Raw genomic sequence first — 57,671 nt, forward strand, 5'->3', positions numbered from 1 at the left:
TCACGTAGGTTTCATCCATGTGCCACGGGCAAAGATCGGAAGGGTTACGCCAGTACCAGCGCAGCCGTTTTTCCATTTCAGGCGCATAACGCTGAACCCAGCGGTAAATCGTGGAGTGATCGACATTCACTCCGCGTTCAGCCAGCATCTCCTGCAGCTCACGGTAACTGATGCCGTATTTGCAGTACCAGCGTACGGCCCACAGAATGATGTCACGCTGAAAATGCCGGCCTTTGAATGGGTTCATGTGCAGCTCCATCAGCAAAAGGGGATGATAAGTTTATCACCACCGACTATTTGCAACAGTGCCATGTCGGCGTCCGCGATTCCACCTATGTGCTCGACGGCCTGCTGTACCACGAGTCCGACCTGCGGATCGAGGAGCACTACACCGACACGGCCGGCTTCACCGATCACGTCTTTGCCCTGATGCACCTGCTAGGCTTCCGCTTCGCGCCGCGCATCCGCGACCTCGGCGAAACCAAGCTGTACGTGCCGCAGGGCGTGCAAGCCTACCCGACGTTGCGCCCGCTGATCGGCGGCACCCTGAACATCAAGCACGTGCGTGCCCACTGGGACGACATCCTGCGCCTGGCCAGCTCGATCAAGCAGGGCACCGTCACCGCCTCGCTGATGCTGCGCAAGCTCGGCAGCTACCCGCGCCAGAACGGACTGGCCGTGGCCCTGCGCGAGCTGGGCCGGATCGAGCGCACGCTGTTCATCCTGGACTGGCTGCAAAGTGTTGAACTGCGCCGCCGCGTGCATGCCGGCCTGAACAAAGGTGAGGCGCGCAACTCGCTGGCCAGGGCGGTGTTCTTCAACCGCCTTGGGGAAATCAGGGATCGGAGCTTCGAGCAGCAGCGCTACCGGGCCAGCGGCCTCAACCTGGTGACGGCGGCTATCGTGCTGTGGAACACGGTGTACCTGGAACGCGCCACCCAGGGGTTGGTCGAGGCCGGCAAGCCGGTGGACGGCGAGCTGCTGCAATTCCTGTCGCCGCTGGGCTGGGAGCACATCAACCTAACCGGCGATTACGTCTGGCGGCAGAGCCGCAGACTGGAAGACGGGAAGTTTCGGCCCTTACGGATGCCCGGAAAACCTTAGCGTACGATTTTTTCCGAATTCTGCGGGCTCCCCTATCTCATCTGCGCAAGGCAGAACGTGAAGACGGCCGCCCTGGACCTCGCCCGCGAGCGCCAGGCGCACGAGGCCGGCGCGCGGACCCGCGCCACGGCCCACGAGCGGACGCCGCAGCAGGAGCGCCAGAAGGCCGCCAGAGAGGCCGAGCGCGGCCGTGAGGCTTGGACGCTAGGGCAGGGCATGAAAAAGCCCGTAGCGGGCTGCTACGGGCGTCTGACGCGGTGGAAAGGGGGAGGGGATGTTGTCTACATGGCTCTGCTGTAGTGAGTGGGTTGCGCTCCGGCAGCGGTCCTGATCAATCGTCACCCTTTCTCGGTCCTTCAACGTTCCTGACAACGAGCCTCCTTTTCGCCAATCCATCGACAATCACCGCGAGTCCCTGCTCGAACGCTGCGTCCGGACCGGCTTCGTCGAAGGCGTCTATCGCGGCCCGCAACAGCGGCGAGAGCGGAGCCTGTTCAACGGTGCCGCCGCGCTCGCCGGCCTGCTCCTCAAGCACGGCCCCAACAGTGAAGTAGCTGATTGTCATCAGCGCATTGACGGCGTCCCCGGCCGAAAAACCCGCCTCGCAGAGGAAGCGAAGCTGCGCGTCGGCCGTTTCCATCTGCGGTGCGCCCGGTCGCGTGCCGGCATGGATGCGCGCGCCATCGCGGTAGGCGAGCAGCGCCTGCCTGAAGCTGCGGGCATTCCCGATCAGAAATGAGCGCCAGTCGTCGTCGGCTCTCGGCACCGAATGCGTATGATTCTCCGCCAGCATGGCTTCGGCCAGTGCGTCGAGCAGCGCCCGCTTGTTCCTGAAGTGCCAGTAAAGCGCCGGCTGCTGAACCCCCAACCGTTCCGCCAGTTTGCGTGTCGTCAGACCGTCTACGCCGACCTCGTTCAACAGGTCCAGGGCGGCACGGATCACTGTATTCGGCTGCAACTTTGTCATGCTTGACACTTTATCACTGATAAACATAATATGTCCACCAACTTATCAGTGATAAAGAATCCGCGCGTTCAATCGGACCAGCGGAGGCTGGTCCGGAGGCCAGACGTGAAACCCAACAGACCCCTGATCGTAATTCTAAGCACTGTCGCGCTCGACGCTGTCGGCATCGGCCTGATTATGCCGGTGCTGCCGGGCCTCCTGCGCGATCTGGTTCACTCGAACGACGTCACCGCCCACTATGGCATTCTGCTGGCGCTGTATGCGTTGATGCAATTTGCCTGCGCACCTGTGCTGGGCGCGCTGTCGGATCGTTTCGGGCGGCGGCCGGTCTTGCTCGTCTCGCTGGCCGGCGCTGCTGTCGACTACGCCATCATGGCGACGGCGCCTTTCCTTTGGGTTCTCTATATCGGGCGGATCGTGGCCGGCATCACCGGGGCGACTGGGGCGGTAGCCGGCGCTTATATTGCCGATATCACTGATGGCGATGAGCGCGCGCGGCACTTCGGCTTCATGAGCGCCTGTTTCGGGTTCGGGATGGTCGCGGGACCTGTGCTCGGTGGGCTGATGGGCGGTTTCTCCCCCCACGCTCCGTTCTTCGCCGCGGCAGCCTTGAACGGCCTCAATTTCCTGACGGGCTGTTTCCTTTTGCCGGAGTCGCACAAAGGCGAACGCCGGCCGTTACGCCGGGAGGCTCTCAACCCGCTCGCTTCGTTCCGGTGGGCCCGGGGCATGACCGTCGTCGCCGCCCTGATGGCGGTCTTCTTCATCATGCAACTTGTCGGACAGGTGCCGGCCGCGCTTTGGGTCATTTTCGGCGAGGATCGCTTTCACTGGGACGCGACCACGATCGGCATTTCGCTTGCCGCATTTGGCATTCTGCATTCACTCGCCCAGGCAATGATCACCGGCCCTGTAGCCGCCCGGCTCGGCGAAAGGCGGGCACTCATGCTCGGAATGATTGCCGACGGCACAGGCTACATCCTGCTTGCCTTCGCGACACGGGGATGGATGGCGTTCCCGATCATGGTCCTGCTTGCTTCGGGTGGCATCGGAATGCCGGCGCTGCAAGCAATGTTGTCCAGGCAGGTGGATGAGGAACGTCAGGGGCAGCTGCAAGGCTCACTGGCGGCGCTCACCAGCCTGACCTCGATCGTCGGACCCCTCCTCTTCACGGCGATCTATGCGGCTTCTATAACAACGTGGAACGGGTGGGCATGGATTGCAGGCGCTGCCCTCTACTTGCTCTGCCTGCCGGCGCTGCGTCGCGGGCTTTGGAGCGGCGCAGGGCAACGAGCCGATCGCTGATCGTGGAAACGATAGGCCTATGCCATGCGGGTCAAGGCGACTTCCGGCAAGCTATACGCGCCCTAGGAGTGCGGTTGGAACGTTGGCCCAGCCAGATACTCCCGATCACGAGCAGGACGCCGATGATTTGAAGCGCACTCAGCGTCTGATCCAAGAACAACCATCCTAGCAACACGGCGGTCCCCGGGCTGAGAAAGCCCAGTAAGGAAACAACTGTAGGTTCGAGTCGCGAGATCCCCCGGAACCAAAGGAAGTAGGTTAAACCCGCTCCGATCAGGCCGAGCCACGCCAGGCCGAGAACATTGGTTCCTGTAGGCATCGGGATTGGCGGATCAAACACTAAAGCTACTGGAACGAGCAGAAGTCCTCCGGCCGCCAGTTGCCAGGCGGTAAAGGTGAGCAGAGGCACGGGAGGTTGCCACTTGCGGGTCAGCACGGTTCCGAACGCCATGGAAACCGCCCCCGCCAGGCCCGCTGCGACGCCGACAGGATCTAGCGCTGCGTTTGGTGTCAACACCAACAGCGCCACGCCCGCAGTTCCGCAAATAGCCCCCAGGACCGCCATCAATCGTATCGGGCTACCTAGCAGAGCGGCAGAGATGAACACGACCATCAGCGGCTGCACAGCGCCTACCGTCGCCGCGACCCCGCCCGGCAGGCGGTAGACCGAAATAAACAACAAGCTCCAGAATAGCGAAATATTAAGTGCGCCGAGGATGAAGATGCGCATCCACCAGATTCCCGTTGGAATCTGTCGGACGATCATCACGAGCAATAAACCCGCCGGCAACGCCCGCAGCATCGCGACCGTCATCGGTGAGAAGTTCGGCAGGTATTGGGTGGTGACAATGTAGGTGCTGCCCCAAATGGCAGGTGCTATCGCTGTGAACAATAAATCGGGCGTGCGTAATGACATGCGATTACAAGACCTCCGCTACGGCGATGGGTTTTTGAGAGTTGCAGGCGCCGCGATGACCGCACCCTGACTTGGACTGGCCCTGCCTCGCACCAATCCACCTGCGGCTATGGCCGCGATCATGCGAGGCCCGAAAATTACACGACCTGTACACGTCCGCCGAACCCGGAACGCAACAGAGCTTCGTGGGCATCCCGATCCGGGTCGTAGCAGCAGTCCTGGACCAAACGCACGTCGTAGTCCGCATCACTAGCCCAGGCGACGCTTGAAAGAACAACGCCGGTGGTGCTTATCCCGGCCATGACAAGCGTGCTTACGCCGCGCGTCCGAAGGTCGGCGTCGAGCGCCGTGCCATAAAAGACGCTGGCTCGCGGACATGCATAGAAAAGGTCGCCCCGTTCGATCGCAAGCCCTTCGACGGGCAGACCGGTGCGAAATCGTCCGCTCGGGAGATACGGTGAGATTTGGCGATTCGTCGCCGGCGGCGCATGTTCATACTCTTCGCCGAGCGAAAAGTTGGGGAACAGCACGGGCCGGCCGCGCAAGGCGTGCTGGCAGCCGTGCAGACCCTGCGTGAGATGAACGCCGACAACCTGCGCAAGGTGCCGGCCGATGCACCCACGGCCTTCATCAAGCCGCGCTGGAAGCCGCTGGTGATCACCCCGGAAGGCCTCGACCGGAAATTCTACGAAATCTGCGCCCTGTCCGAGCTGAAGAACGCCCTGCGCTCCGGCGACATCTGGGTCAAGGGCTCGCGGCAGTTCCGCGACTTCGACGACTACCTGCTGCCGGCCGAGAAGTTCGCCGCACTCAAGCGCGAGCAGGCCCTGCCCCTGGCGATCAACCCGAACAGCGACCAGTACCTGGAAGAGCGTTTGCAGCTGCTGGACGAGCAGTTGGCCACCGTCACCCGCCTGGCCAAGGACAACGAGCTGCCCGATGCCATCCTCACCGAGTCAGGGCTGAAAATCACCCCGCTGGATGCGGCGGTGCCGGATCGGGCGCAGGCGCTGATCGACCAAACCAGCCAGTTACTGCCGCGCATCAAGATCACCGAACTGCTGATGGACGTGGACGACTGGACGGGCTTCAGCCGCCACTTCACCCACTTGAAGGACGGGGCCGAGGCCAAAGACAGGACGTTGCTGCTGTCCGCAATCCTCGGTGATGCGATCAACCTCGGGCTGACCAAGATGGCCGAGTCGAGCCCCGGCCTGACCTACGCCAAGCTGTCCTGGCTGCAAGCCTGGCACATCCGCGACGAAACCTATTCGGCGGCCTTGGCCGAGCTGGTCAACCACCAGTATCGCCACGCCTTTGCCGCCCACTGGGGCGACGGCACGACCTCATCCTCCGATGGCCAGCGCTTCCGCGCGGGTGGCCGGGGCGAGAGCACCGGGCACGTCAACCCGAAGTACGGTAGCGAGCCGGGACGGCTGTTCTATACCCATATCTCCGACCAGTACGCGCCGTTCAGCACCCGCGTGGTGAATGTCGGCGTCCGCGATTCCACCTATGTGCTCGACGGCCTGCTGTACCACGAGTCCGACCTGCGGATCGAGGAGCACTACACCGACACGGCCGGCTTCACCGATCACGTCTTTGCCCTGATGCACCTGCTAGGCTTCCGCTTCGCGCCGCGCATCCGCGACCTCGGCGAAACCAAGCTGTACGTGCCGCAGGGCGTGCAAGCCTACCCGACGTTGCGCCCGCTGATCGGCGGCACCCTGAACATCAAGCACGTGCGTGCCCACTGGGACGACATCCTGCGCCTGGCCAGCTCGATCAAGCAGGGCACCGTCACCGCCTCGCTGATGCTGCGCAAGCTCGGCAGCTACCCGCGCCAGAACGGACTGGCCGTGGCCCTGCGCGAGCTGGGCCGGATCGAGCGCACGCTGTTCATCCTGGACTGGCTGCAAAGTGTTGAACTGCGCCGCCGCGTGCATGCCGGCCTGAACAAAGGTGAGGCGCGCAACTCGCTGGCCAGGGCGGTGTTCTTCAACCGCCTTGGGGAAATCAGGGATCGGAGCTTCGAGCAGCAGCGCTACCGGGCCAGCGGCCTCAACCTGGTGACGGCGGCTATCGTGCTGTGGAACACGGTGTACCTGGAACGCGCCACCCAGGGGTTGGTCGAGGCCGGCAAGCCGGTGGACGGCGAGCTGCTGCAATTCCTGTCGCCGCTGGGCTGGGAGCACATCAACCTAACCGGCGATTACGTCTGGCGGCAGAGCCGCAGACTGGAAGACGGGAAGTTTCGGCCCTTACGGATGCCCGGAAAACCTTAGCGTACGATTTTTTCCGAATTCTGCGGGCTCCCCTTCGGGAGTGCTTTTTATGCGGCCAAGGGCAAGCCTTGCAGTCCTATTTGCAACTTTGTGTCGTCACGGCGATGTAAGCGTTGGACCGCCTTTATCATCGTTTTGACATGTCGCTCCAAAGAGGCTGGATGACGTTTTGACAGCAGGTTGATCCAGTTGAGATAGATAGTCAGCGAGGAACCTTCTGTTAAAGCCGCCTTTATCGTCTCATACTGTCCTACGACACCCAGAACAACATCAGTTACCCACGGAGCGTCAGTGTTGTCTTGAAGCTCGCTGAGTGCCATATACGCCTTTCTTCTGGTCGCGGCCATGTAACGACGGGTGTTGGCGTTTCCGCTTCCCTCTCGTCCTTCCATAACACTCATACAGAATGCACTGGAGTAACAGAGCATCGCGTCAGTCACGTAGTTAAACCATCGCTCCTGATGTCGTTTCTGCTCTTCTATTACTTCTTGGTAAAGGTTATTTTCGATGAGCAACCCCGTCGGAGTCCGGTGGTGCAGGTGGAAATTGAACGTTAAGTGTAAGTTGATCCACCAGCGTACCGTTGCCAGTCTTCCCTTGATTTTTCGCTTCACCAGTTCTTTGTACTTGTCATCGAAAAGCACTTTGAGATCCTTACGCTGTTGGATTCCTTCCATCGTCTGTAGCCCTGTAAGGCTCATCTGGTGATAGGTTTGACCTCTTTGCATCATGCGGTGGTACAAAGCGCCTTTTCCTTTCGCAAGCTGGATGGCTCCGAACCGAAGGTAGAACTGAGCAGCACTACCGGGCGTATAATGTCCCTTTAGTACCGACTCTCTAAGTCGAGGGTATTCATTCCAGATGATGAACGTAGCGGAGTCGGGATCAACTTTCACCTCATCATCCTCTGCGAAACAAACCACCCTTCTCTTTCCGTCTGCGGAATTGATAACTTTCGCTGCCAGCGGGTCATCCCCGCCGTCAAAGTAAGCCATTTCCGCTAACGGGTCTGCCAAGCCATCAGAAAGCGAACCATCGCCCCAGCGTCCAACCCTCAACCACAATGGCTTTGGAATTGGTGACTGAGGAACGATTTCGCACTGCGGCTCGTCCTCCAGCAAATCCAGCTCCCCCATTGACCAAACCCTGTGGTAAATCTCCAGGGCATGGAAAGGCTTATCATTGAAATGATGGAAAGCCCACATGAAGTCGATATGGACTAAAGCCTCTTCCGATATGATCCGGAATTGCGGCTCAGCCATTCGACGGTTCCAGTCGTTATCCTCTGCTTGCCCAGTAGCTAGCTTGTAAGCCAGCTCATCAGCTCTTTTTTGCTCCATGTAGTCCATGCTGCAACAGATATGAAGCAATCGCTCAAGGAAAACAGGACTGTAGACATCCGGCTGTATTTTGATGTACCCCCCCTCATAAATCGTTCGACCTACGGGATGGCGATCTTCCCAAGCGTACCGGCGTTTTGCCAGATAGCGCTGGATGCGGTTCAGTCCAGACATGTAGCCATGCCTTTCAGGGTCCGTGGCAAGTAATGTCTCCATCGACTTATCCAACCCTACAGCTTGGCAAGCCCAACAACCGAAACGAGCGCCGCACGCATCACTGGCCCTCCTCTCTGTTGCCGACCACACGCACTCTCCTGTTGCCGCCTTGTAGAGTTCTGCCGTGGCGATATTGCTCTCCAAGTAACTTGGCAGAGGATGTGATGAGCTCATGCCCGCGGATAGCAAGAATTCCCAAACATCACTCGCTAACCATTTTTTCACCACATACAGCTCCCCCCCATCTTTCGTTTTAATAACGCGGTCTGAGCTTCCTTGCTGCTTTGCAATGTTGGCTGCACGAATGGTGCTTTCTGCATCACGACTACCCAGTAAAAGACAAACTTTCTGTCTAACCTCCTTGGGGAGATCTCGCATATAAGCTGCCTTAGCTTTCTTGGCAGACGTGATTTTCAAATCCTGGGAGCATTGCCGTGCGCTATTGCTAAACGATGGCAACCCCTTCCCTGTAAGAATTCGGCCCGTCCAGCTCTGCGAGATCCCCGGCTTTGCCAGAACGATGGTCAAAGGAAGATTCTCCCTTGCAATAAAACGTTCTAACTCGGCCAGCTTCTGATCCGCCAACCATCTTACTTCTGGGCTTTCGATCAATGTGTCAGTGTGCAGGATGAAGTGGTGTTGACTGATGGCCGCGCCACTCCTAACAGCTCGGATTAGAGCCATCAGGAACAGATGCAAGACTGTTTCAGAATCTTTACCACTGGAATAGCCAATCATCATGGTCCACCCATCAATCAAGGCCGAGTGAATGGCTTCAACCGATGACGTAATCAATGATGACAAACTGGTTCCTCTACTGACATCAATGAAGTTCAAATCCTCGTTATCAGTCAGTTCTGACCAAACAGAATCCCACTTATCCCCGCGCAAAAGCACCGGAAAGGGTTGTTCTGTCAGATCAAAGTTTAATGCTTGTTGCATAGAGCCTCCTGGATTAGCAGGGTGCTCATCCCTTCCGGGAAAGCACCCCGGTAGGGTTGATAATTTGCTGTTTGTTTTTGGCAGCCAGCTACCGCACTTGAGCGCCTAAGGCACTTTCCGAAGCATCCAGGGAATTCGAGAAACTTAGGAAAGCACGGGATTTCTCCCTGCGCTAATTCCCCTTTTAAAAGGGACGGTGCGCCGATTTCTCGGCGCACTCTGGATGAATTTACACAGTCAAGAACCAACGCCTCATCGGAACGGTGATGTCTAACATCCCGTTGCCACATGGATTCTGGCCCCAGAATCTGTAGGTCGTCTCATAGAAGTCAAACTCAAACAAAGATTGAATCTGCACTTCTGAGATCGGCTCAAATGGTCCACCGCAACCGATGTGCATATTGAGCCCATAATCTCGAAGCTCTAGCTCTCCGAGGTTTAGCGTTTTCCCACCCACACAAGCAACCAAGTTCTGATTTCTGATGTCGCCTTCTTTGAACAGCAAAGCAGACTCATCGTAGCTACCATATCGGTTGGTAAACTTCACAATATGTCCGTGTTTGGGTGAGGTTTGTTCCGATAACTCTTTCAGCAATCGCTTTACACTTTGAAACCTTGCGTACAGAGCCGGTGTAAATTGCCCAGAATAGTTCAAGTTTGGGCAAATCATTTCAAGCATCTCATCTGGTACAGACTCCAGTCCCATTTGCGCGGCCAATGGCTTAGCCTTTTTCAGACCTTCCTCAAGTATCCCCTGATTTACAGCTTGTTTTAATGTATTCATTTGACTCTCCACTTACGAGAGAGCAATGCAAGCCGTCTCCGGACTTACATTGCCCGTTAACGGCTTATTGGCTTATCCAAAGAGGTACGGAGCTACGCCAGTCAGGAAGCCCATGACTCCTAAAACAGCGCCAACCACACCCAGTTTGATTGACAGTTGGACACTTTGATCTGGATGGTTCCAGAACCACAGCCAGACTTCCCAGCGCATGGCTCTGCGAACCTCAAGATTTACAGTGTCTTTAAAACGAACACCCAGAATATCTACAGCATCGTAATCCAGCGCAACCGCCAGCTTCGTGATGGATAAATTCCCCGGATTGCCCATCGCATACCGGAGAACCTTTGCTTTGGTCTCTGGGTTTACGATCATTACCGGCTCCCTCCTGAAAAAACGGGTTTTGTCTTTTCGCTTGGAATCCATATTGCGGTTATGGAACCTGACAATACAGTGTTGAAGGCCTGAGTCCCCGGAAGGTAAAGGCACAACAATTTCGATTTTCATGATTGCACTCCTTTCGGATAGGCCGGAGAAAAGGCCTTTCGGCATTGCCCCGGAGTGTTACTAATGCACTAAAGATGAAGTGACCATGATTGGCATCACTCCCACCCAGCTCCAAAGACTGTTCCCTAATGCGAGGGCTAAAGCCTCGAACGCGGGAAAGACTACCGATTGCCCGAGAATCTGGTGGGCTACAGTGTCAGACAGACCTTGGATGAGTTCCTCTGGTATCCCTTTCACTCGACAATGTTCTGTCGGTGTAAAGATGCGAGATAACTCAGGCCGTTCAGGATGAACAATGAAAGGTTCGGTACTTCTGCATTTTGCATAGTCCTTCCCTATGGTGCCGCAAAGCTCATTGTCGCCAGTCAGAAGCTGACGAGAAAAGCCCTTGCCAGCAGCTTTGTCTCTCAACTCCTTCTCAGCCAGATAGTCAAATGACTTCCAACGTTCAGAATCAAGGGGCACCGGCTCAAGAATATCCTGGATACGGCTTTCCTTGGTACGAACAGACTGAACCTTCTCAAGTTCAAAACCGTCGATCCCGTGGGAAAGCGCAACAACACAAAGACGCTTGCGGCGCTCAATCACTCCAAACTCATTGCCGTCGAGAATACGCTCTTGTAGGGAGTACCCCAACGAAGATAGTACCGAGCGGATCACTTCCATCGAAGCAGTATTCTGGTACTCAGGCACGTTCTCAATCAGCACAATGGCTGGGTTAAGCGCTTCTACAAATTGCAGGAAGTTAAAGAACATGGACCCGGCCTCCTCATGCGATTCGGCAAACTCCAATTTGTTCTTACTGCGACCTGACTTTGATGCGCCGGTACACGGTATGCCCCCCATCAAAACATCCACCTGAGGTGGACGCTTGCTGAGATTCACAGCCTGGATTGGCGATTCGATAACAATTGAATCTTTGTTCCAAAGCTCCGGGTTGTTTGCCAAAGACGAATCGAGATATTTACCCTCCATCTCTACGGCCACTGATATGGCACTGGAAATTCCCGCTTTGTGAAAACCGGCGTGAATCGCTTTATCAAGCACCCCACCCCCATGAAAGAGGCTGCATACCGAAAGCGATTCTCCATTCTCCAGCTTGCTGATAAGCCGATTGACGCGCTCGTTCACTCGCTCTTGTTGGTGGTGAGCGGAGATTACAATTGCGCCATTACGAATGAACACGCGGAGCATCTCTACACCGTTAAAAACGGTAGCGAGCTCTTGCGCGGTCAGATCGATGATTGGAGACACTCGGCCATTGCGCTCACGCTTACTGATTGTGAATTTGCCTTCCTCTTTGACGCGAAGCACAACCTGGGAATCTTTCAACTCCAGATCGTACTTCATGCCAGGATAGTAACCCTCACGCAGCAGCTTTTGGCCTTCCAGCCAGACGCGCTTCTTGCCTCTATGTTCTCCTAACTTGGTGTTTACGATAGTAGCCATGAGCTCTCTCCTTTCGGTTGAGAGGCCACTACCATCCCTATCGGGAAGTAATGGCCCCGATGGGTTTAAAGTGGTTCTCAGTTCACAGCAGCGCGGTGAGACTGAATGGCATTAGCAAAGCCAGCCATTTGTTCAGGAAAGGTGTAACGGTTGATGTCTTGGCTTCTAGCCAAATGGACATGCACACTTTTCACCCTCGTTTCATCAGAGTCGTACTTCTCAAGCGCCAGCTTTTCAGCTTCTTCCGGATCTCGGCCCAGTGAGTAGGCGTAGATCACAGAGGTGAAGCCCAGTCCTGAGCCGAATGCGTAGACTTGTTTCTCGAAATGGACGTCAGCGAAATAGATGCAGAATCCAGACTTGAGGTTATGTTTTTCCATGATGCACTCCAAATAGTTTGAGGGCGCACCACGTCCCGAACCGGGCGGATGCACCCGGTTCGGGTTGGTTGATTGATCAAGCCACTACGCCAGCTTGAGTTTTTATTGCGTCAAGAGCGATCTCTGCTTCCTGGATAGAACCGGTGCTGTACAGCTTATGCAGCACACGGCCAAGGTTCACAGAGGTCTTTTCTTTCACTTGGAGATACTTGACATAGAAGTCATAAAGTTTTTCCGCCTGCTCAAGGTGGGACATGCTCTCAACGGGAATTGTATTTCCTGGAGTGCAGTACCACTTTCCGATCACCTTTTGTACAAATCCCTCTTTGTCTCCTACGAACTGATTTGAGCCAAACACCCCACTGGTTGGTGAGCGTTGAATAACAGAAATCGGATTCGCAAAGCTAGCAAGAGTAGTCATAGTTGTGGCTCCATGTTTTTTCAGGGAACCACCTGCCCGAGGGACGGAGATCCCCCAAGGGTTATATTGAATGCTGTTTGTTTGGGGAGGCCAGCTACCTCACTTTTCACTCTCGTCAGAGAGCAAAATCTTGCTTTCCGAGAGGCACAAAACTTTCACATGTGAAAGTCGATGCCGCTGGGAAAGCAGGGGGTTAACCCCCCGCCTTAACCCGCGCTAAGCGGTTTAGGATCGACTCCACGCCGTCCCTTATTCCAGATGGATCGTAACCGGCTTCATTGCAGCAGAGCACAAATGAGAATGGATGAACATCGTCTGACATCACCCAATCCATTGTTTCCTGCTTGATTTCACTTCCAGCTCGACCATCAGCAAGGATTCTAAGGCTGTGCCATAAAAGCTCATCCCGTAACTGCCTGATCTCATCATCAGTCCATTCAGACTTTGACTCTAATGGAATAACTTCTACGGTTTTCGGCACTTCATCCAAGAAGAAAAGCGGCAGCTCAAGCTGGTTCTCCTTCTGGATCATCTTAACTGCGTTCATGGTGACTCCTTTTACAGGCACCATGCCCCCACAGGGGCATGAAGCCCCCAGTGGGGTTACAGTCATAGTTACTTCACGCTTGCCAGTTGAGAATTGATATTCTCTTCCAGCCAGTTTTGAAGCGATTCAAGGTCACGTTTGTCCTCCATTTTGCTAGCGTTACGAGCGTCTTCCGACACGGCGCGCAACATGGCGTCAGCCTCAGCAAGTGATGCGACATTGTTCCCAGAGAACACAATCGTTTGACTGTGATCTTTCATAGTCTTCTCCTTTGAGTGTGGAGGACCGTCTCCCATCAGGAAGCTCGGTCCCGTGGGTTAAAAGTAAAAATCCTCCGGCTCTTCATGGTCGGGCTTTTGCTCAACTGGTCGAAGCAATTCAGCTTCACCAACGAACTCAAGCTCAGGATGAAAAGCAGGATGAAATCCTCGATGCCAAACTGGATGGTCGTTATCGAGGTCTAAGTAGCAGTGCCGCCCACTAGCTGGGTGATAGCAGTAAAGCCACTGTCTACCATTAACAGTAAACGGCTTCTCTGTACCTCCACATGCGGGTAGAAGGTTATCAGCTGCTATATGCGCTACAGCGCCCATAGTCTCAATCCTCAACACACACCTCCTTCAATGCCACTTCCAAGCTCGACCATTTCAATCAGGTCAAGCTGGGTCATGTCGGAATTCAGAGAGCTGTCAATTGTTGAGTGAATGATGCCTTTGTGGGCTAAGCCTAAAACCAATTTGATAGTCGAAAGCAAAGACTCAGCTTCGCTCTCGATTTGATCCAAAATGTCTTTCCATTCCCAATGTTCAAGTAGTTGGCAGACGACCAGATCCTCAGGCTCATCTCCACGCTCTACACACTCCGACAAATACTCATAAGCCTTGTACCAATTCTCTTGTTGACCCAGTTCACTGAGCACTTGAGCAGTAGCATGACCGTATGCGATTTGTTCAACGTTGGTATTGATAGACATAGAGTTTCTCCTCGTAATGGATAGAGGAGTCCCTCCCGCAGGAAAGGCTCCTCCGGATAGGTTAAATATCAAAAGTCACATGCGATTAAACAGTGATACCTTGGTAGAGACTTTGATGGTCCCTTAGGGTTTAATTTATGCGACAAATGTATTGAGAGCGCGTTTTATATCTAACTCAAACTCATCTACGCATGGCATTGATGCGCTCATCTCGTCATACCCCTCTCGCTCAATAATTCCCCAAAAACAGTCTGATAGATTGTCAACCAAATCGAATAGTTCACTTTCTTTCCACTTGTTTTGGGCATTTTCTATTTCGTCAACACACCTATGGATAAGGATTGAATATGAATAAAGATCTACAACAAAATCATCTTCACCATACCCAAAACAATCTCCGATATTGATGTTGTTTTCTTCTGCATATTTCAGTACAGCGGTAGTGAAATAGAAATGGTATTTTGCTGCGTGTGTGTTTTTTGTACTCATGGCTGTCTCCATAAAGTTGAAGAGGCAACCAGCGCCTACTAGGGCGTGATTGCCCCATTAGGGTTAATTTATGAGATCTGCTATCGAGCTAGATATGCCCGAGGATTTTGATCAAAGTGAATTAATGCTGTTTATTTTTGGCGACCAGCTATCGCACTTTTTCGCCCTCAGAGAGGACAAAACTTACTTTCTTAGCAACCCTCAATGAAGATCGCTAAGAAAGTGGGAGAGCATTCCCTCCTCACTTTTATTGTTCCACGAGAGCTATATCAACAGGAGCGCTCAAACTGCCCTTTTCGGGTGCAAACTCAAAGACGCATCAACTGACCCATCTTTTCAGTTCTTCAACCAGATGTTCGGGCAACTGACTCGCAGAGCAGGCCAGCAAAACATCGAGGCCTACCGGCTCTTGAAAGCGCTTATTTGACCAAGCATCACCAACTGATGATTTTGCCCAGTCGATTGCTTGTCCAAGACTGTGGAACTGCCGTCTGCCTGTGTATCCCATACGACTATCCAAGGTGATCCCCTGAAATAGTTTCCAGTGCATTGGAGGGATGCGTTTGGCAAGCAGCAAGAAAGGTGTATCAGGCACAGATGCTCTTCTACCCTTGTTCTGATGATACAAATCCAAGTAAAGGAATTGGCTCATAGATTCTCCAAATAAAAACGGCCATCGTTACCGACGACCGTATTCATCAACAGGGATTACCTATATTACCCCTGCATCAGTTCAACCGAGTTTGTGGTTAACTTGATCCGAAACGCCTTCTGATTCTGGATAGCCCACTTGGCCCAGTCAGAAGGGATGCGAACCGAACAATCACCACCACCAAACAAGTTGCATTTATTTTCGTAGAAATCATCATCGAGCCCTGGATTACAGCCCTTAGCATAAGCGACTGTTCCGCGAGAGCTTGGAGACCCATCCGCTTTTGCATTAGTGATGAGGTAAACCCCATGATCTCCTACCAAAATCAAGGCGGGTTTAACTTTGCTCTGATCAATAAAGTTTTCTGAAGGCCAGAACATCCCGCTATGTTTTTCAGCTTCCAGTTCAGTCCGTCCATTTTTATCCCTAACTATGCCGTCAGAGTACATTTCAGGATTGAACAAATCGTCCACTGATGGTGAAAAATTGCTTGCTGCATCAAGCTCTTCAATCAACTTTTTCACATCATGGATTTTAAAAGTAAGTACAGACATTTGAGTTGCTCTCTATTCAAAAAAGGCTCCTCCTCCTAACAGGAGATAGGAAGCCCCTGCCAGGTTAAAAAATGGCGGCCACCCAAAATGGGCGACCGCGTTTATTTACACATGCTATGCCGCAAAAGCAGTCAGTGACCGCTCCATCAGCTTAAACAGTGTGCGTTGCAGAGCTGCCGCATCATCAATGACAATGTTCTTTTGGAACAGTCCTGACACTGCGGTTGTCTCTACCCCTATGCCTATCACCTCAACATCGCTTCGTTCACAGAGGTCAATCACAGAGCGACACGCTGGGGCACTTTGAGGCTGCCCATCAGTCACTACGATCAACATTTTCCGCTCTTCACGGGTCTTGGTGAGTTCAAAGGCTGCATACCACATAGCTTCCGCCATAGGTGTACCGCCAGTTGCTTTGAACCCAAATCGACCTGCCCGATTCTGAACCGTGTCTCCATGCTTCACGACACTGAACACTGGCTGGCTCCGGCTGCCACCAAAAAAGGTGACTGCTGGGTTTACACCGGGGATCACTTCCAGAGCCATAGAAATAGCCAAGGACGCTTCCCGCGCAATGTCTTGACGCTCCTTTCCATTGGCGGCTTGATAGGCCATCGAGGAACTCATATCGACTAAGATGTGAACCGCCGTGTTCGGGCGTTTCTTGGCTTCCGGCTTGAGAAATACGCGGGTATCGCCGGTCACTACACGATGTAGTTTCCGAGCATCCACTCGCTTCCCTGAGCGTTGGCTACGGTGAGCAACTCGCTGACTGGCCTGAACCAATCCGTAAAGCTGCGCTCTTATCTTTGAAGTAGTGCTCTTCACATCACCGACCAGACTTTTGCCAACAGCAGGATTATCCTTGGTGTTCACAGCAGAGCGAACTGTCATATAGCTACTATCGCCCTTATCATGAGCCACCCGGTTAAGCTCCGCTTTAAGTGCATCATGCGCGTCACCACGCAAATCACCGGCACCAGCATTCAAAACCTGCTGGAGGATTTTGGCAGCGTTTTGTTTCGCTGTGTCAGAGTTGCCACCAGCATCGTCTTGCTTCTGGTCTTTACCTCGCTGATCACTACCATTGGCATCTGGCCCTTGATTTTGATCATTACCACTTCCACCCTGATTGCTCTGAGATTGGTTGTCACCAGCATTCTGCTGATTGTTACCACTCTTACTATCCTTGGGTTTCTGCTCTTCTTTCTCCTTTTCCTCTTCAATCATTTTAATGATTTGGTCGGCCAAGGATGTCACCTCTGCGGTTGACTTTGTATTTACAGCCTTACGCAACAAAGCGTTCAGCCGAACAACAACCCCCTGAGGAAACACGCGCTCAAATACGGCAATAGCCGAATCGAGGTAAGGTTGAAGGACTGATTGCCCTACAGCCTTGGTTTGCAGCCAGTACAAACAGAACCCTGTCAGAATGGAGGCTGGAGCTTCGCTATCTGTAACGTGCTCGTAATGGCCTGCTTGAACCATATAGCGAGCAACTTCATTCAGTGTCTGTGAAGTGCCTGGGAAGAGATCCATCATGGCGCGTTCTATGCGACAGTCCTCCAAAACATTGGACAACTCGGCATGAAGGCCCCTGCGGCGTTCAACACCAAAATCCGTAAACCGGACATGGGCAGCTTCATGGGCCAAATATCCCCAGACGGCATCCATATGCGGATAGTCGTCAGGAATATTCGGAACCACGATGGTCTTACCATCGGTGTAAGCGTCATCATTACCGATGGCGACTTTGACACCGAGCTTTTCACCATAGGCTGCGGCCACGATTGGTAGAGCGCTGTAAATGGTGCGTTTTTTAGACATATCTTCTCTCCTAGTAGGAAAGGAGATAGTCCACCCCCAGAGGGAGTGGCTATCCCCTCTGGGTCGGTTTAATTGAAGTGACTATTAGAAGAAATAGTCGCCATCATCGTCAGTTTTAGGCGGTTCCTGGTCGGGATTTTCCTCTTGGATAGACTCTTGCTCTACCGGAGTTTCCTCTGGTAAAACAGGCTCATCCTCGACATCAACATGCTCTTCTTGAATCGCATCACCAGCATTAGATTTATCTTCCGATTCATCCTCGCTGCATTCTGTAAAATTCTTGAAAAAGTTGTCGATGTCTTCATCCAGGTCAACAGCGTTACCACTGCCGTTAGTCTGCTCGGATTGAACAGATTCAGTACCACCTACCTGTTGCTGATTGGCTTCCCCTTCCTCAGATGCAAGGGTAGGCTCACCAGATTTATCGCTTTTCTGTTCAGCTTTTTCATCTTTAGAACGGTCTCCCATCTGGGCTTCCGAACCACCAATGTCATTAGCCATACTCTCTACAGTAATCGAGCCATTAACATACTGCTCGATACGGTTTCTCTCACTCATGATCAGCACTGCGGCTACGACCTGATAAAAGAAAGGTGCAACAATGTTTCGACCGTCGGCATGTCGCTCGTACCCCCGGAGGGTTTGATCGAGCAATTTGACCAGAGGGTTAAAAGCACTGTTCAAGAAGCTAAGTCCATCCACTTTGTCGCGGATATTACGGAGTGTCTGCCGAGTTGTTACCGCACATTGGTCTCGACCGGCCAAACGTTCCATATAAAACTTATTCGCCTCCTGAACCAGCTCGGAGATGAGATCGTCACCGAGTCGCTCAACCTTGCGGTTAAGGCGTTTGGCGTTGGCCTCATCTTCGCTCACCGGCTGGATCATAAATACCTGGTACTCAAAGCCAATCCGCTCTTCGACCGTTTCCTTTGGAAGGGCACCGGCACGGATAGCACCTTCGTACTCAGGGTTTTCCAGACACCATTCATCCACGGCTTTGTTATAACCGTTTATGAAATCCTGTTTCAGTTGGTTGAACTGAATGCTGATGTCATTCAGCTTGTTACAGATTTCATCGGTCTTGCTGACGGGAACGGCAAATCCGTTCATGAACGGCATACCGAATTTCAGCAGGAGACGACGGGTTTCTGTTTTCAGGCGATGAAAACCTTTCAGTTTCGCCGGGTCACAGATCTTCTTACTTCCCAGTTGAGCTACTTTCTCAGGTGGAATTTCACCACCCTCGCCCAGCTTGAGATCAGATGCAGACAAACGGGTTTGTCCACTCCAAATGTCAAAGTCAACGTGGATAACACAGAGGCTTTGTAGATGGTTCACTTTAGTCATGATGCACTCCAAATTGTTTGAGGCGCACCACGTCCCGAACCGGGCGGATGCGCCCGGTTGGGCTAGTAAATTAACGCTAATTTGCTGTTTGTTTTTGGCGACCAGCTATCGCACTTTTTCGCCCTCAGAGAGGACAAAATCTTACTTTCCGTTGGAGACTCTCAGAATCCCCAAGGGAAAGCAGGGGAATCCCCCCGCTCACCAGTAGAACGACTCTACTTCTTCCGGCAAATCTTCAAGAGGCGCAAGTACGTCCTCATCAACTATATACCGTGGTTTCACCGAACCAGTAACCGTAACACGGCACCGCTCCGATGACTTCTCTCTGTACTGGTCAACATCCTCTGGCTTTATGCCTGAGGCCTTATCAGCCAACAGTTTTTTGTAATCAACCCGGCCAGCTGCTTTATATCGCGTAACCATCACACCACAGTAATCAGCGTGGAAGTATTCCCCCATAAGAGACTTCATGGTATCGAGATGAGGTTTTTGCCTTTCCTGAAGCTCAGCCAGACGTTGTTTCAGCGCCTGAATTTCAGCATCATGGAGGCGGTATTCCTCAGCAGCGGCAATCCAACGATTAACCTCTTCACCTTGCGGTATATACAGGTCTCTCTCTGGATCTTTGTCAGGCTCCTTCTTGTCTACTACCTGTTGCCAGAACTGTTTAGCTTCGGCCAAGATTTCTTGAATCATGGCTTCGTCTCGGAGTATTAAGAACTCCTGAATCTGACCTTCAAAATAGAAGACTAACCAACCTTGCTTAGCTCCTGTTACCAATAGTTGGTGTTGTACCTGAGGGTAATAAAGCTGGTAGGCCTTGCTGTTTGCTTTATCAGCACAAACATTTTCCCAGACAGTCGCGCTCGGGCTTTTGAGCTCGACGGGCTCCCCATTATCTCTCAGACCATCCAAGGAGGCCCTCATGAGCGGGTATTCAAGCGATTCGACACAAACGGGGAGCAGCATGTCATCATGCTTCTCCTCGAAAGCGCGTCTTGCAATATCTTCGTTTTCAACCCCCTGGCGAACCATCGGATTGAGACTCAGATCGACCTCACGCGCATACCCAGTCTTCTCAGCCCACAGTCTCCATCGTGTTTTGTACGGAGACAGATTGAGCAAGATAGCGGCGTCAGTGGCTGTTATGCCTTGACGCCGCCAATCAAGCCAATCATCTTCGCGTTGCGATAGATTCACTATTTTCATGGCTCTCTCCAGTGGTTAGGAGGGAGATCGCCCCCAACGGGGGTATCCCCCCCGCTGGGGTTAGTAGTAACAGCCTTCCGCGCCCTCATCCTCACTAAAAGGTGGCACGTCTTCGGCACCAGGTTTGGCATTTTCAGAACCACCATCGGTGGGCTCTTGCTCATGCACTTTCTGGTCGTCAGGTTTAGGAGGCTCTATTTGGCCCATCTCCTTCTCTCGAAGGAATTGAGTCGCATATTGCAGTTCCGAACCCTCATACCGGCCCTTCACATACTCATGCGCCGCAGACCATGCGTTTTCAGCAATAGCGCGATTTGCGAGTTTGGTAAGAAGCGGGTCAAGCTCTTTATGCTCAATAGCCAACGGCTCTTGGCTATGAACTTGAGACGATGAAGGGAGGCTGGTAATAGCCGGAGTAATAGGCGATGCCAGCTCCATATCACTGATACGTTCTGCTTCATCTTGGTCATAAATACCAGAGAAACCGAAAGCGACACGAGAACACTGAATTAGTGACTTGTGCCGGAGTTGCCGTTTGGTGTGCGTTTGCCAAGGGCCGTTAACAGAATAAAGGCCTTTCGATCCTTGTTTCGTTACTGGTGCTCGGTAAACTTCGTCAATGAACTCCTTAATTCGGATAGGATGAGATCTGTCCTTACGGTAAATCACGCATTCTATCCACTCAGGGCAATCAACGTTTGCCCCGTCCATTCTGACCATCTTGTCCGCATATACGAACTCGATGCCATCGTACTGGGGATGAGCATTGATGATACGACTCCAACCATCAACACCTACAACCGGAATGATCCCGTTCTGTTTATCGTGGAACGCATAAATTTCCCGAGTGAAAGGGTTCAAACCGTATTGTTCCGCCACGATCAAGAGCGTCATCATTTGCTCATCAGTCGGGGCGCTGCCATCTCGCTGTTTAAACGCGGTCGCTTTCAACGTGTCATAGAACTTACGGTGATCTACACCAAAACGTTCAGCGATACGTGTTACAAGATGTTTGCTATCAGACATGGTATTTCTCCAATTCACGAATGAATGTTGAGAGGACACCATGACCCCCACGGGGCATTGGTGCCCCCGTGGGGTTTAGTAATAGTTGGCGGTGTTACCCACCAGCCAAGAGGTATAGTAAAGGTTAAAAAAAGAGGTCCTCTTGTTCAGAGTCGATCTCTGCCAGACGAATCAGCTCAGATACAAGGCCAAGCCTTTCTGCATCTGCTCTTACTTCGTCGTAGCTGAAACCAAACCGTTCAATAAGAGGCTTTAGAGAATCAAAACACTCGTAATCGAAGGTATCACCCTGCTCATCACAGAATGCCACCAGCGGCTTCTCTACGTTTGAAAAGTCATCCGCGAAACGCTGTTGCAGGTAAACCAACATCAGCAGCGGTTTGTGACCATGTTCCGGGCGGAGTTCACCAGCACCTTCCAGCGTAGCTGGATGGATAGTGTTCTCGCCTAGTCCAGAGTTAACCCCAAGCTCATAACCGCTATCAGTGCGCATCAGCACACTAGGTAGCAAGTCGTTTGAGCCGACCCTCCGAGCGACCTCAAAGCCGATTAAATCGGCTCCTTTGGTAAAAACCCCAGTAACAAAACCTTTGAAGAGGTTTATGTCACCTAGAGGTAACTCAGAAGGTGGAGATAACAGCCAGTTGATAGACCCCAAGCTGGCTGCTTGTCCGGCTGAAACATCCCTCCCTTCCAGCACAGTCTGTGTCTCTGCGTTTACCAGCACCTCATCCAGAAAGGTGTACCCCTGGCTGAGAAACTGTGACACATACTGGCTTTCTTTGTCCCTGTAGGACATTGGGATCGTGTCTGGGCCGTTTGCTTCAAATGGTACTTCGAGCTTTGTCTCAGACCAGTTTTCAGCTTTCCCATCAGTGACGGTTCGGCGTAGCTCAACCATCGTGAATTGGCCTGGCTCCAAGGAACTTGGCTCCCGGAGCAGCTTGTAGCCAATAAAGACTTCCATTGTTGCCGAGGTAAACACATCAAATAATGTGTAGCGGCGGCACAAACAGTCATTTTTCTTCATGAGTCACCTCTTAGCGCCACTGGTCCCCAAACACATCCTTCGCAACACGTAGGATGGCTTCACGCTCCTCTTTCACCGCACGGATAAGCAGAGCTTGATCCAAAGCGTATTCAAGGGCATTGGGAGCACCACGGAACGCAAGAGACAGTTTTGCCCAACGTACCAACGTCCGAGTAGACATGGTGACGCTGAGCTGACCATCTTCCCCGTTTTCGCCAAGAAACAGTTTGCGGACTTGATTAGCAATCCGAACCATTCCCTTCCGTACATTTTCCGGAAGTTTCGGTGTAACACGTCCAAGAATGCTGAGTTCAGCTTCCTCATCTGCATACCCTACTTTGGTAAAACGATAGCGATCCATAGCTGCGAGGTTCTGCATCATCACCCCCTGGTACAAACCAGAAGCATCACCGGACCCTGTAGAGTTACCAGTAACGACCACACGAAACATCGGGTGCGGCTTGATGATTTCCCCACCATTCTGAGCAATCACAAGAGGACGCCCTTCAAGGACATCATTGAGACCAGCCAGTTCGGCAGGATCGGCCAAATCAACCTCATTGATGAGGAGAAGATGACCTTCACGCATAGCTACTGCCAGAGGTCCATACATGAACTTCATGACAGGTGGTTGACCAGGTTTCTCCGCGACCAGAGCGTGATGCCCAACCAAATCTGTCAGCTCCATCCGCCCGTGAGCAGTAATTTGCTGTACAGGCCAGTTGAGACGACCAGCGATCTCGGTGATACCAGAGGTTTTACCTGACCCGGTAGGGCCAGTTACGAACAATGCGTCACCGCCAGGCTCTTTGAGATAGGCCAAAACCTCTCGCAGAAACTCTTTGCGGAAAACGTAGTTGGTATCAGTGGCAGGGACGAAAGGATTTGAACCATCAGCATAGCCGATAGCAGTTACCTTCTCCGGAATGCCTGGCATACCGAAAACCTTGCTTACTGAAAATTGAGAATATTGAGACATAGATGCGCTCCTATTATGACAGGCGCACCACGTCCCGAACCGGGCGGATGCGCCCGGCTGGGCTAGTAAATTAACGTTAATTTGCTGTTTGTTTTTGGCGACCAGCTATCGCACTTTTTCGCCCTCAAGGAGGACAAAATCTGCTTACTTATAGCCTTACCATGAGTAAGAAGACTTTTCAGGAGTGAGGAGAGTAACCTCCTTAGAGACTACTCCCTCAATAAACGAACATCTCCATATTAGACGAACATCACTACATCGTCATCTTGACCAATGACCCCAGTTTCTTTGGCCCACTTCACTGCTTCCGCGTGCGCCTGGTAGGGACTGGAGTACAGTTTCGGTTCAAATTTAACCTCGCGTCCATCAGCCAGATAAATGATGCCTGCGTGATCATCGTAAACATGAAATACCCACTGTAGCTTGTCGTCAAAGCGAACTGACACCAGAATACTTTGAAGACAAGCCACAGAGGCTTGTCCAAAAAGAGAGGGTTGCCCCTCCCTTAGAGCTGACTATCAGCAGTAGCCGAACGATTCAGCAATTCTCACCAAAGGACGAGAGATTACCCAACCTGTAGGGATACACAAAGCGATGATAGCGATTTCCATGATGTTGCTCCTAAGCAAAAAGGGGCAACATCCCCGTCAGGGTAAGATTGCCCCGATAGGTTTGAAAATGTCGAAGATTACTCAGCGACAGTTATTACCAAACAAGGTCATTGCCCTTACGAAGGTAAGTCGGGATTTCGAGATAATCCCAGTCAGGCTCTTGTTCAGTGACTTCTTGAACTTGAGTCACCTCAGGCTCAATAACTGCTTTGACTTGTTCAGTCTTAGCAGCACGTTTTTTGATGACGGCCTGTACAGACCGCATTGCAGGAACTGCGAATTTGTTCCAAAGGAACAAACCGATACGCTGGAATACGTTAGCGAAAGCGATGAAGGAAAAAGCAAATATCTTCGCTCCAACGTACAGTGCTCCCAGAGATGCAAGCAGAACTACAATGAAAGTGATGATGTGCATGGTGTTACTCCTATAAGAAAAGACAGGGGCAACACCCGAGCACCGGGAGAAGCCCCCGGTTTGGGGTTAAAATGCCATACGGCATTGGACAAGATGCTGTTTGTTTTTGGAGACCAGCTACCTCACTTATAGCCGCAGAGCGACTAAGATGGCTTAAATATAGCTCACCTTTATTCAACATAAAACGCTGTAACTGTCCATTTTGGGCACTTCTGGATGTCAAGTTACAGATTGTCCGCATTTATCCTTTCCTATGCGTTTATCTGTACCTCAAAACAAAATGAAGGAGTATCTATCATGGCAGAAGCACAAACAGCAGTAGGCACAAGCAACGACCGCAGTAACCACTACTCTCGCCCTATTTTTAAGCAAGTTCTGAAAGTAAACAGCCTACAGGCTCAGCGCGTAATGGAACGTAGCTTTGAGCGAGTTTCCAATTCTCTGTTTTCCATCGATGTTATTCTTCGCATCATCGGCGAGCAGGACGAAATCGACCAAGTTGAAACCGTCATCTTAGAACACATTGCCAAAGTCTCCGAAGATCTGGACAAAGCTACCGCCCAGCTCAACAAACTGATGGAAGACAACGGCATCGACATGATGCCCGGCTACACCAATCCAAACGAATACACCATTGAGATCAACTCACCCCAAGTTGCTCAGTTTGCGCACCTGATCCGCAAGTTGGACACCCTGATGGGGATCGTTGATACCCTCTGGTTGAACACTGTACTGACCAGCAAACAGCGCACCGACGCCACGTATCAATGGCAGCAACGTCTCATTAAACTAGCCGGTCGCATCATCGGCATCGAGAAACGAGCCCGCATTTCCGCCCACACCAAGGGCAAAGAAGGGGAAGTAGCCGAGGCCGCCCCGGAATCAGCAACCGGCGACGAGGAAATCGCAGACGAAGCCGAAAAAACTGACGAAGAAAAAGCGGCATAAACCAGTCCAAACCCTTGCCCCTCACCTGAGGGGCTTTTTTCATCCTTTATGGTTGCATTTTATGATACTGTGATATTATCTAAGTAAATCAGAGCCAACTCAGGTAAGAATGGAGAACAACATGAGAAACGCTTTAATCACCACCGCAGTTCTAGCTGTAGCAGCTCTGTCTGGCTGCGCATCCACCAGCAGTTACGAGCCCACAGTGTACAAAAACAATCACAGTCGCGCTTACAACATTGCGGAGGCTGGTGGCCTAGTAACTGGTATCCAAGACGCCTCTATTCCGCGTGACAAGCTGGAACGCTTGACCGACACCAAAACGTTTGGCGCAGCCTACGTTCTTTCTGGATATATGTCTCCTCAGCTCGGTATGACCGATTGGCAAGGTGGCTTGGTCAATTTTGCGAACTGGGCTATCGGCCCCAAACAGCATGGCGCGCGCAATAGCTTGATCGCTTGGATGCCAGCAAAAGAAGCGGCTTCACCGGCAGACGCTCAGGGCAAACTTCTTTCACATGTGAAAGTTTCCATAGAGTCAGCACTGACTGATTTGGGTGCTAATTTCACTCTTCTGTATGACAAAGATGGTCGCCTCACCTATCAGTTCTACAAGAACGAATGGGGATGCCCGACGTGGGTGAATGGGAAAAGTAAAGTGACAGACATGTGTTCAATCAAGGTGAATATCGTGGAGCCTCGCATAGGGACAGCGCCTGATTTTGTCTCTGGTGTTCAAGGATCAGCCTATGCTTTCACATCAGGCCATGAGACTGCATACAACTTTGTGAATGTCGGCAATGGGGCGACCAGCCACGCTCCTCAGCAAGCGATTTACGCAGCCATTAGCAAACAGTTACCAGCTTGGGTCTACCTCTACCTTGCTCCAAAATCAGTGGAACTTGAGAATGGCGACAAAATTGCATTCCCTTACCTTCTGGAACAAGGCAAGCCCGAACTGTTTGTTTATCCGTCAGCCTAAGTGACGCACATTGAGTAATGCAAAAAATGCAGTGATAAAGCGAAGAAATATGATTAAGAGGGAATCTTTATTCCTCTAAACAAAAGGGGCCGAAAGGCCCCATTTTGTTATCTCCCATTATTATTTGGTGCTCCTGTTTGAGGATTAACGCGATTTGTAGCCTCTTTCCTCTTAGCGTCAATATCTATTCCATCCAGTCTCTGTAACGCTCTCTCTTTAGCATCCTTCCGATCACCATTAATATTAAAATCACTACCAGCACCTGTTAGAGAGTCAATATTTATTGAACCTGGCGTAGGGAACTTGCCATTTTGTTGCAAAATCCCCAACCATTCATCTAAATCAACCTTACTCCAATCTATGCCTGCGATTTTCTCCAGAGAAATACCACTACATTGAGGATTTTTAGGATCGCCAAAAGTCAGTCCGAGCTGTGGCCGAATTTGTTCTTGAATTATTCTTGAAAGAGGAGAGTTAAAGCAGCAATAAGCCTCTCGTTCTTCTATACAAGCACCCAAAATTTTTGACTTGCAATACGACCCAACATAAGTGCAATTCTTCAACGCCCTTTTGGCGTTCATTGTGAACTCAGACTCTTCACACTTATAAATCATTTGAATCATTATCATTGTGACGACATAGACTGTATAGATTGACATAGCTGTACTGAGCCATGTTGTTGCAGTCTGCATCATTTGTTCGGCAGCTTGTTCCGATGCCGCAGCGGCGGCTTGTTCTGTCGCAGCATCTTGCCCAGCAGACTTAAAGACGTCCATCATAACTTCTTTAACCTGCTCTTTTAACTGACCAATCAGTTGATCCATCACCTGATTAAGCGGTTCCATAAATGAGTCCACAGAACCGGATATATTTTCAATATAGCTCGTAAATGGCTTTGTTACCTCAGTCCATCCTTCCATGACTGGATTTCTAAGTACCTGATAAGCGCCCTTCATGGCATTACCATCTTTTAATCCCATTATCGCTCCATCCAACTTAGGAACCGCCATAATAAGATTTAGGTAATCGGCTAGTGATATATTTGATGGTTTCTCACAGCAATCAGATACGCCACCTACAGCTATTTTACACTCACCGGCTTCACCGCCAAAAACCGTACATCCTTGATCAACATTTCCATCACCGCCCTCGTCCGTTGCACTATCAGTACATTTCATGTCTTGCGTCAAAAACTGAGCTGCATTAAGCAAGGCGGTTGCTCTGGCAAAATCTGCACTCTGCGTTTTATTTATTGCTAAGCAATCATCCCCCATGCAACGGATCGGCCCACCACACTTATACTCGGTGTTTTTATCGAGAGTTGGGACCTTAACATCCACACCACAATCGTAAGTATCCTTAAATACATAACATTGCCCCGATGAGCCTTGAGCACCATCAATACACTCAGAGCTGATAAAACCACATTTGGGATTACCTTCTAGTGCAGCACAACTGTTTGTCTTTTCACCATCATTTTGAGGGCAATGTTTTACCCCTTGAGGATCAGTCCAACATTCCATTTGCCCCACGTTAAAATCGCACTGGAGTTTTGATACTCGGACCTTTTGTGCGAGCCTTGGAATACCTGACAAAGGTGATGGTTTCAGCGAGTTGAAAAATTGATCACCAGGGCAAATGCTGGAGCCATTAACTGTAATACAGTCGTTTTCATTTCTGGCCCCCTCAGTAACACTTATTGTTCCCTTACAAAAACCATCATTCAATTTCTTTGCATCATCAATACAAGTCTGCGGAGTCCATTGGTCCTCAACTTGCTTGGTGAATCGAAAAGCAAACTTCCCACCAAGAATCCACTCTAGGTCATCTGATTCCGTAGTGTCCTGGATCTGTACAACCCCAACCAAACCATTCTCACAAGTTGGATATTGGTTAACTCTATAGATAACAGTCGAGTCGATCTTTCCGGGTAGGCCATGCTCAGCCCAATCCCAAGAACCAACAAGATCGGTCTTAAAATTAACGGCACCACTGCACATGGCATTGAAATCTACTTTTGGTATTTGCGCGACTTTTTGGGCACCATCAGAGGGTGCAATTGGTTCCCACGTACCATTTTTAAGGTCAAATTTAACAGTGACCCAAGTTCGACCTACAGAACCGACATATACATATTGAACATCACTTGTTATTCCCAAGGAATGGATAATATCGCAATCACCAGCAGGTTTTACTACTCGCTGACAACGCTCATACTCTGGAACGTGCGCATTGATAGTCCCTTCATTAATAGTTGTTTCGGCAGAACAATCACCAAACCCGCCAGCAATAAGATCCATGTTTTCATATGTTTTTTTACTTAGATTCAAAACCGGATCATTAGAAAAATCTGGCCGAGAACGATTTGTTGCATCAAGAAGGATTTTATATGCTGCACCTGCAATTGATGGATTAGAGCTATTAGCATCGGACCAAAGAGCCCCTTGGGAAGTGTTGCCCACATTATCCATGTCACTGCCAGAGTCATACATACCCTGTAAATTATCAACACTTGGCTTATTGGCGTCAGGGAAATAATAGCTGTCCGGCTTATTATTTTTACTACTTGTCCCAGGGAACAGATCGTTAACATTAACTTGTTCGCCACCACTCATTTGGAACTGACCATCTTTCAACGTCGGCATTGAAATTGTGCCATCCTGAACTGTTCCAGAGTTAGACTTGAATGAGTTAGATAAGCTCTGTCCAAATGATTGAGCATCTTTACCTACAGTAGCTATATCCGCCGCACTCGAACTACTGGCATAACCATGTACCGGCAACGCGGAAATGGTTATGGAAAGCAATGAGGCAACGGTTCTCATGACAACGGTATGACTTCGCATATTCATCTCCATTTTGACATTTAGATGCTACTCCAGAGAAAAATAGACATGAGTATGCCTAGCGGCCCATTTTGGGCACTCCTGCGTAAAATCTGCATATTGAAATGCAAAAGCCGTGCAATGCACGGCTTTTCATAGAGGGAGTTAATGGCTAGTTGTTACAGCAATCATTCCATCTCCAGATGGTATAGATAGGATCTTGACCAATTGATGGGATTGTCCTCGATAGCCCCCAAGTCAAGGTTGACTCTCCTATCACATGAGATGAGTCAGTCTCAGGAACTGGATGTAGCAGCGTGAATTTATATTGTGTTTTTGGCAGCGTCGGGCTTATCACTCCACGACACATCGCATCGGAACCCATAGTCTTCCATGCCAATCCTCTCCGGTGCAACGCGGCCAAAACTCGAGTAGTTAAAAGACTGCTGTCACGTATAACCCCCTTACCACCATTTTGGTTTCCACTTAGGGGGTATAGCGAACCCCATGATCCGGCGCACCAAAAAAGCTGTTTGAGAGGTCTTCCTGCCGTAGAAGAAATAGCATCAGCAGTACAAGCTGTTGCGGCGATTGGGTTGGCTACTGCCGCAGCCTCTGGGTTGGTAAAAAAAGCGAGCTCGTCATTGTTCCATGTCGGGTCTACCTCGGAAAGATACATGATGTCTAGATCCATGTAACCATCGGCATTGCAGCTCTCTTTTATAAACATATCGAGCATTATAAGTAAGGGAAACGCGTAATAGTGATAGTGCATAAAAGATCCATCTCCACCATCCATATCGCCCATACCATGATGACCTTGATTTGTTCGATCAAATGGAAACCGAGTTCCATTCAACACAGATGAACATCCCGGTACTCTTTGAAATTCGATAAGCCTTGCGGGCTCCCACATAGACGTAGTTACTCCTGGCCGTGGGACCCCTAGATTATCATTACAGGCACATAGAGGAGATGTAACTGCATCACTAGGTATAACTCCACCTCCACCGCTAATTGGAACTCCAGCAATTTTTATAGGGAATAGACAATTCCAACATATGTCCGTTATTAACTTCGCTCCAATCACCTCGGCATTTTGGCAACCGGGCTCAGCTTTCACTACCCCACCAAACAGTGCAAATGTAAATACAATCAATTTCATGAATTTCAGCATAATGGTAAGGCCTTTGCTCTATTCAAACTTTTCTCTACAGCAATCGGCCTCCCATGAAGGAAACCTTGCTGCCATACCAAACCAAGTAATTTGGCATTCTCTTCCAAAGGTGGGGTCTCAACCTGCTCAGCAATAAGATGGATGCCTTTGCGTCGGCAATGAAGAATGGCAGTGAAGCCGTCAAATGAACTCAGTTTTCTCGCATCAAACTTGCAATAGTCCCAGTCGTAGCCAATTAGGCGAGACATTGAAGAGTTTTTGTCTCCGTAATCATCAAGAGCCAGACTCACTCCCATAGCAGTAAGAGCGCCCCATCTAAATGCCAGAGATTCGTCCTGAACTCCCTCAGTGATCTCGATGACAAGCCTTGATGGATGATTTTTCGTAATTGCTCTAATTATCTCGGCCCACGTATGAAAAATGATGTCAGATTTCAAAGTTTGTTCTGACACATTAACAAAGAGAGTCTGATACTCCTCGCTGCAATGGCAAAGGTGATCTTGAATGAACCTTGCGACCTCAATGTCCACCACTCCCCAATTAGGGGGTGATGATAATCCCGATGGAGTGAATACTTGGCCTTCACTACACCAACGAGCCAAAACCTCAGCAGCAACAAACGAACCCGTTCCAACATCCTTAATTTGCTGTAAAACCGGGGCAAAAATCATTCACCGCCCTCCTCAGCAAGTTCGCGGACGACAAACTTATTGCCTCTGGCTGTAATCACGCTCGGAGTATGCTCCAGCTCGAACCGAGTAATTAGATCTAGCGTCAGTAGATATACCGGCGCATCAAAGCTGTCAGTAACACTCTTGTAGGAGTCCCAGCCTTTGTCTTTGTCGAACTTTGTAGCGATATAGGTGATCCGCTGAACTCCAGGCTCCTTCTTGATTTCTGGCAGTTGCTTGGCAAGCAGTTCCATCTGCTTTTTGTCCAACGGGTCGAAAACAACGACAGCTTGGGTAAATGGCCGTGTTCCCGGTTTGCAGACTTCTTTCGGATCGCACAACGGGTTGATCACGTCACCCGCGTGAGCGAATACTGTGCCATCTGGAGTGCTGATGTCACTGGTGATCATGACACTGGGGTCAATTTCTCTGGTTCGAGATTTGGCCGCTCTGGGTAGCTCATTGAAGTTTTGCTTGGTCCAGAACCGCTCAACAGCGAGCTTCTTCTTCTCTTCCCAGTCGATATTGGCAAGGCGTTTCTTGGCAACCTCAATGAGATCTGGTTCGCTAATTTTTTCCACCGGCCCCTTAACGCCGAGATCGCCTTTTTCTCCGTTATCTACTTCCCGAGCCAACCATACTGGGTCGGACAAACCGGAAACTTGGGCAACGACATTTGGTTGTTCGCCAGGCAACTGCTCATCCTCAAGCATCACAATCGTGGGAACGCTTGTAATTTTGTACGTTTTGAACAAAGTTGGGTTGATGATGACGTTTGGCACAGGGTCTTTTTTGGCCGCCATAGTCTGAATAGACTTAACTCCCTGTCCCAGATTCATGCCTTCCGGAACACCACGGAACACAATCACCGCATCAGATTGACCCGACACAGCGGTTAGGACGTCATCCAGCCCCTGTTCGCCAAGCGACAAAGACGCGAAAACCAATATCCGATGGTCGGAGTAGATGCCCTTTTCAGCCTGCTTACGGTGCATCTCCTTGAGCGTCGGGTTAGTTGATTGGAGCTGATTGAACAACGCTTTAGCTTCGGCCTGAGCCTCGTCCATGTGTTGGTTCTGCAACAGAGATGGCATTTCCATCTTCTGGGCCTTTTGGGCAATTTGCTTTCCCTGCTCAATAAACGCCCTATCTTGTTCTGACAGCGGAGACTCTTGAGCGGATGCCCCGCCGCCAGCCACAGAGAACATCAGCGCCACAATAACGCACTTAGAACAGGGGATATGCGCGGCCAATGATCTGATCATTTTTCACAGTCCCCCAGTAGCGTGAGTCGAAGCTGAATAGGCTTTTGCCCATAAACCAGTAGTTGTTCTCTTTCAGTGTGCCCTTGCCGTAAAAGTGGCTCTCGGGCAGATGTAGTTTCCCTGCAAGCTGGAGTCCCTCTCCAACAACATCACCATTGACGGTGATCTTCCTCTTATCGTTGATCTCGACCTTATCTCCCGGCATACCGGTGAGAATTTTGACCATGCGAGTCCCGTCTTTGTAGAAAGGCTGCATGTTCTTGGCGTGGAAGGCGTAAACAGCCCCCTTCTCCAAATCCTGGTCGTTAAGATCAATGAGAAAGAAGGTATAACCCGGCAGACACTTCTCCTGCTGTGGGTCAATACCAATACGGTAACGGCTAGCAAAGGCCGCTCCCACAGTCCAGAGAACCAGTAGCGTCACCCCAGCCTTAACCCCGAAACGCGTCCAAGATTCCTTCTTGATAAAATACTTCTTGGGTGAAAATGTCATTTCAGCACATCCTCAGGGAGGTACACGTCACTTGGCGCACCGATGACTGAGCTTGCGTCAAGGACCAAATAACCTGCATCTTTCAACTTCATAATTGCGTCATTGGTCTTGACCATCAGCTTTTCCACTTCCACCTGAGAGGCTCCTGCGGGGTACGCCGATGCCACCTTAGCGAAGTCAACCACGACTACTGGCGGGGTTTGATTCAAACGCTGATGGATATTTGCCATTTGTTCGCTCATCACGTAGTAACTGCCGCCGAAGCCACCAGCGGCACCAAGAATTGCGGCAATTGCGATTGATTTAATGTTCATTACAGTCTCCTTGGTTACGCTGCCTGTTGACGGCTTCGCATCACAGCCTTGATAGCCTCTGGGATGCTCAAGCCTTGTTTAACAAACTGGTCGATGGCGTTAACGTCCACCGGATCGGTCGAATAAAGCAGTTTCTGGAAGTCACCCACAATCAAGCGTCCGACCCCCATACCACTCTTCGATTTGATAAAGATTTCTGAGTACACGCCCTGAATTGTGTGTACTGTCCTTAGAGTGTGGAACCCGCCCTCTGAAAGGCTTAAACGACCGCTACGTTTAACAGATTCCACTGTTTCTTCGGTTTGACCGAGCAAGTACATGCTGGCCGAGTTCTCCGCGATGGCGCGACCCACGGCATTTTCATAGAGGTCATTGATAGACTGCGTGGCAATAACAACGGAGCCTCCGTATTTCCGAAACTTACGGTAGGCATGTTCCATAAACGTGGAAACTTCACCTTCTTTTAGTAGATCCCATGCCTCATCCACGATAACGACCTTCTTACGGCTTCGTTCACCCAGGAAGACTTCTTGCTGGATCTGGTAGATGAGCTGGAGGAGAACAACCTGACGCAGATGCTTACGACCTTGCAATTCATCAAGCTCCAGCACAGTAAACTGGTTCTGGAAGCTGACGTTGTTCTTGCGAGAGAAGTATTTCCCGTAGCTACCCTTCGACGTAAAGGCATAGAGCTGCTGACCAATATCCTTGAGGCGCAGGTCGTTTCCGTCTTCTAGACATCGTTCAGCGATGTCGTCAACCTTCATCTCTTTACCTTTCTCCTCCCACAGGCGAGAAAGGACCTGTTTCAGCGCAGAGATTTGCCATTCATCCAGCAAGCCCTTGGCCGAGGCCATTGCACACACGAGGCTGACAATCGCATCCTCTTCGTCATCGTAGTTCTGTATTAGCTCGAACGGGTTAAGACAGACGTGCGTTCCTTCTTCAAAGTGAACGAAGTCGCCATTGAGCATTTCCGATAATTTCTGGTAAGACTTACCGGCATCAATAACCCAGACCTGGGCACCTTCGGATAGGTAGGAGAAAATTAGTTCGTTTGTAAGGAACGATTTACCCGAGCCGGATTCGGCTGCAATCACAAGATTCTTGTTGGTATTGCTGTCATGAAGAGACAGACTCATGAGCTGCCCGTTGCGGGAAATCAGTGCAGCATGATAGGTCCCAGTCCCCTTCCACTCACCAAACACTGGCAGGACTACAGCAGCCTGATCAGTTGTCATGGTTTTGTAGCGGAATAGGTCTCGCACTGCATCTCGGTCGGTACAGAATGGCAGGCAGTTGAGGAACATCGGAAGAGCAACGAACTTATCTTCCATCAGCTCGAACCGAGATTCACGCCAGATATTTCGTGCGGCCATCGCTGCCGCTTCAACACGCTCTTTGGTTGGGGCAAACAAAATCACCGAGTAGGTTATCTTGACTGGTTTCGCCCCCTCTTTCATGGACTCATAGAGAGTGTCAAAACTTTCCTTTTTGTCAGCCAACACAGGCACAAATTTGAGCATTGGCCCGTAGGCTTGGTTTACCGTGAACTGGCGCTTGCGCTCCAGTGTGTTTTTTGTACTTTCCGCCTCAGGGAAAAACACATTGGTTACAACCATGTAGTTTTCTTTGATACAGGAGTTACCACCGCTGAGATCTCCCGCATAGGTCAACGCATCACCGAAGTAGAAAACGTCAGGCAATTTTTTCGCTGACATAACTTTCGCGTGGTAGTCGCCCAGTCTGATACCGTTCTTACTGACTTCCACGTCGGTGCCGTAATCGAAGATTTGCTCGCAGATGGGCTTATCTAGCTCCCAACCCACAGCGTCATGTCGCCATGAGGCATCCGGCCCCCAATTCAGGATGGTGCTCATGATCCGGATGTAATTCACCGCAGTCATAGTGCGAGGACGTAGACCAACGGTTTGAAGCGATGATTCGACCTTCGTGCGGAGCTGTGCGAGCTGCTGGAGTTCGCTTTCAGTCGGATGGCTGTTCTTGATGGGTACTTTGCACGTAACGAACAACTTGAGGTCTTGTATCAATCCATTGTCATAGGTGCCTTTGTTAGTCTTGGCAAATATGCGATCTGTCGTGTGGTGCTGGAGGAAATTGATTCGCTCCTTGATGACTGATGTCAGCAAATCGTGGCGGAAACCATCACGCAATCCCATCATCCGGTACATCTCCTGATTAATATCTGGAGAGCGAAACAGAACAAATTGGAGCGTAGTCTTCGACGGGAACTCCTGGTTCAGGAAGCCATTCATTCGCTCCTGCACTTTCTCATCGGCACCACACAGGGGCTCACACATGAAACCAAAGCCAGCACTGAGGTCATCCATAAGGAAGACATGATCGTCTTCGTCATAGGCCAAAACCGGAATAATCCCAGCAGCTCGCAAGTGCTCTGGGATCAACGTATCTGCGAGTTTCTTTTTGATGGTTATGATCATTCAGCACTCTCCAGCCATGATTTCAAGTTCTTCGGACGTCCTTTGCTGACGCGACCATCCTGTGCTACCACGAACGGAACGCCTTCAATCCCAATCAAATGGGCCGCCAGCAGCGTTTGGTCGTATTGACCGAGGTCGCAGGTTTTTTTTGAAGGTAACGAAGCCAGTGTGTTGTTCATGAACGCATCAAGCGCGTTAGTTTTGTCTTTCGCGCAGAACAAACCTTTTGCAAGGCGATTAGACTCAGCACCAAGAGCGGGGATCACGACAAATTTGAAGGTGTACTCATCGACAAGGGACGTTGATTCGTCCATGAGCTTGTGACAAACAGTACAGAGTGGATCAACAAAAACTACGACCTCTTTGTCCCCACGGCCCACTGAAATGGTGTTCAGCGTGTCTACGTCCATGCCCATGCTCTTGAAGTGAATGCGCTCTGCCGCATCGCGCATCTGGGACATCGTATTGAGTGGCTTCTTGCTCCACAGGTCATAGATTTGTCCTGAAATGACAAAGCGCCCGTTTTCGGAGAGGAACATAATCTGCCCATCACTCTGGACGGCTCGGACCTCCTTGATGGGTAGCTTTACGATGTCCTCTATCTTCGCTGCTCTGGGATCGGTAATTTCCAATTTCGATGACGCATGAGCCGTGCCGGTAATAATCCCGAACACCAGCAGCGTCCCAAAAAATTTTGCCCGCATGTCTATCCCCTAAGATTGGATTACTGGATGCTGGGCAGTGTATCTGGGGGATGGGAATAGACTCGCCTCTGTAATAGCCCAATTTGGACAACTCCAGAGCGATACAAAAAAAGCCCGGTCTAAACCGGGCTTTGAGAGGTATGAACCTTAGTTCATCGTAACAGCTTCTGATTTACCACCAGAGTCATCGACCCCAACCAGAGAGATAGTCGGCATCGTTTCATAGGTGCCCTTGCTGATAGTCACCCGCTCCGAGCTGATGCTCTGCAACTTACCAGCAATGGTCCATTCGTAGGACTTCATCCGGCCATCGGTATCTTCGCAGTTCGCATAGACAATCCAGGACCCAACGGTTTCTCGTGAGCTCACGCTACATACAGGCAACTTGTTCTCGGCCACATTAATGTTCACCTCACCCTCAGCTTCATGCCCCATCTCTGAGGTTATTTTCAGCTTGATGCTGTGCTCACCAGCGTTCAGAGTTGCTCTGCCATAGAAACCGCTGCTGTCCAACGGTTTACCATCTACCGAGTAGACACGAGTCGAAATACGGTCGCGTGGATGACCGCCAGAAATGTACGGTCGCAACAGCACATCCAGAGGTTCACGCTCGTATTTATTTGAACCAGAGTATTGTAGATCGATGGCGTATGGCTCGGCTTGGCCGATCTTGAATGGTTGCTCGATCACGGTCTCATGTCCGCGAGCATCACGGACAGTTACCTTAATGTTGTAATCTCCCGGCTCATTGATAACAAAGGACCGAGCTATATCCTGCCGCTTATCTTGGATCTCAGCACCTTCCGGCAACTCCCAGTCGTAGGTCGGTTCTTCCAGCTTGCCGTTGAAAGCAATTGGCCGCACCGACGCTGTGATCGTCGCAGGTGCCACGTCAGCACTCTTCCTAACCTGCATTCCGAAGCTCGGCCACACATACTGCCAAACACGGGATCGCAGGCTATGCGAGGCCTCCGCACCCTGATCTCGGTATCCTTCGATCCAAGTAGTGTACTTCGTTTCGATAGTGGCTTGGTTAAGGTCAGTCTCCGAAGGTGTGTATTCAGCTGTATCACCCTGCACAATCGAGCCATCAGGCAGCGTAAAGAACCCATTCAGCTTCACATCCATCCCACGGTAAGGCAGGCTAGTTTCAGCTTTGAAAACATACGTCTTACCGGTCTCAATGACTTTCGGCCCTGTCACATAAGGACGCGGGGCTTTCACTGCTCGGAAGTCAACCGCCGTTTTCGCAACTTCATAGGCATAGCCGTCATCAGCAGGTGCTGTGGCTGAACGTACACGAGCCCACAGGCGGTATCGGGTCTCTTCATCACTCGAAAGCGTGATGCTGTTCCCTGTCTGCGAATAGGTTTTGCCACCGTCAGTGGACCACTCAACAACGGCTTTGCCATCTGAGATCTGCCCATCTTTCAGCGTCAAGTTCGCAGTGTACTTGCCTTCACTTCCCACAAACAACGTAGTCGGGCCGACAATACCAATATCAGGTTTGTCATAAGCGATAACACTGACAGCTTCAGTGTACTTTTCCGCACCTGAGTTGACGTTCACCACCTTGGCTCGTACCTGGTACTCCCCCTTATCAAAAGTCTTCACAAGCTGATACTTGTATCGTTCTTCTGGGATGAATTGCTCCCAAGTTTTACCATCGTCCTTAGTGGTTTCCCACACTACCTGGCCGGTAGCACGAAGGTCCTGTCGATCCTCCAGAGACAGCTTGAACACCGCGGTGAATGGAGCTTCACCTGACAGCCTACGAGCCTGCACTCCAGCACCTATGGCACCACCACGAAGCACAGTCAAAAAGGCAGGTCTGATAGACAACTCTGTTCTGTTGTAACCTTCAACAGGACTGTCCAAAACAGCCTCAGCCGCTATGCGGATAGAGGAAGCACCAACGTCAGACAAATCAACCGAAAACTGAGCTTCACCGTTCGATGCTTCCGCATAATCAGTGAGAGCAACAGTCTCGTTGTAGGCTTTTTGCTGGATCAGGCGTACTTTCCACACCCCCATTGTGTTGGCGTCATAGTCACCATCAGGCTTGTACTGATCTCGAATGAGGACCCGAACCGGCAATGCCTGGGTATCAATCGCGGTATCACCTTTAACTTCAACGATAGGACGGATGCTATCAGAAGGTGCTGCGATAGTTCGGTAGACAGCCTCCGTTTTCACATCAGGGACCTTGTTGTACGCCGCATTCACTTTGTAAGTAGTCTCCTCCCACAAGGCTCGCTTATCTGTATTGATTCGGCGATACACCTTATTGGTGGCTCCCCAACCTGGAGTGAAAGTTTCAGACTCTAGGACATCAGAGTTGCGCGAGATGGTAATATCCAGATCAGCCCGTTCTGAGTTGATAATGGCATCACCCAGGTAGTTACCTGTCATCGGCACCATATAGATGTTGTCTTTGAAGTTGTATTTAGATGACAGTTCAACGGTCGGAGCTGGTGGGTCAACAGCTTCAATGTTGAACGTCTGGTCGTTTAACGTCACCCGCGTACCATTACGGGTGAAAATACTTACCCGCCAGCCCAGTGAATGATCGCCATTGGAGGCCAATGAGCCTGAAAGCGAAGGCGCTTCCGAGTGCTGATCTTGGAGTAATCCATCAGGGATCTGCTGCCACTCAAACAGACAGGTTCTGCTAGCACTCCCCACCACTTTATTTGCAGCCTCTTTTTTCGCACGGTCTGCGCTGATGGTTATAGAACAATCTGGCCCCTTGCTCTGCTTGAAGTTCACATCAAAGTTTTCAATGACGCGATTCACTTGAGCAATGTCATCCATTGGGGTGTAGCCGACGGAACCATAGGCTGTAGTTACAGTCAGGTTCTGTGAACCTGAGCCAACTTTCACTTTAGAACCGTCGCCACTGAACAGATATAAGCTGTATTCAACAGGTTGTTCACCAACACTTACAGCTTGTCCCACCAGCCCAGCGACCTTCATGCCGTTGGTTTCTTGGGTAGTTTGTTCAGCCTCATCCGGTGTTCTGTCCCACTGGAGCAAACATACGGGGTCACGAATCGGGTCTGCGGCCATAGCAACATCTACCTTCGTCGTGAACCGGCAAGGAACCCCTGTTTCTGGCAAAGCATAGATTTTCACCGGGTCGATAACTTGGCGAATGGTCCATGACTCAGCAGAGAGTTTAGCAGTCCCTTTCCAAGTATTAACGTCCACTACGAGGATTGGAGAGTTAGGCGCGGAGGTCATAACTAGAAGACTGGATGAACCGATCACATCAGGTACAGCCGGTTTGACGGGAATACTTAAACGCCCCCCTGACGCACCAAAATCATGTTGGCTCATGATTCCCATTGTCTGACCCGGCTCGATACGCACCCCATTCACCACCAGTGGAACTTTCGCATCAGAACGTAGGGTCGCAAACACGTCGTATGAACCTGTCACGACAGCTCCATCACTGAGCGTAAGCGGCTCCGTCTCGATGATCCGCCTGCCATCTGCATGAACAAATTCATGAGTGACAGCAGGGACCATGATCTTGCCATCCATCCCATCAGCCAGCATTACCTGCCGAGGTTTGTACTCGAAGCTAACCGCCTTTTGAACCACGTTGCCTTGTCCGTCCGCGCCAGAAACAGTCAGCGTGTAAGATTCCCCTTCCTTCAACGACGGGAACATTACTGGGTACTCAAGACGGAATCGCCCTTTCGATTCTTCACGCCAGGATAATTGAACTTTGTCATTGGCCGGACCTCCAACGAGGCCAATAGAGGTCAACTTAGGCGACGAATCAACAGCATCAGCCAAGTTAATGACTACATCGTCCAGACTCTGAATCGCAGCACCATCTGCCACACTGATCGTCAATGTTGGTGGTGTTCTATCGGACGTAATCTGGAACATAGGTTGCCGAGTTAAAGGCCCGTGCATTTCCTCTGCTGCGGCAACAAGATTGTATTGCCCCTCAGGGAGCGTTTTTAGGTCCCACTGGTAAGTATAGTTCTCCCAGTTATTGGCGATTAACCCACCGCTCGGAGACAGCTTATTGCCCTTGCTATCTTCGATCCAAGCACCTTTCAGACGCAGCCGATCAAAGTAAGCGCCTCGTCCAGGTTGGTTAACGAATAAAGTGAATACTTTATTGCTTTGGTCATACTGTTGGCTTAACTGTGGGTAATGCTGATCATTCCAGTGAAGCTCTGCCCAAAGAGGATTTGAGCGAAGAGACTTATCCGGATTGAATACTGTCACGTTATCGTGGATATACCCTGTCGTTCCTTTTGCCATTGTGAAACTGTTAGCAATAACACAACTATCTTGACCAACAGGGATCTGACATGTGCCTCGATGCTCAACCGTTTGCACATATGGTCTAGGTTCAACCTTAACTCGAATGCCATTAATGTTTATTGGTAGCTTAGAATTGCTAACCCAATAACGGTGCATTGTTGACCAACCAATGTCACTGTAGTTGTAATCCACACTTAACAGTTTCGGGCTTTGTGGCGCGGAAGGTGACAACGTTAGATTGTAAGAGACATATCCGCCCCCCCAATCTCCGAAGTTTACCCACCGCCAATAGTTTCCATCCGTGTGCCCATATGGCGATGTTGTTACAAGATAAACATATTCACCATCTTCACCGACTTTTGTCATTTCACCCAATGCGTTATACATGTTGATACCGCCTTGGCGATATTCATGCCAGTTGTTACGCGGAACTCGCCACGCCAACTTAATCGGGTTAGTTTTAACAGTCATTCCATCTTTATAGGCAACAAATCCAGATAACCCAGGGCCTAATGTACTTGAACTGGCAGGGTCATAGACACCAAATGGTAAAGACGGTCCATTTGTTACGTTGTCAAACATCACCTTTTGCCGTGGTGAAAGGTAACTATTCCCTGCGCTATCACTTAATTGGATCTGTAGTGTGAATACCTCATCCAAATCAGACTCTGGGAAAAAACCACGTTCAAAGTCTTGTCTGGCTTGTTTGTTGGCATCATCGTAGTTAACTGATACATCTTTGTAGAGCGAACCATCTTGCCGGTACAGCTTAGCTTGTACCTCTTTAATTGGAGAGTCATCAGAGATGCCTGAAATTAAAAAGGCATTCTCCTCAGATCCCCCGATGCCGAGCTTCCACACATCACCACTAATAACTTGTCCATATGTATCATAGATTGGCGCAAACGAGGTGTACGCGGGAGGGGTCACATCTACTGTCAGAGGATATTCATCGGCCTGAACGGTAGAACCGTCAGATGCAAGAATTTCTGCTCTGATTTTATATGCTCCAGCAGCAGGAGCCGCTAGTTGAAGTTCCGCACCATAGTAAGACTTTCCATCCACTGTGATGCGATCCGTTGCACCAAGAAGGTGGCTGGTCGCTGTAGAAACCACTGAGCCATCAGACCGATGCACCGAGATTTTGACCTTTCGGTCAATACCGGCGCTCAAGGCAAACGAAATGTTGCCCACGGGGTTGGCATAGTTGGCATTCGGAGACAGAGACCGTTGAGTACCATTTGGAGCCTTGAAGGTATATTCCAGCAACTCTGCATGAGCAGCACTAGCGGTAATAACCGCCAGAGCGCCAAGCAACGCCGGAAGTTTAGGCTTGAATTTGATCATCGCATTCTCCATTAGTTTTGAGTTACAAGAACCCAATGCTGGAGATTACGGGAAGGAGTGCATAAACATGGGCTGTGAAAGTGCCCTTTTTGAGCAAATGAGGTAAGAATTGAAATTTGTTACGAACAAAAAAATATGGGCAGCTTTCTAGCTGCCCATATCAATCAATCATTCTCGACGAAAAGAGTTTTACAAACTCAAACCATTGCTGAGTTGCACAACCGTCGAAGTAACCTTATCTGCATGTTCTAATGTGGCTGACATGATGGACTCTACCACGGTCGGAGAGTTGTACAGGCCCATACCGCCACCGATACCCATAGCAAAAGCCATGAGACTTTGACGAGCGATACCGCCGACAACACCAACCAATATCATCGAACCTGCCACGATTCGCCCCAAAGTACCTTGGGTCCAATCTTTGAGAGTTACCCATACGTCGTCAAACGCTGTACCACCAGTACCAGCATGTGCCTGATCAGGCATAAGCAGAAGGGCCACGACCATCAACCCCATGAAGAGGAAGAGCATTTTATTTTTACTTGAGGCATTCGCCAACTGATTCACGTTCATTAAGAACATCTCCTATTTAGTTGTTTCAGACTTCGGTTCGTGTGCTACCGTTTGCAGCGGTCTCAAAACTGGCTCACTTTGCGGAGCGCCATCCCCAATTACCCACCTGCGAGGCTCTATTTCGGTGTAGACATACCCTGTCACAATGAGATCACCATTGGTGTCCTCCCAAGGGGCTACCCAAATCCGCATAACTTGAGCCGGAGTGCGAATTGGAATTGGGCGATCCGGAAGACGTGGTGCGACATAATTGTCGATAACCGAATCCCCGGAGTTAGATGAGTTCACTGAAACATCAGAGGAACCTCCGCCATTCGCTTTAGCCTCGACTTCCCCAGGCTTCATTGGACGAGGGACATTTCCGTCATTAGTTGCGGCGTAAACGTCACTCGCTGACATACACTGAACACCATTCGGCATTCCCGGACAGCTATACTCATCGCTACCGATGTTGAGCGCGGAACAACCCGACAGAACAAGAAGAATTGCTCCCACCCCCAAAATCTTTGAGGATTTTACTGCCCGTTCCTTTTTAGCCTTGCCTCTGGAACTGCCCTTTCTGGTCAAAATGTTCAAATTTTTCATTTAGTAGCACCTCCAGTGGAACGAATTTGTAGCTTGGTTCCCTTTGTCACAATGACGTCAATTTGACGACCTGCATCGACCTCGATCACAGGGAAGATGCCTTCGGCCATGTCGATGTAAAATTGAGCAATGCGATCCAGCGCTTTACTCGCACCCTTCACCGCAGCCCCCTGCAACATTTGGTCTGAGAAAACAGATTGATACTGTGTGCTTGAGCCAGGGTTAGTGTTAATCACAGGAACAGGATTGACATCAAAGGCATCAGACACACCACCGAGGAATCCAGCCATCAGGCTCTTGGCAATAATCTGTCCTTGCTTCGATACAACGCGGCCTCGAATACCTGCCTTTCCGTCCTCACCCACCGCATAAGAGTCAAGTCTCGCTTCAATTACCCCGCCATCCTCCCTGACACAAGAGAATGTCTCCCCGCGTAGGTATGCCCGTTCAGAGCTAAGGTCCCCATAGCCAGAAACAACCAAGAAGCACTCTCTAACATCTGCACGGAAGCGATTAGGCAATATGGCTTCCTTTTGAATCCGAAGCGTTGAAGGGAATGGATCTCGTCGAGCTCCTTGGGAAGTCGGTGCATCCATACCGTTGATAAGCACACCAGTCAGAATGGAGCCTGATGGCAGATAGAGGGAGTCATCATTTTTGTCGTCTTTCACTTCTACTTCTGGAGCCTTCTGTGAGTAGCTCACAATCTGGATGCTAGGCTTTGCGGCATCACGGCCATCACCTTTCCCAGCGGCAGGAACTCCACCCTTCGAGTCTGGGAGCGGTGCTTCTCTAAAAAATGATGCCGGATCTTTGTAATCCAACTTTTTCTCTACAAACTGACCATCGCTGCTAGATGTGCCATTAGCATCGGCTCTGGCATCCCCTGATGGTGAAGCTGTTTTTCCCCCAGAAGCACCATTCTCAACCTTCTTAGCAAGCTCCATATTTTTTTGAGTTAGGAGATCAAGGTCTTGGCGTAGACGAGAAATCTCTTTCCCAACATCACTGGATCTCCCGGCTGTATCCTTCGTTGTCTCCAGCTCTTTTTTAACTCTCTCCAGTTCTTTTTTCAGATCCGAATTTTCACGAGACACCATCTTCACATCGGCAGAAAGCGAATCTATTCCGATCTCACGGGTGTTTTTGTCAGTCAGGACATGCTTGATTGTTTCTTGCCGACCGCGCTTGTCTTCTTTTTTAGGTTCTCCAGAGAACATTGTTACAACAGCAAAAAGAATGAATACGCCACCAGCAATAGATACCCAACGCTTAGTGTTGGGATCTAACTGCGTCCAAAACCGCTTAATCATTGGGCACCTCCTAGCAGCGATGGTCGCTTAGAAATAGGTGCGATGCCGCTCTTTTGCTTCTTAGCTACATAGAGTTCCGTCTTCTGACCAGGCTCAAGCACGTTAAGCGGCCATGTAGTTACCCCTGCGACATCCCAGCCCCCACACAAGGCCTCTTTGAACTCGATAGGCTGATCTGAAACATTCTGAGCCACACCAATGAATACACTCAGGTTGTGGCCCATCATGTATTGCCCCTTACTGAAATCAATCTTCATTCCCGGATGCGCACAGCTAGGCACGGCTACGCCAGTAGGGATACGGTTCATCGTGTAACCTTGCGGTATTTCACCAAGGGCAATCTTACGAAATACTGTACGGATTGTTTCAACATAAGGCTGACTCTGCTCCCAAGCCTCCGCCTTGGAATTAGCAAATGTCCCGCTGATTCCCATCCCCCCATTAAGTTTGAGAAATACTTCTCTCGGTGGAATCCGACGAGGAAACATCGTTAGACTTAGCGCTTGAGCTTCTGAGCCTTTCTCCGTAATGAACATCGTCACGGGATATTGTTTATCCGTAGCAACATAAACCACGTTTTCTTTGATACAAATCTCCCCACATTGGCCGGTATCACTTACTCCAGTCAGCGAAGTGGAGATAACCTCCGGATTGCTGAACGGTGTTACAACACGATTCGGATGCCCAATTGCAATAGGGATTATTTGGTTCATACCTGGTTTCATCGTCAGCACAGGATTTTCATTCACACTTCCCATGACTTGATTGGTGCCTTGACCGGACATAACAGGTGCTGGAACGTCTTTTTTCATAACACTAGCTGGCACAACAGGGATGCCATCCGAGGCATAACCCATTGATGTTACGAGCGCCAAGGACAGCGCCAGGAACGAAAATTTAGCGTTGTTCTTCATGCTTTCTCCGGTTCTCTTCTTTGCGCTGGAGTTGCTCCAAAACAGTTTTGGTGCGTGGCTTACCTACATAGGTGTCGATGTGTTCCAGCACTGGTGCGTAGTTTGAAATCTTGATGCCGAACTCGTAGGAGCGTTCACTTCGCTCCTCGTTAGAAGAAGCCCCTTTGACATAGGAATATCCGTAGACAAATACCTTGTCGCTCTTGGGTTCGTACTCAACAAAACGCGGCTCAAACCGCATGGTTACGCGGTCGTTCTTAATCTGTTGAGCCTGAATTTCAATAGCATCAATCACCTCCTGATAGATGCTCGGGGAGAGAAGCGGGGTGATCCGTTCCTTCACAAAGTCCACTGTTCCGGGCGTTACGTTGCCAAGGAGCTGAGCAAAAGCAAAACCCCAAGCCTCTTTATAGGACTGAGCAGCGTTATTTTTCGTAACCCAGGCTTCTTCCGTGAGCGTGAAAGGCTGGATAGTGACGATTGTTTCCTTGCGGAATAGCTGAATCACCAGCATGAAAACGATAGCGACAAGCCCCCCAATGAAGATTCGTCCCCACTTATTTTCTGCTTGGGTCCCTTCCCAGGTCTTGAGATACTTTTTCCACATCAAGGCAAATACCTCCGGATAAACGGGTTTTTGAGAGATTTGGCCTTGGTCATGATGAACCCGGACCAGTAAATCATGTGGAGCAGGTATCCATCCGGATGGTTATCCCTGAATCGGCGATAAAGGTTAGTTACAAGCAACCCTCCCAGAAAACAGATCAGGGCCTTACCGATGATGACTCCTATCGTTAACCCCAAAAGCATCGGGGCCAGCTCATCTGCGCTCCATAACAGCAAATGCGGGGGCTCATCGACCCGGCGCGGTATCTTTACAGGCTTCATAGCAACCCTCTTCTTTTCCTAATGGCCTGTATTCTCATTCAGGGGCACAGATTTTCTGCCACGGCTTCGCGCCCTTTTCGGGCACTTCCAGCGACAAATAAAAAAGGCGGCCTAAGCCGCCTCTTTTGCATTTACTGGATTAGTTATTGATTTTGAGACGCCGCCTCCGAGTGCTTTTCCAAATCCAAAACGCTAGCTGCATTGGATTTAAACTTGAACATGACACTGTACACAGCCAGCAAGAAGAAACTGAGGATACCCCAGTAGCTCAGAACCATAACCAGAGTCTGGGCTGGGTCACTTGCCACGCTGTTAGCCGTATCAACAGCCAACTTAACCCATTCACCCCAGTCAAAACCTGCCGCAAAAACAGACAACCAAAATGCAGCCGCCACGGGCACGATAAAGATGCACATCAGTACCGCATTCATCAGAAACCAAAAAAAACGCTTATTTACACTCACGTCCCTCACCCCCCTTAACCAAGAAAATTGTATGTAAGTTCCAGGCCGATTCCTGCAACAAAGCCGATAGCAAACATCACCTGCCAGACACGAAATTGCCAAGAGACTAATGAATCAGATGTGCTTTCGCTTTTTCTGACGTTAGTTTGTGCGGACATATCCCCTCCAAATAACTTGTCATCAGCTCAGAACAATCATCTCTTAATTGAACAATGCAGGCACAGTGCTGTTGCGGCCCATTTTGGGCACCTTGAGGAGATTTAGCGTGGAGGGAAGAAAAGAGGGACAAAGAAACTTTCACATGTGAAAGTTTAATAGCAGCCAATGGCTGCTATTTCACATCGTTCAGAGGTCCCACAGTTTCCGACATACAGTTCACCAAAAAAGAGGAACAAAAAACTTTCACATGTGAAAGTTCAATAGCAGCCAATGGCCGCTATTTCACATTGTTCAGTGGCCTCAGTGTTTCCGACATACAGCTCACCAAAAAAGAAATCGCTTTCGCTCATTATGCCTTACCCACTTTAACTGCTTGCTGAGTCAACCTGACCCAGTTCAACGAGTTTTCACAATCAATATGGGTAGCTGCGGCTCCTACCACAGTTTTATAGGCCTCTCCACCAGCTGCCGTGTGTACCGCCAACATAAACCAAAACATAGGATCACTTTGCATGGTGCCTATCATCATTGTACTGGAGGTGTCTTTGAGCTGGCAGTTTTCAACCCGAAGGTTAAGTACATCTTTTGCTACCATTTCACAGTCAGGACATACTGACTCAAGGTTCTCGAACTTTGCATCAGTATTGAGTGCATCAGGAGACGCGATGGCAGTGCAAGCCATAAACAGCCCCAGAGCCAGCAGTTGGAATTTATTGATTACTTTCATAGATCTTCCCTATATCGTCCCAATTTCGTTTAGGTAGAAGTACAGTGGCCCAGTGACGGACCTGAGTTCAGTAGTTACTTGCTTTACTCATGAACAAATATTCTGTTTGAAAAGGTTGTGGTATCCATACATTGCTGAGCGAGTGAAAACTGAAAAGATAATGAGGGTAATGGCCGTACCAGCGCCCCACCCGCTCACAAACGGAAAGAAAAATCTTAATACGTCAGAGATAGGTTCTGGCTCAACTAAGCGGCATACCACCAGCGTCCAGAACCACATCATCCCTACACCCGCTTTTGAAGGTTGCCAAATGTCAGGCCAACTAGGACGCAGCACGTCATCATTGTCATCGGAATTACAATCGGATCGAGCGCCATAGGGATGAAGAACGCGATGAACAATCCTGTCATCAGGTACACCGTTCCACGAACGCTATAACGATGTATTATCGGGCTCGCATAATCGAAGTTGGTCCGCTTAATTCGCCATGTCATCATGCCGTCATATACCGCAGGTACGAACAGGATAAGCATATAGGGAGCCCACGCGGCTAACAGTGCCAACCGGGTGTAGAACTGGTAAATGACGTTTACAAGGGCTTCCATGCGACCTTTTACCCACACAAACCAGTCCTTGCCCATGTCCTGCATCCCCTTAGATTTCTGACGTTCCTCGTCTGATGGGATCAGAGTGTGGTGCATACCCTCATAGAAACCTGAATCAATAACGCTCGACCTGAACCAGGTAGATGCTTTGCTCTGTATCCAGTCTCTGGCTTCGAGTCCAAGACTCTGTTCCACCAGCTCAGATTCCCTTTTGATGGCCCTATCGGTCCAGTCTCCAGGAATCAGCAGTAATATCACTAACAACTCAATGGCTAGCAGCCATACGACCAGCAACCACGGCTTGTTCATAGTCGGTTCTCCTTAAAACAGTTTTCACACTCTCACAGGTGATAAGCTCATACAGCAAGCCACGCAAAGTGATCTCATCCTCATGGGGCTGCGGGTTAATGGATAGTTCTCCTGGGTGGGAAGAAAGCCACAATGAGAACGATTCACCTGAATCGACTGACCATGAATTACCGCTACTATCGACAATTTGCACTTCCAACGCTCGGCAAGTTTCAGTGATCAGGGTTTCCAGAAATGCGCCAATTCTTGCCGGGTCTTCATACTTCTCTCTATGCTCATGAAACACGAGCTGGCTATAGCGATGCAGAGCTTCCTCAATGATCGGGTAAATCACAGGCTCCTGATTAGCCTTAATCCCATCAGTGATGTAGCAGCTCAGCTTCTCGATGATGACCTCCGATGCAGGCCAGTCGAATTGAAGGATACTCAGGATGTGAGCATTCTTGCGGCCACGACTTTTCAATTCATTCATAACCCTGTTAAAAGGGTTCATATCGACCATGATGGCTACCTCGTAATCTCTATACTTTTTGTTACACATAGCTCTGCTCTTATTGGGTCAATATGGGCAAACGGCCTTTTACGATTGTTCCGCCTGAAATCTTGGCTATGTATTCAAGGTTCGGAAGCATCCCTAGCAACTGGGCAGGGAACAGATCCGCTTCCTCTTCCATCAAACGCTCACCTTGGTTGCCTCCGTGCATAATGGGCTCCTTACCATCCGTATTTTGACCTTGAGTCCGCATGACGTACTTGAGCCGGGTCTTCGGCAGGTTATCTGCAATATATTCTTGGGTTTCACCATCGACGATACGCAGAGCAAAAGTGTTGTTAATGTTCCCCAACACTTGGAGCGCTTTGTCTTTGCTGCCCAGTCGGGCTGCAAAATCGGCAAAAGTCTGAGTTGCAACGAAGAGACGAAGTTTCGCACCACGACCTTTATTCAGGAGCTGAATAAATGGGTCATTGATGACCTCAGCCGCCTCGTCCACAAAGATGTTTACGGGTCTGTTGTTGACGCCGTAGTTGTATCTGTCACCAGCAACCGCTGTTAGGTCTGACAGGAAAATGGACCCCATAGCACTACCAACCATATTGTCGGTCAGAGAGTCGAGTCCCAGATAAGCTACTTGAGCGTTGTTGATGATTTTTGCGGAGTCGGTGATCTGACGTTCATCGCTCAGATCAGAGGAGTCTGGAGACAACAGAGGGCCGAGCTCCCCTGACGTCAGCATATTCATGATCGGCAGAAGATTCGCCACCATCTTGGAGAAGTGAGTTTGGTCATGCTGGAACATCGACAGCAACCCTTCCAAGTCAGAGTTCGGGTGCTCCGGCTGGATGATGTCGTAGTAGAACTTCATCAATGCGAAAGCGATCTTCTCACGCGAACCATTTTTGACTTTCTCCAAGTAGGGCGCAGACTCAGCCTCCCAATCAGGCATCACTCGCTCGGAGTAGGCCTGAACTGCCTTGATAACAAGGCCAGCAGCACCACCTTCAAGAAAGCGACGGAGTTTTGTCAGGTTGGGACGGTCATGAGTGATAATCAAACCTTGAGCGATGTTGTTCAGTGCTTGCCAACCAAATGACTTGAACGGGTCAGCCCCAGCTTCGGACGGGATCAGCGCGGCCAAGCGGCTTGCTATTTCAGTTACACGAGTGAAGTTACGCAAAGGGTCGATACGCACCGACTCTTCTGGGAATGCAGGGTGAAATGATACGAACCTTTCCGGTTGCCCCATAGCTTCACAGGCACGACGGGCATTGTCTCGCATCTCCTTATCCCCTTTCGGGTCTATGATAATTACAGCTTCACCACGCAGAATGGCCTGAGAGATCAGAATGTCGAACATACGGGTCTTGCCCGAGCCTGTGGTTCCAACGATCAGCGAATGTCCCTCGGTGTGTTTGAGTGGCTGCATCAGCTTCTGTTCTTTTGGCTCTACCCCGTGAATCCAAGGCTGACCGATAGGTAGTTCCTTTTTCTTACCCTGTATCTTCTGGACAACCTTTTTGACCGTAGACTCTTTGCCTACGATGGAAGTCCAATCACGTTTCAGGATTTCAAACACGCGCTGGGCATGGCGGTTCTCCCATAGAAATCCACTACCAAGCCACATGTCTTCCGGCGTGTCCTTGATGTACTTATGGAGCTCAGCGATGGATATGAACTCCAAGTCACGTCCTCTCAAATGCTTTTGGAGTAGGTGAAGTCTGATAGCCTTAGGCAAACGAGCTATTGCCATTACGCCGCAAATCCCCGTCATCCAATAGAATGGCTCTGGAGGCATCGAGCTAACTTGCTCTACAACCAACGCAGCACCGGAGGCAGCAAGCCAACCTGTTACAGCATTTTTTTCATAGTTAGGCCGCCACGGCATCTCATAGGCGAGAGAGTCATAACTTATGGTCATGCTTTATTTACCTCTAAATACAATTTTCCCTGACGTTTCTTGAGCAAAGGACGCCTTTGTGCTCTGCTCAGTAATCCACAGAGGATATGCGTGCTGATCCCAACGTTTTCCCCAGAAATCATGTCAAAGGCTTTGGCACTGGTCACTAAACAACCGTCCTCTTCCAAGACCGGTGTAACGAGCCATCTTCCTGAGCGTTTTTGAATCATATCCTTGAGCATCTGGATCGCTTTTTCAGCGGTAACACCTGACGGCAAGAAATCTTCCTCGTTGATGTCTTTCGGGTTTGTTTTCGCCTTAGGCGGCTCAAATTCCCTAATCTCTAGCTCTTCCCTTTCTCGCACCTCGACGTGTCCTAGTTCCTTTTCACGCTCAACCTTAGGCTCAAGAACCGTAGGCAGAACATCTCGCTTGGGAAGGCGAGCTACATTTTGTTTTTCCTCGACCGGCTTGCATTTCTGCTCTTCAATCGCAGCTGCATCAGTTTTATTCTCATTTGGTTTCGACTGTTGCAGAGCGGCCTTACCTTTCGGCTTTTGTCCCGGCGAGGCTTTTCCTGTATCAATCTCTTGTTTCTGCTGTTGTGGTTTTTTCCGACTCTGTTGTTTCGAGGCAGACTTGTTGTTGCTTGCATCCGAGCCAAGGGGAGAGGCAAACTTAAAGGCGTCTTGGTATCCACCCATTGAAGCCTCAACATCCTTAATGGCCGCCACAACAGCATCTGAAAGCTGTTCCACTAGCACAATTGCTTTGACGCCGCTGAAATCGCGAACTTTTCGACCAGGCATAATCGGATCAGGGACAATCGCGTTAGCGTGGAACAGCTTCGAGAGAACTTCTGACGGCACACCCAACGCCCGAGCCCCTTCTGGGTACAAGATAACCGCCCGCCCCTTCATAAGGCATAGAACCTCGCCCAACGTCACTCGCCCTTCCAAAACAGGCATAATGGCTTGTTCAAGCAACGGTGATGCCTCCCCGTATCCAGCCAACATCTCAACAAGAACGGTCTTTGCATCTTTCTCATGCAAATTAGGTTTGTCCGTATGTGACATGTCTGATTCGAGTGTTATTTGCTCTGGTACATCACTCAGCATCGGGAGCGGCTCAATTACCCACGATGGAGGTTCATCAGAATCACCGAGCGCAGGGAAATCATCCCATTGCGGGAAGTTTTGTTCTTGTGGAGCGAAGTCCTGTTTTTGTTGCTCTTCTTGCGTTTCGAGCGCTGTCGCATCAGGGATTACAGGTTTTGTTTCGTCAGTGTCGGTCGTTTCTGCCGATACATTGAATGCGTCAAATGGGAAATCGATGTCTCCCAATCCTCCGCCAACATCCTTGAGCCCTTGTAACGGATTGTCATTAGCCAGTGGGGGGGCATTTTTAGCTATGTCCTGAGGTGACAAATCTTCTTTTGTCTCTGGTTTCTGGATTTGTTTCTCTGTATCACTCTTCGGTGTGGCTTTTCCCTGTTTACTCTGCTGCTTGCCCTTCTTGCTAACGTCAGGTTTAGGCAATTCAGTTGCTCCTGAATCCTCTTGCTTTGGCTTCTCTTCGACTGTATTTGAGGTGCTTTTCAGCATCTCCATCGCATCACCAAAGCCAAGACCAGCAAGAGCCTTCTCTGCTTCCAGCTCTGCGGCCAGCATGTCATCATTCAGAGCGGCTTGCTCTTCCTCTTGAGCTTCATCAACCTCCTCTGGATCAACAAACTCAATCTCAGCATCCTCAACATCACCAACTACTTCCGCAGCCACAGCTACAGGAGGCTCACTGGTAAACACTAGGTCGTTTGATTCGAGACGGAGCATTAAGATCTTCACCGAACCAGCCGCTTCCTGGAGCATCTCAGGCATAACTTCCCAGTAGCGGTAGTAGGCTCGCTCCCCCTTCTCCTGCACCGTATTTGGTACAGCAAAACCGCGCTCGATGAGAATGTCGGCCAACGTGTCTGGGTCTCGTGGAATACCGGGGATCTTGTCGTGACTGATCAAGCTGTAGAGGTCGCCAAGTTGTTTCCACGCGATGAATACACCTTGGTTCAGGTGCCAGACTTTCGCGCCAGGCTCATTGACCTTCCATTTTCCGGTTTTAACCAGACGGCGGATGGCATCAAACACGTACCGCTCGACAGGCACTCCATAGGAGAACTCGTCCACATCGAGGCGACTTTGGCGAAGGTCCCGAGTGACACTCTCTTTGTCAGCACGAAGCATCAGCTTGGTCACTGGCTGATTAACACTGGTTCCAGAGATCGCTTCTAACATCGCCTCCATGATGGACGGGCCAGACTTAGACAGAAACTCCCGAGTCTCAGCTGGAATAATTCGATCCACCGCCAGCAGCGAGAATTGCTCGTGTCTTTTGTGTCGCTTATCGCGCCACCGGATAAAGTAACGGTCTATTTTGTGTCGATGAGCCCAATCATGAAGAGACTCCGAATACGGATTCCATGTGATTGACCCGTCTTTGTCCGTAATGGACACATCTGAGAGCGGTTTCCCCACATCATGCAGCAGTCCAGAGAAACAGCTCGCCAGCCTCCAACGCGGCTCATTATCACGGCGCTCCCGAGGAGTTCCCTCAATGGAGAAGATAACTGACTCAGAGGCCTGAGCTGCCCAAAAGGCCACTTCAAGCCCATGTCGGAATAAACCACCAGCGCCACGATGATGGTGTGATTCGGAAGCTGGTAACAGGTGAACAAACGCGGCATACCGCTGGATAACCGGCAAAACAAGCCGGTTGAAGTCGTCCACAGTGAAACCTAGAGAGTTCCGCACTTTCTCAATTAATTCGGCTTGGGTTGCCAGTATCTTGTCTAGTGGGGCCACTGGCAGCCCCTTGGCAAAAGGTGGGTATCGAGGGATTTCTTCATCTTCCACGTCTTTAAGCGGCAAAACTCTGGCGCTTGGCGCGGTATCGATCAGTCCACTTCGCCCACCAAATAACTTACTCAGGGCTTTCAACATGTAGGTTGACCATATTCCTGTCGTATTTCTCGTCGCTATATGCTCTCAAAACACCTTTAGATTACTCGCACGGCTATCTGTCCAATTTGGGCAGTTTGAGGAGCCAGCTTTCCATCCCCCCCCTTTTAGAATGGGCTCATCGACATTTTTTGATAAGGAACGACGCGATGAGGCAACTAATAGCAATTTTAGGGGTAACAATTCTCGCCGGATGTGCCTCTGGCACCCCCGAGCAAAACACTCAGTCCCAGACAGCCCTTGCCGAAAATGACAAATTGGCCCGAGTCAGTATGGAATTGTCTATGTCATGGGGAAACATGGGGCGCGGTGGCGCGGCATTACGTCAACCTGGTTATATCCATGTTCTGGGCGACGGTAATATCGGCGTAACGATGAACACGGTCCAATATGACTCCGCTAGTTCAAATAAAACTCCAGCAGGGTTCAAACAGAACGGGGGAGTGGACGAGGCCATCAATACCTTCAAGTCCATGAATAAAGGCAAAAGCTACTCGCTGTACGAGTTGTCTCGCTGGGAACGCTATTGCAATGGTGGCAAAGGTATGGACGAACACGATTGGCGCTTTGTGGTGGCTGAGGGAACCACAAACATCCCCAAGGATGTTATCACCGGCTGCATACCGCCTACCCACACCTATCAAGAATATCTGGATGCCTGGACGTACTTTTGCACCAGCCAAACTGTAACCGACGCAGATCGCCGCATTGTTCGTGAATCCGTGCGTCCCTATTCAGTGGTGAACCCATGCAAAGCCCTGAAATAAGGAGCCACGCAACGCTAGGCCGTAAGGCTGAACTCTTCGACGCTTTATCAATCATGCTCATGGAGGCCAGTTCGAGGATTAATTCCCGCGAAGCGGCCTATGTCATTTCTGGAATCCTTGAAAACCTCTCCAGAGACTACCCCGAGGTGAAAGATCTAGCACAAAGCTGGGCTGAGCTGGCGAATCTATAATCAAAGACGAAAGGAGCGGCTTAATGGATCTTTATATCTGCGAAAAGCCTTCTCAAGCTAAAGATTTGGCTAGCGTAATGAAGGCCTCCCAAAGAGGCGATGGATTTCTCCATGATGGAAGAAACCGGGTCATTACGTGGGCGTTCGGCCACCTCTTGGAATTGTATATGCCAGACGATTATGACGAACGCTACAAGTCATGGTCACTGGAAACCCTCCCTATTGCACCAGAGTCATGGCGGTACAACGTTCGCAAGAGTGCGTTCAAACAGTACAAAATTGTTGAGGGACTGGTCAAAAAGGCGAGCACCATCTACATCTCAACGGACTACGACCGAGAAGGTGAGGCTATCGCCCGTTCGCTTCTGGATCGATTCCGCTACTCTGGCCCTATTCGCCGGGTTTGTTTGACAGCTCTCGATGAGTCAAGCATCAAGAAAGCGCTGAACAACGTAAAGGATGGCAAGGATACGGTCTCACTCTACTACGCCGCATTGGCACGGCAACGCGCTGACTGGTTGGTAGGCATGAACGTGAGCCGCCTCTACACAGTGCTGGCCCGAGATGTCGGTTTCAACCACACTCTTCACGTTGGCAGGGTTATCACCCCAACCGTCGCTCTTGTTTGTCAACGGGACCGAGAGATCGCCGGTTTCACCCCCTCGCCATACTGGACTCTGGGGGTGAACGTGTCCGTACAGAATGGACAGTTTGCCGCCCAATGGATACCACCAGAAGAGTGCAGTGACGAGCAAGGCCGGTGCGTCAATAAGGCCTATGCCGGGCAGGTAGCCTCCCAGGTCAATGGTGCCAATGCTGTTATCAGCAAAGCAGAAACCAAACCAGGTAAAGAGTCAGCCCCCCTCCCCTTCGATCTAACGTCACTGCAACAATACGCAAGCAAACGATGGGGATACACCGCTCAGCAGGTACTGGATGCAGCTCAAGCTCTGTACGAAACGCACAAAGCGACCACCTACCCTCGTACTGACAGTCGTTATCTACCCGAGAGTCAAAAGGAAGACATCCCGGACATTCTCCAGGCGCTCATTTTGTCTGATCAGAACGTCTCTGGGCTGGTGGCTGGCGCAGATCCTCATCGCAAGGCCAGGGTATTCAATGACGCCAAAGTGACCGCGCACCACGCGATCATTCCAACACCGGCCAGAACAGACATCAGTGCCATGTCTGAGATCGAGCTCAATCTTTACGACGCCATCCGCCGTTTCTACATCGCGCAGTTCTACAGCGAGTTCGAGTTCACCAAAACCTCCATCGAGGTGCAGTGTGGGCGTCACCTCTTTGCGTCCGCTGGTAAGACACCTACCAAACAAGGCTGGAAGGTTTTGTTTGCTTCTGATAGTGAAAGCAGTCCCAAGGACGAGGGGGAAGAAACCGACGCGCCGATTGAACAAGAGAAGCTCCCCAGGGTTAGCCAGGGCGAACCTGCTTTGCTTAATGGTGTCGAGCTGGCAAGCAAAATGACACGGCCAGCACCGCACTTCACCGAAGCCACATTGCTTGCTGCGATGGAGAACATTGCCCGGTTCGTGACTGAGGAGAAGTTCAAGCAAATCCTCAAAGCCACAGCCGGTTTAGGCACTTCAGCAACACGCGCAAGCATCATCCAGGGCGCGGTTGATAAAGGCTACTTCAAACGTCAGAAAAAGGTACTGCTTGCAACTGATAAGGCTCATGCGCTTATCGCAGTGCTTCCACCAGCCATCAAATCACCCGGCATGACTGCGGCTTGGGAACAGGAGCTTGAGAAAGTTGCCTCCGGCTCAGGGAACATGTCTGTCTTCATGAAGCAGATTTCCACCTGGATCTGCCAAATGGTTGAGCAGCTCAAAGTGGCCGCACCGGTTCTGACCAAAGAAGGTGGCGCGATGGCTAAAGCCTTCGAGGGCACGAAGCCTCCTTCACACGAATGCTTCAACTGCGGTGGTGAGATGCACCGGATCAAAGGGAAGAACGGTTTTTTCTGGGGTTGCCAGAACGAGGCTTGCAAGAAGACGTTCCCGGACAACCGAGGGAAACCCGAGAAACGTATCGCGGCGGAGGATTGTCCAGACTGCCCAGATTGCGGTAGCCCAATGCGTCTTAGAAAGGGGAAGGCTCCTGGTAAAAAACGAGCCTCTAAGTTTTGGGGATGCACCACTTATCCAGACTGCAAAGGCACAATGCCTTTCAAAAAATCAGACTTAGAATGAGGGGTGTAGAGATGGTGAAACCGCGGAAAGCAAATGAAAATAGCGTCTACGAAAAGGTGCTATCCGAACTCAACAGTTCGCTTTGAGAAGATTAAAAAAAGGGCCTGATGACGGCCCTTTCTTTGATCTTGGTCCCGAACGAACACCTTAGACTTGGTGTTATCGAAGAGCGCCCCATTTGGGGTCGGCAGACAAATTATTTGGATGTTTAGAGTAGACGTTGTAATGCGTGATGACTTTCACATGTGAAATCTTAAATCACAGAATCACTTTATTGGCTATTGATATTATTTTATGATGCTGTAATAATCATAAATAAGGGCCGCATCGCTATTCGACCTTCGTTGCAGCCCTTACAACACAATCAAGCCATCAAGGAGCTTTGTTATGCTGCAAAGCAATACTAACACGAATAAGCGCATCCTGCTCGCAACGTTCATGAAATGGCCGCTGCCGAAACGTCAAGACTTCATCGCTCGGGAAATGTCTAGCTGCCCCGACTTCATTAAGATGCCTTTACTTCGGCATTAGGCTATTAGGAAAGCAAAGAACCTCGCTTCCGCGAGGTTCTTCGTTTCTACCTCTTGAATGTTTCGTCAGAACAAGCTGGAGCGCTTATGTCACCAGAAGCACTGAAACTTACATCCAAGGCTTTATCTCTCATTGAGCTGTCCCGATACAGAATGGGAACTTCTCGGTTTGTTGAGGCCTTTATCGACCAATGGGCTTATTTACAGACGGGTCTATATCCATCCAAGGAGGAGATCCCGAAGGAACTACAGCCGGTCGCCTTCGAGCTTTCACAT

The 57,671-nt window shown here is 50.3% G+C and carries 54 protein-coding genes and 3 pseudogenes (1 of these 57 running past the window's edge); 10 read left to right on the forward strand and 47 right to left on the reverse strand.

Annotation, left to right across the window (positions count from 1 at the left end; all coding sequences use genetic code 11):
- Nucleotides 1-247 (reverse strand): annotated as a pseudogene (locus R7Q48_RS19320) (IS6 family transposase); the annotation flags it as partial.
- Nucleotides 248-309: 62 nt separating this feature from the next.
- Between R7Q48_RS19320 and R7Q48_RS19325 the strand changes: the two are divergent.
- Nucleotides 310-1,104, forward strand: a pseudogene (locus R7Q48_RS19325) (Tn3 family transposase); the annotation flags it as partial.
- Between the two features lie 57 nt (nt 1,105-1,161).
- Complete coding sequence (locus R7Q48_RS19330; protein WP_000844627.1) at nt 1,162-1,404, forward strand: transposase; 243 nt, start codon at nt 1,162-1,164, stop codon at nt 1,402-1,404.
- Nucleotides 1,405-1,435: 31 nt separating this feature from the next.
- On the opposite strand, the gene tetR(A) is transcribed toward R7Q48_RS19330, so the two are convergent.
- Nucleotides 1,436-2,071: a tetracycline resistance transcriptional repressor TetR(A) gene (gene tetR(A) / locus R7Q48_RS19335; protein ID WP_039045916.1), complete on the reverse strand. Its 636-nt coding sequence runs from the start codon at nt 2,069-2,071 to the stop codon at nt 1,436-1,438.
- Nucleotides 2,072-2,176: 105 nt separating this feature from the next.
- On the opposite strand from tetR(A), the gene tet(A) reads away from it, so the two are divergent.
- Nucleotides 2,177-3,376 carry a tetracycline efflux MFS transporter Tet(A) gene (gene tet(A) / locus R7Q48_RS19340; RefSeq protein ID WP_000804064.1) on the forward strand — a complete coding sequence of 400 codons (1,200 nt, stop codon included), beginning with the start codon at nt 2,177-2,179 and terminating at the stop codon, nt 3,374-3,376.
- Nucleotides 3,377-3,407: 31 nt separating this feature from the next.
- On the opposite strand, the gene R7Q48_RS19345 is transcribed toward tet(A), so the two are convergent.
- Nucleotides 3,408-4,292, reverse strand: coding sequence for a DMT family transporter (locus R7Q48_RS19345; RefSeq protein ID WP_000058717.1), 885 nt, complete (start codon nt 4,290-4,292; stop codon nt 3,408-3,410).
- Nucleotides 4,293-4,429: 137 nt separating this feature from the next.
- A complete protein-coding gene (locus tag R7Q48_RS19350) occupies nt 4,430-4,822 on the reverse strand; it encodes a cysteine hydrolase family protein (protein ID WP_001351729.1) in 393 nt (130 codons plus the stop codon).
- A gap of 3 nt (nt 4,823-4,825) precedes the next feature.
- Here R7Q48_RS19350 and R7Q48_RS19355 point away from each other — a divergent pair.
- A pseudogene (locus R7Q48_RS19355) lies at nt 4,826-6,577 on the forward strand (Tn3-like element TnAs1 family transposase); the annotation flags it as partial.
- A 47-nt stretch (nt 6,578-6,624) separates the two neighbouring features.
- Here the strand turns inward: R7Q48_RS19355 and R7Q48_RS19360 are convergent.
- The 21 genes from R7Q48_RS19360 to R7Q48_RS19460 form a co-directional block, all read right to left on the reverse strand.
- Nucleotides 6,625-9,075 carry a phosphoadenosine phosphosulfate reductase gene (locus tag R7Q48_RS19360; RefSeq protein ID WP_210635772.1) on the reverse strand — a complete coding sequence of 817 codons (2,451 nt, stop codon included), beginning with the start codon at nt 9,073-9,075 and terminating at the stop codon, nt 6,625-6,627.
- A 229-nt stretch (nt 9,076-9,304) separates the two neighbouring features.
- The gene (locus tag R7Q48_RS19365) at nt 9,305-9,859 is read right to left on the reverse strand and encodes a hypothetical protein (RefSeq protein WP_160188539.1); all 555 of its coding nucleotides are present in this window, start codon (nt 9,857-9,859) and stop codon (nt 9,305-9,307) included.
- A 72-nt stretch (nt 9,860-9,931) separates the two neighbouring features.
- A complete protein-coding gene (locus R7Q48_RS19370) occupies nt 9,932-10,363 on the reverse strand; it encodes a hypothetical protein (RefSeq protein ID WP_193325772.1) in 432 nt (143 codons plus the stop codon).
- Between the two features lie 60 nt (nt 10,364-10,423).
- Nucleotides 10,424-11,812 carry a DNA cytosine methyltransferase gene (locus R7Q48_RS19375; protein WP_193325773.1) on the reverse strand — a complete coding sequence of 463 codons (1,389 nt, stop codon included), beginning with the start codon at nt 11,810-11,812 and terminating at the stop codon, nt 10,424-10,426.
- Nucleotides 11,813-11,889: 77 nt separating this feature from the next.
- The gene (locus R7Q48_RS19380) at nt 11,890-12,192 is read right to left on the reverse strand and encodes a hypothetical protein (RefSeq protein ID WP_160188536.1); all 303 of its coding nucleotides are present in this window, start codon (nt 12,190-12,192) and stop codon (nt 11,890-11,892) included.
- 76 nt (nt 12,193-12,268) lie between these two features.
- Nucleotides 12,269-12,613 (reverse strand): hypothetical protein, encoded by a 345-nt coding sequence (locus tag R7Q48_RS19385; protein ID WP_160188535.1) that lies wholly within the window; start codon nt 12,611-12,613, stop codon nt 12,269-12,271.
- Between the two features lie 193 nt (nt 12,614-12,806).
- Nucleotides 12,807-13,160 (reverse strand): topoisomerase II, encoded by a 354-nt coding sequence (locus R7Q48_RS19390; RefSeq protein WP_232351074.1) that lies wholly within the window; start codon nt 13,158-13,160, stop codon nt 12,807-12,809.
- A 68-nt stretch (nt 13,161-13,228) separates the two neighbouring features.
- A complete protein-coding gene (locus R7Q48_RS19395) occupies nt 13,229-13,420 on the reverse strand; it encodes a hypothetical protein (RefSeq protein ID WP_160188534.1) in 192 nt (63 codons plus the stop codon).
- Nucleotides 13,421-13,477: 57 nt separating this feature from the next.
- Nucleotides 13,478-13,753, reverse strand: coding sequence for a hypothetical protein (locus R7Q48_RS19400; protein WP_318132410.1), 276 nt, complete (start codon nt 13,751-13,753; stop codon nt 13,478-13,480).
- 11 nt (nt 13,754-13,764) lie between these two features.
- Nucleotides 13,765-14,133 (reverse strand): hypothetical protein, encoded by a 369-nt coding sequence (locus tag R7Q48_RS19405; protein ID WP_160188533.1) that lies wholly within the window; start codon nt 14,131-14,133, stop codon nt 13,765-13,767.
- Nucleotides 14,134-14,268: 135 nt separating this feature from the next.
- A complete protein-coding gene (locus R7Q48_RS19410) occupies nt 14,269-14,622 on the reverse strand; it encodes a hypothetical protein (RefSeq protein ID WP_318132411.1) in 354 nt (117 codons plus the stop codon).
- 319 nt (nt 14,623-14,941) lie between these two features.
- A complete protein-coding gene (locus tag R7Q48_RS19415) occupies nt 14,942-15,274 on the reverse strand; it encodes a hypothetical protein (RefSeq protein WP_193325725.1) in 333 nt (110 codons plus the stop codon).
- 65 nt (nt 15,275-15,339) lie between these two features.
- Complete coding sequence (locus R7Q48_RS19420; RefSeq protein ID WP_160188530.1) at nt 15,340-15,828, reverse strand: DUF3085 domain-containing protein; 489 nt, start codon at nt 15,826-15,828, stop codon at nt 15,340-15,342.
- 114 nt (nt 15,829-15,942) lie between these two features.
- Complete coding sequence (locus R7Q48_RS19425) at nt 15,943-17,655, reverse strand: VWA domain-containing protein (protein ID WP_193325689.1); 1,713 nt, start codon at nt 17,653-17,655, stop codon at nt 15,943-15,945.
- A gap of 84 nt (nt 17,656-17,739) precedes the next feature.
- The gene (locus R7Q48_RS19430; protein ID WP_160188528.1) at nt 17,740-19,005 is read right to left on the reverse strand and encodes a DUF3150 domain-containing protein; all 1,266 of its coding nucleotides are present in this window, start codon (nt 19,003-19,005) and stop codon (nt 17,740-17,742) included.
- 198 nt (nt 19,006-19,203) lie between these two features.
- Complete coding sequence (locus R7Q48_RS19435) at nt 19,204-20,214, reverse strand: YqaJ viral recombinase family protein (RefSeq protein ID WP_160188527.1); 1,011 nt, start codon at nt 20,212-20,214, stop codon at nt 19,204-19,206.
- 60 nt (nt 20,215-20,274) lie between these two features.
- Nucleotides 20,275-21,240: a phage recombination protein Bet gene (bet, locus tag R7Q48_RS19440; RefSeq protein ID WP_160188526.1), complete on the reverse strand. Its 966-nt coding sequence runs from the start codon at nt 21,238-21,240 to the stop codon at nt 20,275-20,277.
- Between the two features lie 124 nt (nt 21,241-21,364).
- Entirely contained in the window at nt 21,365-22,270 is a 906-nt protein-coding gene (locus R7Q48_RS19445) for a hypothetical protein (RefSeq protein ID WP_160188525.1), read from the reverse strand.
- A 10-nt stretch (nt 22,271-22,280) separates the two neighbouring features.
- On the reverse strand, nt 22,281-23,249 hold the full coding sequence (locus R7Q48_RS19450; RefSeq protein ID WP_193325691.1) for an AAA family ATPase: 969 nt from the start codon (nt 23,247-23,249) through the stop codon (nt 22,281-22,283).
- A 239-nt stretch (nt 23,250-23,488) separates the two neighbouring features.
- Nucleotides 23,489-23,719, reverse strand: a complete 231-nt coding sequence (locus tag R7Q48_RS19455) for a hypothetical protein (RefSeq protein WP_160188523.1) — start codon at nt 23,717-23,719, stop codon at nt 23,489-23,491.
- A gap of 235 nt (nt 23,720-23,954) precedes the next feature.
- Nucleotides 23,955-24,275 (reverse strand): hypothetical protein, encoded by a 321-nt coding sequence (locus tag R7Q48_RS19460; RefSeq protein WP_160188522.1) that lies wholly within the window; start codon nt 24,273-24,275, stop codon nt 23,955-23,957.
- Nucleotides 24,276-24,572: 297 nt separating this feature from the next.
- Here R7Q48_RS19460 and R7Q48_RS19465 point away from each other — a divergent pair, with 297 nt between their 5' ends.
- Both R7Q48_RS19465 and R7Q48_RS19470 read left to right on the forward strand, forming a co-directional pair.
- Entirely contained in the window at nt 24,573-25,223 is a 651-nt protein-coding gene (locus R7Q48_RS19465) for a hypothetical protein (RefSeq protein WP_160188521.1), read from the forward strand.
- Nucleotides 25,224-25,344: 121 nt separating this feature from the next.
- Nucleotides 25,345-26,205 (forward strand): hypothetical protein, encoded by an 861-nt coding sequence (locus tag R7Q48_RS19470; RefSeq protein WP_318132412.1) that lies wholly within the window; start codon nt 25,345-25,347, stop codon nt 26,203-26,205.
- A 107-nt stretch (nt 26,206-26,312) separates the two neighbouring features.
- Here the strand turns inward: R7Q48_RS19470 and traN are convergent, their stop codons facing one another.
- The 22 genes from traN to mobH form a co-directional block, all read right to left on the reverse strand.
- Nucleotides 26,313-29,051, reverse strand: coding sequence for a conjugal transfer mating pair stabilization protein TraN (traN, locus tag R7Q48_RS19475; protein ID WP_255785243.1), 2,739 nt, complete (start codon nt 29,049-29,051; stop codon nt 26,313-26,315).
- 151 nt (nt 29,052-29,202) lie between these two features.
- A complete protein-coding gene (locus R7Q48_RS19480; protein ID WP_160188518.1) occupies nt 29,203-30,207 on the reverse strand; it encodes a TraU family protein in 1,005 nt (334 codons plus the stop codon).
- On the reverse strand, nt 30,201-30,878 hold the full coding sequence (locus R7Q48_RS19485; protein WP_160188517.1) for an EAL domain-containing protein: 678 nt from the start codon (nt 30,876-30,878) through the stop codon (nt 30,201-30,203). The genes R7Q48_RS19480 and R7Q48_RS19485 overlap by 7 nt, the downstream gene beginning before the upstream one ends.
- Nucleotides 30,875-32,086, reverse strand: coding sequence for a TrbC family F-type conjugative pilus assembly protein (locus R7Q48_RS19490; RefSeq protein WP_318132417.1), 1,212 nt, complete (start codon nt 32,084-32,086; stop codon nt 30,875-30,877). The genes R7Q48_RS19485 and R7Q48_RS19490 overlap by 4 nt, the downstream gene beginning before the upstream one ends.
- Nucleotides 32,087-32,105: 19 nt before the next feature.
- On the reverse strand, nt 32,106-32,636 hold the full coding sequence (locus R7Q48_RS19495; RefSeq protein ID WP_255785242.1) for a S26 family signal peptidase: 531 nt from the start codon (nt 32,634-32,636) through the stop codon (nt 32,106-32,108).
- Nucleotides 32,633-32,950: a hypothetical protein gene (locus tag R7Q48_RS19500; protein WP_160188514.1), complete on the reverse strand. Its 318-nt coding sequence runs from the start codon at nt 32,948-32,950 to the stop codon at nt 32,633-32,635. Before R7Q48_RS19500 ends, R7Q48_RS19495 begins: the two co-directional genes overlap by 4 nt.
- 14 nt (nt 32,951-32,964) lie before the next feature.
- Nucleotides 32,965-35,412: a type IV secretion system protein TraC gene (traC, locus tag R7Q48_RS19505; RefSeq protein ID WP_160188513.1), complete on the reverse strand. Its 2,448-nt coding sequence runs from the start codon at nt 35,410-35,412 to the stop codon at nt 32,965-32,967.
- Entirely contained in the window at nt 35,409-36,116 is a 708-nt protein-coding gene (locus R7Q48_RS19510; RefSeq protein ID WP_160188824.1) for a DsbC family protein, read from the reverse strand. Before R7Q48_RS19510 ends, traC begins: the two co-directional genes overlap by 4 nt.
- 147 nt (nt 36,117-36,263) lie before the next feature.
- A complete protein-coding gene (locus tag R7Q48_RS19515; protein WP_160188511.1) occupies nt 36,264-41,750 on the reverse strand; it encodes an Ig-like domain-containing protein in 5,487 nt (1,828 codons plus the stop codon).
- A 189-nt stretch (nt 41,751-41,939) separates the two neighbouring features.
- Nucleotides 41,940-42,281 (reverse strand): TraA family conjugative transfer protein, encoded by a 342-nt coding sequence (traA, locus tag R7Q48_RS19520; protein WP_375338874.1) that lies wholly within the window; start codon nt 42,279-42,281, stop codon nt 41,940-41,942.
- A 54-nt stretch (nt 42,282-42,335) separates the two neighbouring features.
- Nucleotides 42,336-42,908 carry a type IV conjugative transfer system lipoprotein TraV gene (traV, locus tag R7Q48_RS19525; protein ID WP_318132413.1) on the reverse strand — a complete coding sequence of 191 codons (573 nt, stop codon included), beginning with the start codon at nt 42,906-42,908 and terminating at the stop codon, nt 42,336-42,338.
- A complete protein-coding gene (locus R7Q48_RS19530) occupies nt 42,905-44,218 on the reverse strand; it encodes a TraB/VirB10 family protein (protein WP_201752488.1) in 1,314 nt (437 codons plus the stop codon). Before R7Q48_RS19530 ends, traV begins: the two co-directional genes overlap by 4 nt.
- Nucleotides 44,218-45,096, reverse strand: coding sequence for a type-F conjugative transfer system secretin TraK (locus tag R7Q48_RS19535; RefSeq protein WP_318132414.1), 879 nt, complete (start codon nt 45,094-45,096; stop codon nt 44,218-44,220). Before R7Q48_RS19535 ends, R7Q48_RS19530 begins: the two co-directional genes overlap by 1 nt.
- Nucleotides 45,097-45,118: 22 nt before the next feature.
- Nucleotides 45,119-45,742, reverse strand: a complete 624-nt coding sequence (locus tag R7Q48_RS19540) for a type IV conjugative transfer system protein TraE (protein WP_252404635.1) — start codon at nt 45,740-45,742, stop codon at nt 45,119-45,121.
- The gene (gene traL / locus R7Q48_RS19545) at nt 45,742-46,023 is read right to left on the reverse strand and encodes a type IV conjugative transfer system protein TraL (RefSeq protein WP_160188505.1); all 282 of its coding nucleotides are present in this window, start codon (nt 46,021-46,023) and stop codon (nt 45,742-45,744) included. Before traL ends, R7Q48_RS19540 begins: the two co-directional genes overlap by 1 nt.
- Nucleotides 46,024-46,166: 143 nt before the next feature.
- Nucleotides 46,167-46,487 (reverse strand): hypothetical protein, encoded by a 321-nt coding sequence (locus tag R7Q48_RS19550; protein WP_252404634.1) that lies wholly within the window; start codon nt 46,485-46,487, stop codon nt 46,167-46,169.
- A gap of 14 nt (nt 46,488-46,501) precedes the next feature.
- Nucleotides 46,502-46,645, reverse strand: a complete 144-nt coding sequence (locus tag R7Q48_RS19555) for a hypothetical protein (protein WP_193325702.1) — start codon at nt 46,643-46,645, stop codon at nt 46,502-46,504.
- A 350-nt stretch (nt 46,646-46,995) separates the two neighbouring features.
- Complete coding sequence (locus R7Q48_RS19560) at nt 46,996-47,373, reverse strand: hypothetical protein (protein ID WP_160188504.1); 378 nt, start codon at nt 47,371-47,373, stop codon at nt 46,996-46,998.
- A 284-nt stretch (nt 47,374-47,657) separates the two neighbouring features.
- Complete coding sequence (locus R7Q48_RS19565) at nt 47,658-48,287, reverse strand: DUF4400 domain-containing protein (protein WP_160188503.1); 630 nt, start codon at nt 48,285-48,287, stop codon at nt 47,658-47,660.
- Nucleotides 48,244-48,789, reverse strand: a complete 546-nt coding sequence (locus R7Q48_RS19570) for a hypothetical protein (RefSeq protein ID WP_252404633.1) — start codon at nt 48,787-48,789, stop codon at nt 48,244-48,246. Before R7Q48_RS19570 ends, R7Q48_RS19565 begins: the two co-directional genes overlap by 44 nt.
- Before the next feature lie 49 nt (nt 48,790-48,838).
- Nucleotides 48,839-50,704, reverse strand: coding sequence for a conjugative transfer system coupling protein TraD (gene traD / locus R7Q48_RS19575; protein ID WP_160188501.1), 1,866 nt, complete (start codon nt 50,702-50,704; stop codon nt 48,839-48,841).
- Nucleotides 50,701-53,676 (reverse strand): MobH family relaxase, encoded by a 2,976-nt coding sequence (mobH, locus tag R7Q48_RS19580; RefSeq protein ID WP_160188500.1) that lies wholly within the window; start codon nt 53,674-53,676, stop codon nt 50,701-50,703. The genes traD and mobH overlap by 4 nt, the downstream gene beginning before the upstream one ends.
- 167 nt (nt 53,677-53,843) lie before the next feature.
- On the opposite strand from mobH, the gene R7Q48_RS19585 reads away from it, so the two are divergent.
- The 4 genes from R7Q48_RS19585 to R7Q48_RS19605 form a co-directional block, all read left to right on the forward strand.
- The gene (locus R7Q48_RS19585) at nt 53,844-54,461 is read left to right on the forward strand and encodes a hypothetical protein (protein ID WP_193325781.1); all 618 of its coding nucleotides are present in this window, start codon (nt 53,844-53,846) and stop codon (nt 54,459-54,461) included.
- The gene (locus R7Q48_RS19590) at nt 54,443-54,652 is read left to right on the forward strand and encodes a hypothetical protein (protein WP_160188498.1); all 210 of its coding nucleotides are present in this window, start codon (nt 54,443-54,445) and stop codon (nt 54,650-54,652) included. The genes R7Q48_RS19585 and R7Q48_RS19590 overlap by 19 nt, the downstream gene beginning before the upstream one ends.
- Nucleotides 54,653-54,675: 23 nt before the next feature.
- On the forward strand, nt 54,676-56,865 hold the full coding sequence (locus R7Q48_RS19595) for a DNA topoisomerase 3 (protein WP_160188497.1): 2,190 nt from the start codon (nt 54,676-54,678) through the stop codon (nt 56,863-56,865).
- Between the two features lie 617 nt (nt 56,866-57,482).
- Nucleotides 57,483-57,671, forward strand: partial view of a restriction endonuclease subunit M gene (locus R7Q48_RS19605; protein ID WP_160188496.1) — the beginning only. It continues 447 nt past the right edge of the window; 189 of the gene's 636 nt are visible here — the first part of the coding sequence; the start codon lies at nt 57,483-57,485; the stop codon falls past the right edge of the window.

The organism is Vibrio sp. 378 (genome assembly GCF_033339435.1).

Coding starts and splice junctions, on each gene's coding strand:
- R7Q48_RS19400 (WP_318132410.1), bottom strand. CDS start 13,753: ATGGGCGCTGTAGCGCATATAGCAGCTGATAACCTTCTACCCGCATGT.
- bet (WP_160188526.1), bottom strand. CDS start 21,240: ATGTCTGATAGCAAACATCTTGTAACACGTATCGCTGAACGTTTTGGT.
- R7Q48_RS19430 (WP_160188528.1), bottom strand. CDS start 19,005: ATGACTAAAGTGAACCATCTACAAAGCCTCTGTGTTATCCACGTTGAC.
- R7Q48_RS19390 (WP_232351074.1), bottom strand. CDS start 13,160: ATGAACGCAGTTAAGATGATCCAGAAGGAGAACCAGCTTGAGCTGCCG.
- R7Q48_RS19490 (WP_318132417.1), bottom strand. CDS start 32,086: ATGTTCTCTGTGGCTGGCGGCGGGGCATCCGCTCAAGAGTCTCCGCTG.
- R7Q48_RS19450 (WP_193325691.1), bottom strand. CDS start 23,249: ATGTCTCAATATTCTCAATTTTCAGTAAGCAAGGTTTTCGGTATGCCA.
- traV (WP_318132413.1), bottom strand. CDS start 42,908: ATGAAAAATTTGAACATTTTGACCAGAAAGGGCAGTTCCAGAGGCAAG.
- R7Q48_RS19405 (WP_160188533.1), bottom strand. CDS start 14,133: ATGTCTATCAATACCAACGTTGAACAAATCGCATACGGTCATGCTACT.
- R7Q48_RS19485 (WP_160188517.1), bottom strand. CDS start 30,878: ATGATTTTTGCCCCGGTTTTACAGCAAATTAAGGATGTTGGAACGGGT.
- R7Q48_RS19555 (WP_193325702.1), bottom strand. CDS start 46,645: ATGTCCGCACAAACTAACGTCAGAAAAAGCGAAAGCACATCTGATTCA.
- R7Q48_RS19370 (WP_193325772.1), bottom strand. CDS start 10,363: ATGAAAATCGAAATTGTTGTGCCTTTACCTTCCGGGGACTCAGGCCTT.
- R7Q48_RS19375 (WP_193325773.1), bottom strand. CDS start 11,812: ATGGCTACTATCGTAAACACCAAGTTAGGAGAACATAGAGGCAAGAAG.
- R7Q48_RS19420 (WP_160188530.1), bottom strand. CDS start 15,828: ATGTCTGTACTTACTTTTAAAATCCATGATGTGAAAAAGTTGATTGAA.
- R7Q48_RS19445 (WP_160188525.1), bottom strand. CDS start 22,270: ATGAAGAAAAATGACTGTTTGTGCCGCCGCTACACATTATTTGATGTG.
- R7Q48_RS19565 (WP_160188503.1), bottom strand. CDS start 48,287: ATGAACAAGCCGTGGTTGCTGGTCGTATGGCTGCTAGCCATTGAGTTG.
- R7Q48_RS19590 (WP_160188498.1), top strand. CDS start 54,443: ATGCAAAGCCCTGAAATAAGGAGCCACGCAACGCTAGGCCGTAAGGCT.
- R7Q48_RS19570 (WP_252404633.1), bottom strand. CDS start 48,789: ATGGTCGATATGAACCCTTTTAACAGGGTTATGAATGAATTGAAAAGT.
- traC (WP_160188513.1), bottom strand. CDS start 35,412: ATGATCATAACCATCAAAAAGAAACTCGCAGATACGTTGATCCCAGAG.
- R7Q48_RS19540 (WP_252404635.1), bottom strand. CDS start 45,742: ATGTGGAAAAAGTATCTCAAGACCTGGGAAGGGACCCAAGCAGAAAAT.
- R7Q48_RS19395 (WP_160188534.1), bottom strand. CDS start 13,420: ATGAAAGATCACAGTCAAACGATTGTGTTCTCTGGGAACAATGTCGCA.
- R7Q48_RS19480 (WP_160188518.1), bottom strand. CDS start 30,207: ATGCTGAAATTCATGAAATTGATTGTATTTACATTTGCACTGTTTGGT.
- R7Q48_RS19345 (WP_000058717.1), bottom strand. CDS start 4,292: ATGTCATTACGCACGCCCGATTTATTGTTCACAGCGATAGCACCTGCC.
- R7Q48_RS19470 (WP_318132412.1), top strand. CDS start 25,345: ATGAGAAACGCTTTAATCACCACCGCAGTTCTAGCTGTAGCAGCTCTG.
- R7Q48_RS19435 (WP_160188527.1), bottom strand. CDS start 20,214: ATGAAAATAGTGAATCTATCGCAACGCGAAGATGATTGGCTTGATTGG.
- R7Q48_RS19585 (WP_193325781.1), top strand. CDS start 53,844: ATGAGGCAACTAATAGCAATTTTAGGGGTAACAATTCTCGCCGGATGT.
- R7Q48_RS19385 (WP_160188535.1), bottom strand. CDS start 12,613: ATGACTACTCTTGCTAGCTTTGCGAATCCGATTTCTGTTATTCAACGC.
- traA (WP_375338874.1), bottom strand. CDS start 42,281: ATGCTCTTCCTCTTCATGGGGTTGATGGTCGTGGCCCTTCTGCTTATG.
- R7Q48_RS19460 (WP_160188522.1), bottom strand. CDS start 24,275: ATGCACATCATCACTTTCATTGTAGTTCTGCTTGCATCTCTGGGAGCA.
- R7Q48_RS19360 (WP_210635772.1), bottom strand. CDS start 9,075: ATGCAACAAGCATTAAACTTTGATCTGACAGAACAACCCTTTCCGGTG.
- R7Q48_RS19560 (WP_160188504.1), bottom strand. CDS start 47,373: ATGAAAGTAATCAATAAATTCCAACTGCTGGCTCTGGGGCTGTTTATG.
- traL (WP_160188505.1), bottom strand. CDS start 46,023: ATGAAGCCTGTAAAGATACCGCGCCGGGTCGATGAGCCCCCGCATTTG.
- traD (WP_160188501.1), bottom strand. CDS start 50,704: ATGACCATAAGTTATGACTCTCTCGCCTATGAGATGCCGTGGCGGCCT.
- mobH (WP_160188500.1), bottom strand. CDS start 53,676: ATGTTGAAAGCCCTGAGTAAGTTATTTGGTGGGCGAAGTGGACTGATC.
- R7Q48_RS19500 (WP_160188514.1), bottom strand. CDS start 32,950: ATGAACATTAAATCAATCGCAATTGCCGCAATTCTTGGTGCCGCTGGT.
- R7Q48_RS19365 (WP_160188539.1), bottom strand. CDS start 9,859: ATGAATACATTAAAACAAGCTGTAAATCAGGGGATACTTGAGGAAGGT.
- R7Q48_RS19465 (WP_160188521.1), top strand. CDS start 24,573: ATGGCAGAAGCACAAACAGCAGTAGGCACAAGCAACGACCGCAGTAAC.
- R7Q48_RS19515 (WP_160188511.1), bottom strand. CDS start 41,750: ATGATCAAATTCAAGCCTAAACTTCCGGCGTTGCTTGGCGCTCTGGCG.
- R7Q48_RS19425 (WP_193325689.1), bottom strand. CDS start 17,655: ATGTCTAAAAAACGCACCATTTACAGCGCTCTACCAATCGTGGCCGCA.
- R7Q48_RS19495 (WP_255785242.1), bottom strand. CDS start 32,636: ATGACATTTTCACCCAAGAAGTATTTTATCAAGAAGGAATCTTGGACG.
- traN (WP_255785243.1), bottom strand. CDS start 29,051: ATGCGAAGTCATACCGTTGTCATGAGAACCGTTGCCTCATTGCTTTCC.
- R7Q48_RS19415 (WP_193325725.1), bottom strand. CDS start 15,274: ATGAGCCAATTCCTTTACTTGGATTTGTATCATCAGAACAAGGGTAGA.
- R7Q48_RS19410 (WP_318132411.1), bottom strand. CDS start 14,622: ATGAGTACAAAAAACACACACGCAGCAAAATACCATTTCTATTTCACT.
- R7Q48_RS19595 (WP_160188497.1), top strand. CDS start 54,676: ATGGATCTTTATATCTGCGAAAAGCCTTCTCAAGCTAAAGATTTGGCT.
- R7Q48_RS19380 (WP_160188536.1), bottom strand. CDS start 12,192: ATGGAAAAACATAACCTCAAGTCTGGATTCTGCATCTATTTCGCTGAC.
- R7Q48_RS19510 (WP_160188824.1), bottom strand. CDS start 36,116: ATGCGGGCAAAATTTTTTGGGACGCTGCTGGTGTTCGGGATTATTACC.